Origin of the sequence: Dankookia sp. P2, assembly GCF_050632255.1 — a bacterium.
Taxonomy (GTDB): domain Bacteria; phylum Pseudomonadota; class Alphaproteobacteria; order Acetobacterales; family Acetobacteraceae; genus Paracraurococcus.
In genome coordinates this window covers 6,267,516-6,321,333 of sequence record NZ_CP192581.1, presented here as the reverse complement: position 1 = coordinate 6,321,333, position 53,818 = coordinate 6,267,516, and the positions used below count along the sequence as shown (strand labels likewise).

Below are 53,818 nucleotides of genomic sequence, written 5' to 3'. Positions count from 1 at the left end.
GAGCAGGGCCAGCTCCTCGGTGCAGATATTGCCCGCCGCGCCCTTCTGCCCGGCGAAGGGGCACCCGCCGAGGCCGCCGACGGTGCTGTCGAATTTCGTCACGCCGAGCCGGAGTCCGGCATGCGCATTGGCGACCGCGAGGCCGCGCGTGTCGTGCAGGTGCAGGCCGATGCGCATCCCCGGCCAGCGCTCGCGCACCGCGCCGACGCCGCGCTCGATCCGGATTGGCGTCGCCCAACCCATCGTGTCGGCCAGCGAGATGTCGGTGATGGCGACGCCGGCCTCGGCAGCGACGGCCAGCCCGTCCGCCACGGTCTGCACCACCTGGGCCGGCGAGATGTCGCCCTGGTAGTTGCAGCCGAAGGCGGCCATGACGCCGAGCCGCGTCACCGGCACGCCGGCGGCCTGGTGCGCCGCGGTCTGCTTGCGCATCGCCTCGAGGTTCTCGGCATGGCCGCGGTTGAGGTTCTTGCGGGAGAAGGCATCCGAGGCGGCCAGCGAGATCGACCCGGTGAGCGTCAGCCGGTCGGCGAAAGCCAGCGCCCGCCGGAGCCCGTTCTCGTTGAACCAGAGCGCGGTGTAGTGCACCCCCGGCCGCGGCGCGAAGCCGCCCGCCACGGCCTCAGCATCCCCCAGCCCGGGACCAGGCGGGTGTTCACGAAGGAGCAGACCTGGATGTGGCGCAGGCCGGTCGCCGCCAGCGCCTCGACCAGGGCGACCTTGTCGGCGGTCGGGATCGGCCGGGCTCGATCTGGAAGCCCTCGCGCGGGCCTTCCTCATGGATGTCGACATGGCTTGGGAGATCGGACATGGGCGCCCTCCGCTGGCGGAATTTGGCGGCGAGAGTGGCGCGGGGCGCGGGGCGGCGCCAGGGGGTGGTCCGGCGTTTCGGCGCGCCCCACCTTGCCGCCCGGGCGCCCGCCCGGCACAAGGCGGGGACGCCAGGAGGAGACCAAGCGATGAGCGCCGCCGTGAAGACCCGCGACGAGGGCAGCCTGCCGACCCTCGCCATCGCCGGCAGCCGCGCCACGCTGCACCTCAACCGCCCCGAGGTGATGAACCGCGTGCAGCCCGAGGACATCGTCCGCATCCTGGCGCTGCTGGCCGAGGTCGAGGCGAACCCCGCGATCCGGGTGCTCGTCCTCGCCTCCACCGGCAAGGCCTTCTCGGCCGGGGCGCACCTGCACGGCATGGCGCAGCAGGCCGCCGCCGGCGGGATCAAGGACACCCCCGGCGCCACCTTCGAGGACATGATCAACCGGCTCGAGATGCTCTTGATCCCGACCATCGCCCGGCTGCATGGCGGGGTCTATGGCGGCAGCACCGATCTCGCCCTGGCCTGCGACTTCCGCGTCGGCGTCACCCCGGCAACCGTGATGTTCATGCCCGCCGCCCGGATCGGCGTGCACTATTACGAAAGTGGGCTGCGCCGCTACGTCTCCCGCCTCGGCTTCAACAATGCCAAGCGTCTCTTCATGCTGGCCGAGGAGCAGAGCGCCGAGGAGTTGCTGCGGATCGGCTACCTGACCGACCTCGTCGCCCCGGCCGAGCTCGATGCGCGGATCGATGCGATCGCCGGCCGGCTCGGGGAGCTCGCGCCGCTGGCGGTGCAGGGGGCCAAGCGCGCGATCAACGAGATCGGCCACCAGGCGCTCGACGTGCCGGCGCTCGAGGCGCGGATGAAGGTGGCGAAGGACAGCGCGGATATCCGCGAGGACTCGCCGCCTTCCGGGAGAAGCGGAAGCCGGTGTTCAAGGGGCGGTAGCAGGGCGGGGGCTTGAACCGCGCATCGCCGGGCGAACATCCCGACCGTGGGGACGAAGGCCAGGTCGAGCCCGGCCCGGACGTGTCGCGGGCGATGCCGATTGCCACTGGTAGCCGGCCACCCAGGCGAGGAAGCGATGGACGAATTCGATTGTGTCGTGGTCGGTGCCGGCGTCGTCGGCCTCGCGGTTGCCCGGGCCCTGGCATTGGCCGGGCGCGAGGTGCTGGTGCTCGATGCCGCCGAGGGCATCGGCACCGAGACCTCCTCCCGCAATCCGGAGGTCATCCATGCCGGCATCTACTACCCCGCCGGCAGCCTGATGGCCCGCGCCTGCGTCGAGGGCAAGCACCGGCTCTATGACTACTGCCGGGAGCGCGGCATTCCGCACACCAGGTGCGGCAAGCTGATCGTCGCCACCGACGAGGCGGAGGCGGAGAAGCTCGGCTCCATCCAGGCCCGCGCCGCCGCCAATGGCGTGCCCGACCTGACCATGCTGACGCGCGACGAGGCCCTGGCGCTGGAGCCGGAGCTGCACTGTACCGCGGCGCTGCTCTCGCCCTCGACCGGCATCATCGACAGCCACGCCTATATGCTCTCGCTGCAGGGCGACGCGGCGGATGCCGGCGCGGTCTTCGTCTTCCACGCGGCGGTCCTCGGCGGCCGGGTGACCGAGGATGGTGTGGTCATCGAGGTCGGTGGCGACGAGCCGATGGCGCTGCGCTGCCGCACCCTCGTGAACGCCGCCGGCCTGCATGCCCCGAAGCTGGCGCGGCAACCTGCACGGCATGCCGAGCCAACTGGTGCCCACCGCCTACTACGCCAAGGGCAACTACTTCACCCTGACCGGGCGCAACCCCTTCTCCCGCCTGATCTACCCGGTGCCGGTGCCGGGCGGCCTCGGCACCCACCTGACCATCGACCTCGGCGGCCAGGCCCGCTTCGGGCCGGATGTCGAATGGGTGCAGGAGATCGACTACGAGGTCGACCCGCGACGCGGCGACAGCTTCTACGCCGCCATCCGCCGCTACTGGCCGGCGCTGCGGGATGGTGCGCTGGCGCCGGGCTACAGCGGCATCCGGCCGAAGATCGTGCCGCCCGGCGCACCGGGGCAGGATTTCACCATCATGGGCCCGGCGGCGCATGGAGTGCCGGGGCTCGTCCACATGTTCGGCATCGAAAGTCCCGGGCTCACCGCCTCGCTCGCCTTGGGCGAGTTGGTACGGGATGTCGTCGCGGGGGAATGACCGGCTGAGGCCTCGCTCGCGTAAATGTCAGTAAACGATTGAAAATACATCAAACCAATCGCCCATTCGCCATCGACCTGTAATATGATGCGGAGACATTGCACCCAGACGGTTCGAAGCTTCGGGCCGGGTGACCGCACAGGAACAAGCACGTGGCGCAGGGCCTCGACCTACTTACCTACCTGACCGGCGAGCCGGGGCCCGGTGTCGCCTCGCCGCGGGTCGGCGATGCGATCGAACTCCGCCTGCTGAGCGGCGGCCGGGCGATCGGCGCCTTCTCCGCCGCCGGCGAATGCCTGGGCCGCCTGCCACCGGCGGAGCGTGACGCCTTTGCCGAGCTGATGCCGGCCGGCCGGCTCTCCTATCCCGGCCGCATCTCCGCCCTGGTCCCCCGTCCGCAGCTGCAGGGTGCCGGCCGGATCCACATTCGGGTCAGTGCCGGCTGAGGCGGCCTGACGCTCGCGGCCCTGGCCTCAGGTGAAGCGGTTGGCGCTGGCCTGCGAGGTGCGCCGGCGCCTCAGGCTCCCGGCCGCCCGGCATTGGGGAAGAACAACTGCTCCCCGCCGATCCGATAGGCGGCAATCGCCGCCTGGCCGGGCGGGCCGACCAGCCAAGCGATGAAGCGCTCCGCCTCGGCCGATTTCACATGCGGGTGCCGCGCCGGGCTGACCGCCATCACGCCATATTGGTTGAACAGCCGCTGGTCGCCCTCGACCAGGACCCGCAGCTCCTGCCGGTTGCGGAAGGCCAGCCAGGTGCCGCGATCGGCAAGCAGGTAGGCGTCCTGCGCCGCGGCGGTATTCAGCGCCGGCCCCATCCCCTGCCCCACCTCGCGGTACCAGGCGCCCCGCCCGGCGGCGGGATCGATCCCGGCCAGCTGCCAGAGCCGCAGCTCCGCCGCATGGGTGCCGCTGCGGTCGCCACGGGAGACAAAGGGCGCGCCAGCGGCGGCGATCCGCCGCAGCGCGTCGGCGCTGTCGGACATCCCGGCGATGCCGGCCGGGTCGGCCGCCGGGCCGACCAAGACGAAGTCGTTGGTACATCACCGCATGGCGTGGCCCGCCCCAGCCCTCGGCGACGACTTTCTCCTCCGCCGCCCGGTCGTGCACCAGCAGCGCGTCCGCATCGCCGCGGCGGCCGACATCCAGCGCCTGCCCGGTGCCGAGCGCCACCACCCGCACGCCGATCCCGGTCGCCGCGGTGAAGGCCGGCAGCAGGTGGGCGAAGAGCCCCGACTGCTCGGTGCTGGTGGTCGAGGCCACGGTGATAAAGCGCTCCTGCGCCGCCGCCGGCAGGCAGGGCAGCAGGAGGAGCAGGGCGAACAGGCTTCGGCGCAGGAGCATGTGCGTCAGATGCGGCCGGCAGCCCCGGCCGCAACGCCGCAGGCGCTTGACGGCATGGCTTCGTCTGCCGGGATTTGCCGGCTGATGCCGGATGTCCTGACCCTGCGCGAGGCCGCCGCCTGGCTGCGCCTCTCCCGAGCGATCCCTGTACGAGCTGGCGCGGCAGCGCCGGGTGCCGGCGGCCCAGCTCGGCGGCAAGTGGCTCTTCCCCCGCGCCCTGCTCGAGCGCTGGCTGGCCGCGCAGGCCGACCCGCCGGGAGCCGGGTCGCGCACTCCCCACCTGCCATCCTCGCCGGCAGCCACGACCCGCTGCTCGACTGGGCGGTCCGGCAATCCGGCTGCGGCCTGGCGCTGCGCGGCGGCGGCAGCCTGGACGGGCTGGAGGCGCTGGCCCGGGGCGAGGCCATGGTCGCCGCGACCCACCTGATCGACCCCGACAGCGGCGCCTTCAACGAGCCGGCGGTGCGCGCGGCCCTGTCCGGCCGCGGCGCGGTGGGCGTGGTCTGGGCTTGGCGCGAGCAAGGGCTGATCGTCCCCCGGGCAATCCGCTTGGCTCTCGCCGGCATCGCCGACCTGGCCCGACCAGGGCTGCGGGTGATCGGCCGGCAGCGCCGCGCCGGCAGCCACGCGCTGCTCCTGCACCTGCTGGCGGAGGCCGAGCTGCGGCTTGATCAGGTCGGCTTCCTGTCCGACCCTGCCATGGCGGAGGACGAGGTGGCGGCGGCGGTGGCGGAAGGCCGCGCCGCGGCCGGCTTCGGCATCCGCGCGCGCAGCAGCGGCCCGCGGCCTCGGCTTCGTGCCGCTGCTGCGGGAGCGCTTCGATTTGGTGATGGACCGGCGGAGCTATTTCGAGGCGCCGGTGCAGGCCCTGCTCGGCTTCGCCCGCGATCCGGCCTTCGGCGCCCGCGCCGCGCGGATGGGCGGCTATGACACCGCGGGGACCGGCAGCGTCGCCTTCAATCTCTGAGCGTCACCACAGGACCAGGACGCTCAGGGCGAGGCCGACCCAGAGGACCGAGGACAGCATCGCCGCCAGCAGGATGCCCCGGGCGGCGGCATCGGGCGGCGCCGTATCCTCCGGCTCCGCTGGCATTGTCCACGACATGGCGCTGTCTCCGCTTGTCGGTCGAAGCCATCCTTTGTTGAAGGCCTTGGCGGGCCTCGCCGCCCGTTTTGCCAGCCTGGGGGTTATCCAACTGTGAATGCCCGCCCCGGCTCCGCTTTCGCGGGGTCGGGTCGCCAGGATCATGCCCCGCCACAATCCGGCCGCAAGCGCGTCGCAATCCGGCACTTCCCTTGGGGCACAAGACGTCTATCCGGAAGCGAACCGGCCGATCGGCCAGCCCGCCTTCCGGCGGATAGGGACATGCCAGAAGCGGCCATCCGGCCGCCTGGTTCGAGGAAGGTCGGGCCGCCATGCTTGGCGTTGATGCTCTATGAGCCGATGGTTTCCGAGGTCGCCGGCCCGAGCCTGGCACATGCCAGCCTGGGACATCCCGGTGCGGCGACCCTCGGGCGCGCCTCGGCGCGGCCGGCCAGCCTCCAACCCCTGCTGAAGCGGGGGCTCGACATCCTCGGCGCCGGCCTGCTGCTGCTGCTGGCCGCCCCGGCCTTCGCGCTGCTGGCGCTGCTCATCCGGGCCGATGGCGGCCCGGTCTTCTACGCGCATGAGCGGGTCGGCCGCGGCGGCCGCCGGTTCGGCTGCCTGAAGTTCCGCTCCATGGTCACGGACTCGCAGGCCCGGCTCGCCGCCCTGCTCGAGGCCGACCCGGCCGCCCGGGCGGAGTGGGAGGCGACCCGCAAGCTGCGCGACGACCCGCGCGTCACCCGCACCGGCCGCTTCCTTCGTGCCACAAGCCTCGATGAGCTGCCCCAGCTCATCAACGTGCTGCGCGGCGAGATGAGCCTGGTCGGCCCCCGCCCGGTGGTCGCGGCCGAGCTGGCGGCGCATTACGGCGCGGCGGCGGAATACTACCTCTCTGTGCGCCCCGGCATCACCGGGCTATGGCAGATCAGCGGCCGCAGCGAGACCAGCTACGACACCCGCGTGGCGCTTGACACCCGCTATGCCACCAACATGTCGGTCTGGACCGACCTCCGCATCCTGCTGCGGACTCCATTGGTGGTCCTGTCGCGCCGGGGCGCCTATTGATCTGCGCCCCTTGACCCTGGCGAGCGGGGCTGCCACGCCCCGCCCGTTCGGCGCCCACCGGCCTGGGCCCGCCTGCCTGGATTGACCTTCGGCCCGCCCTCGTGGCCCGGCCCCGTGCCGGAAAGGTATCGATGGACCAGCCCGAAGCCCGCACCCGCGCGCGCGCCCTGCTCACCGGGATCGCCTGGAACGCCGCCGGCCGCGGCCTGCCGCTCATCCTCGCTTTGGTGCTCACGCCGTTCCTCGTGCACCAGCTCGGCCTGGAGCGTTGGGGCCTCTTCACCCTGGCGCTGGCCCTGGTCGGCGTCTTCGGTGTCTTCGACTTCGGCGTCGGCCAGGCGCTGACCCGTGCCCTGTCGGAACGCATCGGCCAGGGCCGCGGCGAGGAGGCCGCCGGCCTCGTCGGCGCGGCCCTGGCCTGCCTCGGCGGCTTGAGCCTGGCGGTTGCGGCCGGCCTCTGGCTCGGCGTGCCGCTGCTGGTCGAGCGGGTGCTGAACGTGCCGGCCGCGCTGCAGCCGCAGGCCATCGCCGCGATGCGCGTGCTGGCCGCGGCGGCGCCGCTGGTGGTGCTGAACGCCGCGCTCTGGGGCGTGCTGGCGGCCTATCAGCGCTTCCGCGCCGCCAACCTGGCCACCATCCCGGTCAACATCTTCTACTATCTCGGCCCGGTCCTGGTCCTGCTGGTCTGGGACGACCTGATGGCGGTGATGCTGACCCTGGTCGCGGTGCGGCTGGCCAATACCCTCTCCTACCTGTTCCTGCTGCGAGGCCTGGTGCGCCGGGTGCTGGCGACTCCGCTGCGGCTCCGCCTGGTGCTGCCGCTCCTGCGGCTCGGCGGGTGGATGACCTTCTCCGGCCTGCTGGTGCAGGCGCTGCTCTATGCCGACCGCTTCCTGATCGGCGCGCTGCTCTCGCTGGCAGCCGTCGCCTGGTACGCCACGCCGCTCGACCTCGTGCTGCGCGTCTGGATGGTGCCGGTCGCGGTGTCGCAGACCCTGCTGCCGGCCTTCGCCTCGGCCTATGCCACGCTGCCGCAGCAGACCGTCGCCCTGCTGCGTCGCGGCAGCCTGCTGGTGATGGGCCTCGTGCTGCCGATCGCGCTGGTGCTGGCCGGGGCCGGCGACCGTATCCTCGGCCTCTGGCTCGGGCCGGATTTCGCCGCCGGCGGCGGGCTGGTGCTGCGGATCCTGGGTGTCGGGATCTATTTCTCCTGCCTGGCCTACGTGCCCGGCGCGCTGATCGACGCGATCGGCCGGCCCGACCCTGACGGCGCGCTTCGCGCTGCTCCAGGCCGTGGTCTACCTGCCGCTCGCGGCGCTGATGGTGGTCTGGCAGGGGATCGAGGGCGCCGGCATCGCCTGGACGCTGCGCTGCCTGGTCGATTGCCTCGGCAAGCTCTGGCTCGCCGCCCGGCTCTATCCGCAGGCGCGGGATGGCGCCATCCGGCTGCTGCCCGCCCTGTCTGTGGCGGGCATCGGCCTGGCGCTGATGCCGGCCATCGGCTCGCCTCCGGCCCTGCTGGCGGTCGGGATGCTGGCACTGGGCAGCTTCGCCGGGTTGGCCTTCCGTTCGCTCGACCCCGGCGAGCGCGGCCGGATCCGCGATGGCCTGCGGCATCCGGGCGGGCTGCTGCGTCTCGGTGGGGCCGGCTGATGGCGCTGGCGATCAATGGCCGCTTCCTGGGGCAGCGGGTGACCGGCGTGCAGCGCTTCGCCACCGAGATCTGCCGCGAGCTTGACGCCCTCGCCGGCGCGTACCGTTTGGCCGATGCCAGGCTGCTGCGACCGGCAGGCGGGCCGCCCTCACCCTTCGGCAACCTGGCGGAGGAAGCCTCCCCCTGTTGCGTGGCCAGGCCTGGGAACAATCCGAGCTGCCGCTGCGCGCCCGCGGCCGCACCCTGGTCAACCTGGGCAACACGGCGCCGCTCGCCGCCGGGCGGCACCAGCTGGTGGTGATCCACGACGCCGGCGCCTTCGACACGCCGGAGAGCTACTCGACCGCCTTCCGCGCCTGGTACCGCGCGCTGCACCTGGCGCTGCCGCGGGTCGGGGCGCGGATCGTCACCGTCTCGGAATTCTCCCGTGGCCGGATCGCGGATCACCTGAAACTCGACCCCGCCCGCATCGGCGTGATGCCGGAAGGCGCCGAGCATATCCTCCGCGCCCCGGCCGAGGCCGGCGTGCTTGCGCGCCATGGGCTCGTCCCCGGCCGCTACGCGCTGGTGGTCGGCAATCCGGCGGCGCACAAGAACCTGGCGGCGCTGGCGGAATGCGCCGGGCTGCTCGGCCGGCACGGCTGCCTGCTGGCGGTGGCGGGCGCCGCCGACCCGGCGGTGTTCCGCCAGGGGAGCGAGGCCGCCGGCGAGGCGGTGCGGGCGCTGGGCCGGGTCAGCGATGCGGAGCTGCGGGCGCTCTACGAGATCGGCGATCTGCCTGCTGTTCCCCTCCCGCTACGAGGGCTTCGGCCTGCCGCCGCTGGAGGCCATGGCGTGCGGTTGCCCGGTGATCGCCGCCGCCGCCGGCGCGGTGCCCGAGGTCTGCGGCGAGGCGGCGCTCTGGTTCGACAATGACGGCGCGCGTCGCCTGCCGGCCATGCTCGGCCGGTTGCTGGAGGAGGAAGGCCTGTACGACACCTTGCGTGCCCGCGGCCTCGAGCGTGCCGCGCGCTACACCTGGCGCGGCGCCGCCGAGGCGGCTGCTGAAGCTGCTGCCCGAGGAGCGCGGCACGTGAAGGTCGCCATCGTCCATGAATGGCTGGAAAGCTATGCCGGCTCCGAGCGCGTGGTCGAGCAGCTGCTGGAGATCTGGCCGCAGGCCGACCTCTTCGCGGTCTGCGACGTGCTGCCGGATACCGAGCGCGGCTTCCTGCGCGGCCGGCCGGTCCGCACCAGCTTCATCCAGCGCCTGCCCTTCGCGCGGAAGCACTTCCGTAAGTACCTCGGCCTGATGCCGATTGCGGTGGAGCAATTCGACCTGGCCGGCTACGACCTGGTCATCTCCTCCAACCATGCGGTCGCCAAGGGCGTCATCACCGGACCGGGCCAGCTGCATGTCAGCTACGTTCACAGCCCGATGCGCTATGCCTGGGACCTGCAGCACCAGTACCTGCGGCAGGCGGGGCTCGAGCGCGGGCCGATGGCGCTCTACACCCGCTGGCTGCTGCACAGGATGCGGCACTGGGACCGCTCCTCGGCCGCCGGCGTCGACAGCATCGTCGCCAACAGCCGCTACATCGCCGAACGGATCGAGAAGGTCTGGAGGCGCTCCGCGGCGGTCATCCACCCGCCGGTCGATGTCGAGGGCTTTCCGCTCGGCGAGACGCGGGAGGGCCATTACCTGATCGCCGCCCGCATGGTGCCCTACAAGCGGGTCGAGTTGGTGGTGGAGGCGTTCCGCGCCATGCCGCAGCGCCGGCTGGTGGTCTGCGGCGACGGCCCAGGCGCCGCCCTCGTGCGCCAGGCCGCCGACGGCGCGCCGAACATCACCTTGCGCGGCCGGGTGCCGCAGGATGAAGCTGGTGCGGCTGACCCGCACCGCCCGCGCCTTCGTCTATGCCGCCGAGGAGGATTTCGGCATCGGCATGGTCGAGGCGCAGGCCTGCGGCACGCCGTTGATCGCCTATGGTCGCGGCGGCGCGCGCGACATCGTCCGGCCGGAGACCGGCATCCTCTTCCCCGAGCAGAGCGCGGCCGCAATCGCCGCGGCGGTGGAGCGCTTCGAGGCGCTGTCGCCCGCCATCGATCCCGCGGCGTGCCGGGCGAATGCGCTGCGCTTTTCCGCCGCGACCTTCCGCGATCGGTTCCGCGGGCACCTCGAGGAGCTGCTGGCGGAGCGTGCGGCGGCATGAAGTCAGCCTGGTCGTCCGCGACGCGCGGCCGCGACCGCGAGCTGGACGCGTTGTTCGAGAGCCTGGCGGCACAGCGCCACCCAAATCTCGAGGTGATCGTGGTCGACCAGAATGCCGACGACCGCCTGGCGCCGGTGATGGCGGCCTGGCGCGACCGGCTGGCGTTGCGCTGGGAACGCACGGTGCGGGCGCATGCCAACCACGCGCGCAACCTCGGACTCGCTTTGGCGCGCGGCGACATCGTCGGCTTCCCGGACGACGATTGCAGCTTTCCGCCGGGCGTGCTGGCGCGGGTGCTCGACGCCTTCGCGGACCCGGCGCTGGCGATCCTGACCGGCCCGGCCGCCTCGCCGGAGGGCGGCCTCGGCTCCGGCCGCTGGCGCGCGGAGGCCGGCCCGATCGACGCTGCCAATGTCTGGACCAGCGTCATCGAATTCAACCTCTTCCTCCGCCGGAAGGTGGCACTGGCGCTTGGCGGCTTCGACGAGCGGCTCGGCCCCGGCACGCCGCTCGGCTCGACCGAGGGCAACGACCTGGTGCTGCGCGCCGTCCGCGCCGGACATGTGGCGCGCTACGACCCGGCGCAGCGGATCGTCCATCCCGACAAGCGGCTGACCCCGGTCGCGGTCGAGCGCGCCGCGCTCTATGCCCGCGGCATGGGCTTCGTGCTGCGGCGGCATGCGGTGCCGGCCGGCGTCTGGCTGCCCTTCATGGTGCGCCCGCTCGGCGGCATCCTGGTCAGCGCGCTGCGCGGACGGATGCTGGCGGCACGCTACTACGCCGCCACGCTGCGCGGCCGGTTGGCCGGCTTCCTCACGCCCGGCGCGGCGGCGGGCCTGCCGCTGCCCGCCCTGGCGGAGCGCTGACCATGCGCCTTGCGATCGGCATCGCCACCCGCGGCCGCGCCGCCATCCTGGCGGAAACCCTGGACAAGCTGGAGCGGCAAACCCGCCGGCCGGACCGCATCATCGTCTGCCATGTGACGCCGGAGGATGTCGGCGCGCCGCGGCCCGGGGTCGAGTACCTCCTCTCACCGGCCGGGTTGCCGCGGCAGCGCAACGCCATCCTCGACGCCACAGCGGATTGCGACCTGCTGCTCTTTCTCGACGACGACTTCCTGCCGGCGCCGGACTATTGCGCAGTGACCGAGGCGGTGCTCGCCGCCCGGCCGGATTGCGTGGTCACCACCGGCACCGTCCTGGCGGACGGCGCCAATGCCCCGGGCTATTCGCCCGAGGAAGGCCGGGCGATCCTGGCGCGGGACCGCTATGCCGGCGGTCCGCTCGCCGCCGCAGCCGCATTTCAACGGCTATGGCTGCAACATGGCGGTGCGGCTGGATCCGGTGCGGCGGCACGGCATCCGGGTGGATGAGGCATTGCCGCTCTATGCCTGGTACGAGGACATCGACTTCACCCGCCTGCTCGGCCGGCATGGCGCGATCCTGCGGCTGGCCGGCGCCCGCGGCGTGCATCTCGGCACCAAGCTCGGCCGCACGCCAGGCCGGCGGCTCGGCTATTCGCAGGTGGCCAATTCGGTCTACCTCGCCCGCAAGGGCACCTATCCCTGGTCGCATGCGCTGCCGAGCCTGCTTCGCCACACGCTGAAGAACGCCGCGCGCTCGCCCTGGCCGGAGCCCTGGGCGGACCGCTTCGGCCGCCTCCGCGGCAACCTGCTGGCATTGGCCGACTGGGCGCGCGGGCGCCTCTCGCCCGGCCGGGTGCTGGAGCTCTAGCGCCGTGCAAGACATCGCCTTCCTCGTCTCGAAGCTGCTCTGGTGGCCGCTGCGGCCGGGGACAGCGGCCATCACGCTGGCGCTGCTCGGCCTCCTGCTGCTCTGGCGCGGCCGGCGCTGGGGGCGCTGGCCGGCGCTGGCCGGGATCGGCTTCCTCGGCCTGCTGGCGCTGCTGCCGCTCGACGAGCCGGTGGTCCGGCCGCTGGAGGACCGCTTCCCGCGCCCGGCCGTCGAGCCGGCGCATATCGACGGGATCGTGGTGCTCGGCGGCGCGGTCGAGCAGAAGCTGACCGAGTCCCGCGGCCTGCCGGCGCTGAACGGGGCCGCCGAGCGCATGACCGAACCGGTCGCGCTGCTGCGCCGCCATCCGAGGCGCGGCTCGTCTTCACCGGCGGCACCGCCAGCCTGGCGCCCGGCGCGCTGAGCGAGGCCGATGTGGCGCGGCAACTCTGGCGCGACCTCGGCGTCCCGGCCGACCGCATGGAGTTCGAGGACCAATCCCGCAATACCCATGAGAATGCGGTCAACACGCTCCGCCAGATCCACCCGAAGCCCGGCGAGACCTGGCTGCTCGTCACCTCGGCCAGCCACATGCCGCGCAGCATGGGGGTCTTCCGCAAGGCGGGCTGGCACATCACCCCTGGCCGGTGAACTACCGCACCGGGGCGGGCAGCGGGGTCTGGCTGGAGGTATCCTTCCCGGTGCGGCTGCAGCAATTCGAATGGGGGACCAGGGAGTGGCTCGGCCTGTTCGCCTACTGGTTGATGGGCCGGACGGACGCACTTTCCCGGCACCGTGATCGGCCAGATTGCGACGCCGCTTGGCCGTCGCGCGTGGGTTCGTGGCCGCCGGCGCGTAACAGGCCGCAGCAGCCGATGCCGATCGCCCTCGCCCTTCCCCGCCTGCCGCAGGCGGCTCGCCCCCGGCTCCCGCCAGGCCCGCCGGCCTGATGGCGCAGGAGGACGCGACCGATGCCGAACTGATGCGCGGGGCCGCCGCCGGCGACCGCGCCGCTTTCGGAGTGCTGGTCGAGCGCCATGGCGAGCGCGCGCTGCGCGTCGCCATGCGGGTGCTGGGCGATGGCGCGGAGGCCGAGGAGGTGGCACAGGAAGCCTTCCTGCGCGCCTGGCAGGCCGCCGCCAGCTTCGATCCGGACCGGGCGCGATTCACCACCTGGCTGCACCGCATTACGCTGAACCTGGCGATCGACCGGACCCGCCGCCGCGGCGTCGCGCCGGAGGCCGGCGAGGCGGCGCTCGCCGCCCTGCCCGACCCCGCCCCGGCCCCGAAGACCGCGCCGCTGCCGCGCAGGACCGCGCGGCGCTGGCCGCCGCCCTGGCGCTGCTGCCCGCCCGCCAGCGCGCCGCGATCGCCCTGGCCTATGAGGACGGGCTGAGCGGCGCCGAGGCCGCCGCCGCCCTCGATGTCTCGGAGCGTGCGCTGGAAGGCCTGCTGCGCCGCGCCGGCTGATGCTGCGGAGGATCCTGTCGCCATGACGCCCGCCCGCTTTGCCCGCCTGCTCGACGCCCATGGCCCCTACCCGGCGCGCTGGCCGGCTGGCCGGCGTGCCGCGGCGGACCGCCTGCTCGCTGCCTCGGCGGAGGCGCGCGGCCTGCTGGACGCGGCGCGCGCCCTCGATGCCCGGCTGGCGGCCGGCCTGGCGCAGCCGGCGCCGGAGGCCGTCGCCCGGCTGCGGCTGGCGGTGGCGCGGCAGGTCGCCCGCAGCCCGCTGCCCGCCCCGGCCGGCCCTGGCTCCGGCTGCTGGAATGGCTGCGTCCTGCCGTCCCGGCGGGCTGGGGGGCGCTGGCCGCCATGGCCACCTGCGCGCTCTGGCTCAGCCTTTCGGCCGGCCCCGCGGTCGGCGACCCACTGGCGCCGCTGCAGACCCTGCCCATTGCGGAGGACCCGCTCTGATCACCCCGCCATCCGGCCGCGCCCTGCTGGGCGCGGCGTTCGGCGCCTCGCTTGTCGTCAACATCGTCCTCGCCAGCCTCCTCCTCGCCCGCCCGGCGGTGCCGGAGCATCGCGGCCGCGGCCTCGACCGCATGGTGAACCGGATCGAGTCGGCGCTGCCGGCCGCGGACCGGCCGGAAATTCCGCGCGGTGCTGGAGGCCGAGCGGCCGGACTACGCCGAGGAACTGGCCGCGCTGCGGGCCGCCGGAAAGACGGTGGATGCGGCGATGGCGCACGAGCCCTTCGACGCTGCGGCGCTGCGGACGGCGCTGGCGGAGTGGTCCGCGCGCTGGGCCGCCTTCAACAACGCCTTCACCGGAACGATGGTGCATGCCATGCAGGCGGTCTCCCCGGCCGGCAGGGCACAGATCGCCGCCGCACGGCAGCAGGGACGATAGGAGAGACATGGCGTCCGCCACCTCGCGCCGCGCGGCCCTGCTGGCCGCCGCGGCGCTGCTGCCCGGCTGCACCTGGCTTACCCCGCCCGCCACCTCCTCCGGCATCGGCCTGCCGGACCGGCTGGCGGCCAGCGACCCGGCGCTGGCGGCGAACTGGCCCGACCCCAGCTGGTGGCGTGGCTTCCGCTCCGCCGAGCTCGACGGGTTGATGGCGGAGGCCATGGCGGCCAATACCGACATCGCCGGCGCCGCCGCCCGGGTCCGGCAGGCGGATGCGCAGCTCCGCATCGCCGGCGCCACGCTGCTGCCGACGCTGGATGGCTCGGTGCAGGCGCTGCGGTCGCAGACCGGCAGCGTCAACACCGCCAGCATCACTGGGCTGACCAGCCGCAGGGTCCGGGTGACCTCGAGCAACCGTGCCCTGCTCTCGGCCAGCTACGAGGTCGATTTCTGGGGCAAGAACCGCTCCCAGGTTGAGGCGGCCGAGCAATCCGCCTTCGCCAGCCGATTTGATGTCGGGACGGTGACGCTGACCACCCAGGCCTCGGTCGCCAATACCTATTTCGCCATGCTCGGCGCACAGGAGCGGCTGGCGATCCAGCAGCAGAATCTCGAGATCGCCCAGCGCGTGCTCCGGGTGATCCGCGACCGGGTCTCGGTCGGCACCGGCACGGGGCTGGAACTTGCGCAGCAGGAAACCGTGGTGGCGCAGCAGCAGGCGCAGATCCCCCGCTGGTGCAGGAGATCGAGACGAACCGCAACTCGCTCGGGACCCTGGTCGCCCGGCCGCCGCAGGGGATCGTGCTGCGTGGCGGCACCTTCAACAAGCTCGACGTCCCGCCGGTGACCCCCGGGCTGCCCGCCGAGGTGCTGGCCCGGCGCCCCGACGTGCTGAATGCCGAGGCCTCGCTGGCCGCGGCGAGATGCGAACATCATCGTGGCGCGGGCGCAGCTGCTGCCCTCCGTCACCCTGACCGGCTCGGGCGGCTGGACCAGCCTGGCGCTCGAGACCCTGACCCGTCCGGAGAGCCTGATCTTCAACCTGGCGGCCGGGCTGACCCAGCCAATCTTCCGCGGCGGCGCGCTGCGCGGCCAGGTCCAGTTGAACGAGGCCCGGGCCGAGGAGCTGGTGTCCACATACCGCTTCGCCATCCTCAATGCCCTGGTGGATACCGAGAACTCCCTGGTGGCGCTGCGCCAGACCACCGAGCAGGAGAAGCTCCAGGCCAATGCGGTGCGGATGGCCGAGCGCGCCTATGCCATCTCCGAGGCGCAGCTGCGGGCCGGCACCATCGACATCGTGACCCTGCTGATCACGCAGCAGCAGCTGTTCTCCGCCCGGACCACCCTGGCACAGGCCAGGCTGGCCCGGCTGCAGGCGGCGGTGGGGCTGTTCCGGGCGTTGGGCGGCGGCTGGGGGACCCCGGTAGCGTGACACCCTTCGTCACCCGAACGGCGTATGGGAAATGCATCCGCCGCACGTATCTGAAGCATCCAGACCCGAGGCCATCCCCCTGTCGAAGCGCCGCGCCTCCTGATCCTCCTCGCCCTCGTGCTGCTGGCCGGCGCCGGGGGCGGCGCCTGGTACTGGCGGCAGCGGCAGGCCGCCGCCGTGGCGGAAGCGCCGGCAGCGCCCGGCCGGCCAGGCCGCGGCGGCGCCCCGGTGCCGGTCACCGTGGCCGCGGCGCAGCAGCAGGACGTGCCGATCCGGCTGGATGCCATCGGCACGGTGCAGGCCTTCAACACCATCACCGTCCGCGCCCAGGTCGACGGCCAGCTGCTGGAGATCGCCTTCAAGGAAGGCCAGATGGTGAAGCAGGGCGATCTCCTCGCCCGGATCGATCCGCGCAGCTACCAGGCCGCGCTCGACCAGGCGGTGGCGAAGAAGGCGCAGGACGAGGCGCAGCTGGCCAATGCAAGGCTCGACCTGCAGCGCTACACCACCCTGGCGCGGAACGAGGGCGTCTCGAAGCAGCAGCAGGACACCCAGCGCGCCCAGGTGGCGCAGTTCGAGGCGCAGGTGGCCGCCGACCAGGGCGCGATCGACGCGGCGCGGACCAGCTCTCCTTCACCACCATCCGCTCGCCCATCAATGGCCGGGTCGGGCTGCGGCTGGTGGACCAGGGCAACATCGTCCGCGCCGGCGACGCCACCGGCATCGTCACCGTCTCCCAGCTCCAGCCGATCGCGGTGGTCTTCACCCTGCCGCAGCAGGAGCTCGGCCGGGTCCAGGAGGCGATGGGGCGCGGCGCCGTGCCGGTGCAGGTCGCGCGCAATACCGGCACCGCGCTGCCGGAGGGCGAGTTGCTGACCATCGACAATGCGGTCGACGCCCAGACCGGCACGATCCGGCTCAAGGCTTCCTTCGCCAACGAGGACCTGCGGCTCTGGCCCGGCGCCTTCGTCAATGTGCGGCTTGAGGTGGACCGGCTGCGGGAGCGTCACCACCGTGCCGCTGGTTGCCGTCCAGCGCGGGCCGGAGGGCGCCTTCGCCTTCGTGCTCAAGCCCGACCGCACGGTGGAGCAGCGGCCGCTCCGGCTCGGTGCGCTGACCGCGGCCGAGGCGGTGGTGCGCCAGGGCATCCAGCCCGGGGAGCGGGTGGTGACCTCGGGGGCGCTGCGGTTGAGCCCCGGCGCTGCGGTGATGCCGAGCGAGGATGGCGACCCAGTCTCCGCTCCGGCCCCGGGCGAGCGGCGGCTGCGGCCGCGCCAGGCCGCGGATGCCAGGCCGTGAGCCCGGCGGCTGACGGTGGGGCGGGCCGCTCGGTCCCACCGCCCTCGCCACAACGCTTCGGCGGCGTCTCCGCCCCCTTCATCGCCCGGCCGATCCGCCACCACGCTGCTGGCGATCGCGGTGCTGCTGAGCGGCCTGTTCGGCTACCTGCGCCTGCCGGTCTCCGCCCTGCCGGAGGTCGACTTCCCGACCATCGAGGTGACCACCACCCTGCCCGGCGCCTCCCCAGAGACCGTCGCGCTGCTGGTCACCGCGTCGCTCGAACGCCAGCTGGCGCAGATTGCCGGGCTGACCGACATCGTCTCGACCAGCGGGCCGGGCACGTCCCGCATCACCCTGCAGTTCAACCTCGGCCGCAGCATCGACGACGCAGCGCAGGACGTGCAGGCGGCGATCAACGCCGCCAAGGGCACGCTGCCCGGAAACCTGCCCTACCCGCCGACCTACGCGAAGGTGAACCCGGCCGACCCGCCGATCATCACCTTCGCCCTGACCAGCGACACCCTGCCGATCTTCCGCCTCTCGGATGCCGCCGACACGCTGCTGGCACAAAGGCTGAGCCAGGTCAGCGGCGTCGGCCGGGTGCTGGTGCAAGGCACGATGCGGCCGGCGGTCAGGGTGCAGGCCGATCCGGTGCGGCTGGCGGCCTATGGCCTCTCGCTCGAGGATGTCCGCACCGCCATCGCCGCCGCCAACGTCAACACGCCGAAGGGCAGCGTCGACGGGCCGCGCCAGGCTTCCTCGGTCATGGCCAACGACCAGCTGAAGGACCCGGCCGACTTCGCCCGGCTGATCGTCGCCTGGCGCAATGGCGCCCCGGTGCGGCTGGCCGATATCGGCGCCGCGGTGCAGGATCTCGAGAACACGCTGAACGGCGCCTGGTACAATGGCGGGCCGGCGGTGCTGATCGATGTCCAGCGCCAGCCCGGCGCCAACATCGTCTCGACCGTCGAGGATGTCCGGGCCCAGCTTCCCCTGCTGCAGAAGGCGCTGCCGCAGGGGGCGACGCTGTCGGTCGTCTCCGACCGCACGGCGACGATCCGCGCCTCGGTGCACGACGTGCAATTCACCCTCGTGCTGGCGGTGGCGCTGGTGGTGGCGGTGATCTTCGTCTTCCTCCGGAGCGGCCGGGCAACGCTGATCCCCGGCGTCGCCCTGCCGCTGTCGATCATCGGCACCTTCGGGGTGATGGCGCTCTGCGGCTTCTCGCTCGACAACCTCTCGCTGATGGCGCTGACCATCGCCACCGGCTTCGTGGTCGACGACGCCATCGTCATGATCGAGAACATCGTCCGGCTGATCGAGGAGGGTAAGCGCCCGCTGCAGGCGGCCTACGAAGTGCGCGGCGCAGATCGGCTTCACCGTGGTCTCGCTGACCGTCTCCCTGGTCGCGGTGTTCATCCCGCTGCTCTTCATGCCCGGGGTGGTCGGCCGGCTGTTCCAGGAATTCGCCCTGGTGCTGACCATCAGTGTCGTCGTCTCCATGGTCGTCTCGCTGACCCTGACGCCGATGATGTGCGGCCATCTGCTGAAGCCGGCGACTATGCAGCGGCCCGGCCGGCTGTCCCGCATGACCGAAGCGGCGCTGGACGGCATGCGCGACGCCTATGGCCGCAGCCTCCGCTGGGCGTTGCGGCACGAGGCGCTGATGCTGCTGCTGGCGACGCTGACCGTGGCCGGCACCGTCGCCATGTATGTGGTGATGCCGAAGGGCTTCCTGCCCTCCCAGGATACCGGCCTCATCGTGGCGACGATGGAGGGGCCGGAGGATGCCTCCTTCGGCCGCATGGCGGCGCTGCAGCGGGGCGTGGCGGAGGCGATGCGGGCCGACCCCGACGTGCTCTCCGTCACCTCGGTCATCGGCGCCGGCATCGTCAACCCGGCGCAGAATACCGGGCGGCTGACCGCGGTGCTGCGGCCGCGCGACGACCGGGCCGCTGGATGCCGCCGCAATCATCGCCCGGATGCAACCCGCGCTCGACGCGCTGCCCGGCGTCACCGTCCACCTCTCCCCGGTGCAGGACATCCAGATCGGCGCCCGGCCGAGGCAGCACCGCCTTTCAGTACACGCTGATGGACCCGGACCCGGTCAAGCTCGGCCGCTGGGCGCCGATCTTGGAGCGCCGCCTTGAGGCGTTGCCGATCCTGCGCGACGTCTCCTCCGACCGGCGCGACGGCGGGCTGCGGGTGACGGTCGACGTGGACCGCGACAAGGCCGGCCGGCTCGGCGTCACCATGCAGGCGATCGACGACATCCTCTACGACGCCTTCGGTCAGCGGCAGATCAGCACGATCTACACGCAGAACAACCAGTACCGCGTGGTGCTGGAAGCCTCGCCCGAGCTGCGCGACGACCCCCTCGATGATCGGCCTCCTGCGGGTACCGGCTACCGCCGGCCAGGCGGCGACGGCCCAGGGGACGCCGGTGCAGTCGCCGGCCGGCACCGCCGCAGGTGCCGCTGTCCAGAATTCGCCACCATCGGCCGCGGCCCCGGGCCGCTGACCGTCACCAAGCAGAGCCAGTTCCCCGCGGTGACGCTCGGCTTCGACATCGCCCCGGGCGCTTCGCTCGGCGAGGCGATCACGGCGATCCGCGCCGCCGAGGCCGAGATCGGCCTTCCCGACACCATCGCCGGCAGCTTCGCCGGCGATGCGGCCAGTTCCAGCGCTCGCTGCGCGGCGAGCCCTGGCTGATCCTCGCCGCCATCATCGTCATCTACATCGTGCTGGGCGTGCTGTACGAGAGCGTGATCCACCCGATCACCATCCTCTCGACCCTGCCCTCGGCCGGCATCGGCGCGCTGCTGGCGCTGCGCGTCTTCGGGCTTGACCTCTCGGTGGTCGGGCTCATCGGCATCGTGCTGCTGATGGGGATCGTGAAGAAGAACGCGATCATGATGATCGACTTTGCGCTGGAGGCGCAGCGCGACCACGGCCGCACCCCGCGCGAGGCGATCGAGGAAGCCTGCCTGCTGCGCTTCCGCCCGATCATGATGACGACGCTTGCCGCGCTGCTCGGCGCCCTGCCGCTGGTGCTGGAAAGCGGCACCGGGTCGAAGCTGCGCCTGCCGCTCGGTGTTTCCGTCGTCGGTGGGTTGCTGCTGAGCCAGGTGATCACGCTCTACACCACGCCGGTCATCTATCTCGCGATGGAGGATCTGCGAGCGCGCGTGCAGCGCCTGGTGCGGCGCCGCGAGCCGGTGCCGGCCGAGTAGCATGTCGATCAGCGCGCCTTTCATCCTGCGGCCGGTCGGCACCGGTCTGCTGGCGATCGGGCTCGCGCTGGCCGGCCTGCTGGCCTATGCTTGGCTGCCGGTTGCGCCGCTGCCTCGCGCCGAGATGCCGACCATCGCGATCGGCGGCGGGCTGCCGGGTGCCGACCCCGAAACCATCGCCGCCTCGGTCGTGGCGCCGTTGGAACGCCGGCTCGGCGCCATCGCGGGCCTGGCCGAGATGACCTCCTATTCCGCGCTCGGCGCCTTCTACATCGTGCTGCAATTCGACCTGTCGCGCGCCATGACGGGCGCCGCCCGCGATGTGCAGGCGGCGCTGAACGCGGCCGGCACCGACCTGCCGCCGCTGCCCAATCCGCCGTGGGTGAACAAATTCAACCCGGGCGGGGCGCCGGTGATGGTCCTGGCGATGAGCGCCGAGACCCTGACCGCCGGCGCCGTCTACGATGCGGCGGACAGCATCGTGGCGCCGCGCATCGCCAGCATCCCAGGCGTTGCCAAGGTACAGATCCAGGGCGCCGAGCAGCCGGCGATTCGCGTCACCATCGACCCAGCGGCGGCCCGCGCGGCCGGAGTCGGGCTGGAAGCGGTGCGCCAGGCGATCGCCGAGAACAACGTCACCCAGGCCACCGGCCTCGCCGACGGCACGACGCAGTTCGCCCCGGTCAGCGTGAACGACCGCCTTGCCGTGCCCGAGGCGTATGGCCGCATCGTGGTGAAGCGGCAAGGCGACGCCATCGTCCGCATCGCCTCCATCGGCCGGGTCGACGTCGATGCACGCGACCGCCGCCAGGGCGGCACGGTGGATGGACACCAGGCGGTGACGCTCACCGTCTTCAAGCAGGCCGATGCCAACGTCATCGACGTCGCGGACGGCATCCGCGAGGCCCTGCCGCAGCTGACCCGCTGGCTGCCCGGCGGCGTCGTGGTGAGCACCATCCGCGACCGGTCGGAGACCATCCGCGCCAGCGTGCACGACGTGCAGATGACCCTGCTGGTGTCGATCGCGCTGGTGATCCTGGTGGTCGCCATCTTCGTCCGCCGTCTGTCGGCAGTGGCGGCGACCGGCGGGGCGGTGCCGCTCTCGTTGCTCGGCACCCTGGCGGTGATGTGGCTGTCTGGCTTCTCGCTGAACAACCTTACCCTGATGGCGCTGACCATCTCGGTCGGCTTCGTCGTCGACGACGCTATCGTCATGATCGAGGCCATCGCCGTGCTGCGCGACCGCGGCATGCGCCCGCTGCAGGCGGCGTTGGCCGGGGCGCGGCAGATCGGCTTCACCGTCGTGTCCATCACCGTCTCGCTGGTCGCCGTCTTCATCCCGCTGCTCTTCATGGATGGCGTGCTGGGGCGGATGTTCCGCGAATTCTCGGTGACGCTGGCGATCGCCGTCGCACTCTCGGGCCTCGTCTCGCTCACCGTCACGCCGATGCTGGCGGCGCATATGCCGCGTCGCGCGCCGCCGCCGCCGGGCCGGCTCGGCCGCGGGATCGAGCGGGGCATGGCGGCGCTGACCGGGGCCTATGTCCGCAGCCTGCGGCGCGGTGCTGCGCTGGCGCCGGTCGATGCTGCTGGGGACGTTGGGGCTGATCGGCCTTACCGTCTGGCTCTATGTCATCGCGCCGAGGGGCTTCTTCCCGGACCAGGACACCGGCCTGGTCATGGGCAACACCAAGGCGCCGCCGGATATCTCCTACGGGGCCATGCTGCAGCGCCAGGACAGCATCGCCGCCGTGCTGCGGGCCGATCCGGCGGTCGCGCATGTCGTCTCGGTCGTCGGGGTGGGCAACGGCAACGGCTCGGTCAGCTCAGGACGGCTGATGGTCAGCCTGAAGCCGCGCGCGGAGCGCGTCGGCGTCTCGGCGGCCGAGGTGGTGCGTCGGCTGCGCGCGCCGCTCGGCGCCATCCCCGGCATCGAGGCGAGCATCTGGGCGGTGCCGGAGATCTGGGTCGGCGGCAGGCCGGACGCGTCCTCCTTCCAGTTCGTGCTGCTGTCCACCGACGTTCCGGCGCTGCAGGGCTGGGCGGAGACCCTGGTGCGGAAGCTGCGCACCCTACCCGGCATCCAGGACGTCTCCTCCGACCAGCAGAGATCCCGGCCTGGTCACCCGGCTGGCGATCGACCGGGAGGCGGCATCGCGTCTCGGCGTCTCCATGCAGGCGATCGCCCAGGCGCTGAACAGCGGCTTCTCCCAGCGCCAGGTTTCGGTGATCTACCGCGACCGGAACCAGTACCGCGTGGTGCTCGAGATCGAGCCGGCGCTGCAGCAGTACCCGGAGCAGGTGGACGACATATGGCTGCCCGGCGCAGGCGCACGCAGGTGCCGCTCGCCGCCCTCGTCACCACGTCTCCAGGAGACGGCACAGATCTTCATCACCCATCGCGGCCAGCTGCCGGCGGCGACGATCGGCTTCACCCTGGGCCCGGGGATGTCGATCGGCGAGGCGACGGCGGCGGTGGAACGGGCGGCGGCCGAGATCGGCCTGCCCGACAGCATGCGCACCGAATTCGCCGGCAGCGCACGCGCTTCCAGTCCTTCACCCGCGGCCAGCCGCTCGCTGATTCTGGCGGCGCTGCTGACCATCTATATCGTGCTCGGCGTGCTCTACGAGCACCTGCTGCACCCGGTGACCATCCTGTCCACCCTGCCGACCGCCGGGATCGGCGCGCTGCTGGCGCTGCGGATCTTCGGCCTCGACTTCTCGGTCATCGCCCTGGTCGGCGTCATCCTGCTGATGGGCATCGTCAAGAAGAACGGCATCATGATGGTGGATTTCGCGCTGGAGCACGAGCGCAGCCAGGGCCTCGGCGCCGAGGCCGCCATCCTGGAAGCCTGCCGCGAGCGCTTCCGGCCGATCCTGATGACCACGCTGGCAGCCGTCTTCGGCGCCGTGCCCCTGCTGCTGGAGAACGGCGCGGGGGCGGAGCTGCGGCACCCGCTCGGCGTCTCGGTCATCGGCGGGCTGCTGCTGAGCCAGGTGATCACGCTCTACACAACGCCGGTCACCTACCTGGCGATGGACGGGCTGCAGCGGCGGGCATCGCGCGCCTTCGCGCGCACGCCGGTCGCGGCCGAATAGTATGTCGATCAGCGAGCCCTTCATCCGCCGCCCCATCGGCACCGCGCTGCTGGCGATCGGCATCGCGCTCGCCGGCATGGTCGCCTATTTCGCCCTGCCGGTGGCGCCGCTGCCGAGCGTGGACCTGCCGACCATCGTGGTCGGCGCCACCCAGCCGGGGGCCGATCCGGCGACCATGGCCTCCTCCGTCGCGGCGCCGCTCGAACGCCGGCTCGGCGCCATCGCCGGCGTGTCGGAGATGACCTCGACCTCGTCGCTCGGCACCACCTCGATCGTCGTGCAGTTCGACCTTTCGCGCAGCGTCGAGGGCGCGGCGCGCGACGTCCAGGCGGCGATCAACGCCGCCGGGTCGGACCTGCCGGCCGGCCTGCCCAACCCGCCCTATTTCCGCAAGGCCAATCCCGGCGACGCGCCGGTGCTGATCATGTCCATGGCCTCCGCCACGGCGACGCCCGGCGCGGTCTACGACGCTGCCGACAGCGTGGTCTCCCCGCATCGCCCAGGTGCCCGGCGTCTCCCAGGTGATCATCGCCGGGGCCGAACAGCCGGCGATCCGCGTCACCATCGACCCGGCGGCGGCGAAGGCAGCCGGCGTCGGGCTGGAGGCGATCCGCCAGGCGATCAGCCAGAATAACGTGACCCAGGCGACCGGGCTGGTCGACGGCCGGGAGCAATCGGCCGCCATCGCGGTCAACGACCGGCTGGGCACGCCGGACGACTATGCCGGTATCATCGTCAAGCAGCAGAACGGCGCCATCGTCCGGCTGGCCTCGGTCGGCCGCGTCGCCCTCGACGTGCGGGACCGGAGGCAGGGCGGCACAGTGGACGGCAAGCCGGCCGTCGTGATGATCATCTTCAAGCAATCGGACGCCAACGTCATCCAGGTGGTGGACGGGGTGCAGAAGCTGCTGCCGCAGCTCGAGCGCTGGCTGCCCGGCGGCATCACCGTCAGCACCATCCGCGACCGGTCGGAGACGATCCGCGCCAGCGTCCACGACGTGCAGCAGACCCTGCTGATCTCGATCGCCCTGGTGATCCTGGTGGTGGCGCTGTTCCTGCGGCGGAGCTCGGCCGTGGCCGCCGCCGGCGCGGCCGTGCCGCTCTCGCTTCTCGGCACCCTCGGCGTGATGTGGGTGCTGGGCTATTCGCTCGACAACCTCTCGCTGATGGCGCTGACCATCTCGGTCGGCTTCGTGGTCGATGACGCCATCGTCATGATCGAGAACATGGCGCGGCTGACCGAGCGTGGCATGCAGCCGCTGCAGGCGGCGCTGGTCGGCGCCCGGCAGATCGGCTTCACGGTGGTCTCGATCACCGTCTCGCTCATCGCCGTCTTCATCCCGCTGCTCTTCATGGGCGGCATCGTCGGCCGGCTGTTCCGGGAGTTCTCGGTGGTGCTGGCGATCGCCGTGGCGATCTCGGGTGTGGTGTCGCTGACCCTGACGCCGATGATGGCCGGGCACCTGGCGCGCAACGCACCGCGACCGCCGGGGCGGCTCGGCCGGACGTTCGATGCCGGAATGGACGCGCTGACCCGGTTCTATCTCTGGAGCCTGCGTCACGTGCTACGCTGGCGCCGGGTCATGCTGGTCGTCACCGTCGGGCTGATCGGCCTGACCATCTGGCTCTACATGGTCGTGCCCAAGGGCTTCTTCCCGGACCAGGATACCGGCCTGGTGATCGGCACCACGCGGGCGCCGCCGGACACCTCCTACCAGGCGATGCTGCGGTTGCAGGACAAGGTCGTTGCGGTGCTGCAGAAAGACCCGGCGGTGGCCAGCATCGCCTCCTCGGTCGGCGGCGGCAACGGCAATGCCTCGGTCAGCCAGGGGCGCATCTTCCTTAGCCTGAAGCCGCTGAACGAGCGGCCGGGCGTTACGGCGAACGACGTCATCAACCGGCTGCGCCGGCCGCTCGGCGCCATCCCGGGCATCCAGACCTTCTTCCGCGCGATACAGGACATCGGCATCGGCGGCCGCGCCGGCAATGCCGCGGTGCAGTTCGTCCTGCTCTCGCCGGACCTGGAGGGGCTCGAGGTCTGGTCGGAGAAGCTGGTGAACCGGCTGCGCACGGTGCCCGGCATCCAGGACGTGTCATCGGACCAGCAGCGCGCCGGGCTGGTGGCGCGGCTGACCATCGACCGGGAGAAGGCGGCGCGGCTCGGCGTCAGCGTGCAGGCCGTGACCAATGCGCTGAACAGCAGCTTCGCCCAGCGCCAGGTCTCCGTCATCTACCGCGCCCGCAACCAGTACCGGGTGATCCTCGAGGTCGAGCCGGGCCTGCAGCAATACCCGGAACAGGTGGACGAGATCTGGCTGCCCGGCAGCGGCGGCGTGCAGGTGCCGCTGGCCTCCCTCGTCACGCTGGAACGCAGCACGGCGCCGCTGGCCGTCACCCACCAGGGCCAGTACCCCGCCTCGACCATCACATTCAACCTGGCGCCGGGCGTGGCGCTCGGCAACGCGACCGCGCTGGTGCAGCAGGCGGCCGACGAGATCGGCCTGCCGGACGGCATGCGGACGGATTCGCCGGCAATGCCCGCGCCTTCCAGTCCTTCGCGCGCGACATGCCGCTGCTGATCCTGGCGGCGCTGCTGACCATCTACATCGTGCTCGGCGTGCTCTACGAGCACCTGCTGCACCCGATCACCATCCTCTCGACGCTGCCGACCGCCGGCATCGGCGCGCTGCTGGCGTTGCTGGTCACCGGCACGCCCTTCACCGTCATCGCGCTGATCGGCATCATCCTGCTGATGGGCATCGTCAAGAAGAACGCCATCATGATGGTGGACTTCGCGCTGGAGCACGAGCGCGAGCAGGGGTCGGCGGCGAGGTGGCGATCCTCGAGGCCTGCCGCGAGCGCTTCCGGCCGATCCTGATGACCACGCTGGCCGCGGTCTTCGGCGCCATCCCGCTGGCGCTCGCCAGCGGTGCGGGGTCAGAGCTGCGCCAGCCGCTGGGCATCGCCATCATCGGCGGCCTGCTGCTGTCGCAGCTATTGACGCTCTACACCACGCCCGTGGTCTACCTGGCGCTGGACGGGCTCGGGCGGAAGCAGCGCGCGCCGGTGCTGGCCGCAGCGGAATAGCCTCGGCTGACAAAACCGGTGCCGCTCGGCGGGTGCTAGACCTGGAAGAGTAAGTGAACGGCCCGGGGAGAATACCTTCTGCCCCGCCTTGCCTATTTCATGGTGCCCAGCAGCACCCGCACGTCCGGCAACGCCTCCAGCCGGTCCACCATCCCGATCATCGCCTCGGCACCGGCAGGGTCCAGCGGGTCGGCGGCATGGGCCCAGCAGTCGCGGAACTTGGCCAGATGCGCCTCCCGCGACAGCGGCCGCGCCGGGCTGGCCAGCATCGCGTCCACCCGGTGCGACAGCACCCGCCCGTCGCGCAGCCGGACCTGCACCTGCTGCGGCAGCAGCGCATTGGGGTTCGCATCCTCGACCCGCGTCACCGTCACCCGCCGTGCCAAGTCGTAGGTCGCCGGGTCCGCCAGCGCCGCGCCGCGGAACTGCGCCAGCTCGATCCGGCCGTGCTGCAGCAGCTTGGCCAAGACGAAGGGCAGGCAGAGCCTGGCATAGGCCGCGGTCGGGGCCGGCAGCGCCGGGCGGTTGACGAGTTGGTTGATCAGCGGCGGCGCGGCGACGGTGATGGCCTCGACATCCTCCGGCCCGAAGCCATGCGCCGTGCGCAGCGCCATCACCGCGTCGATGCCGCCATGCGTCGCCCGGCCGCTCGGGAAGGGCTTGTGGCTCAGCTCCGTCACCCGCCAGACCTGGCCCAGCTCGGCCAGCACCGGCGCGCAATCCCAGGCGCCCTCGAACAGCGGCAGGTAGCCGAAACGGCCCTCGAAGGGTGCCTCAAGCCCGGGGAAGCCGGCTGCCGCCAGGTCGCAGGCTTGGATCGCGGCGCGGGCGTTGAAGCCGATCTGCAGCGGCAGCAGCGGGCTGCCCTCGGCATGCGCCTGCATGGTGCCGCTGGCCTGGCCGAGCTGCATCCCGAAGGCGGCGAGCGTACGCGCGGCATCAAGCCGCGCAGCCGCGCCAGCCCGGCCGCCGCGCCGAAGCCGCCGGAGGTCGCCGGGCGGAAGAAACGCCAGCCCTGCCGCGCCGCGAGGCCGAGGCTGCAGGCCACGTCCACCCCGGCCACGACCGCGGTGATCAGCTCCTCGCCCGGGACGCCGCCGCGGCTCTCGGCCTCGGCCAGAAGTACCGGCAGCAGGGTCGCCATGCTGTGCAGCACCGCGCCCTCATGCAGGTTGTCGTATTCCTGGCAGTGGACCTGGAAGGCATTGACCAGCGCCGCGGCGCCGGGCGGCAGGCGTTCGGTGCGGCCCCAGACGGCGGCGCCGGTGCCCTGCCCCCAGCCGCGTGCGGTGGCCAGCAGCGGCGCAGCCTCGGGCACGCTGCCGCCGGCGATGCCGACACCCAGCGTGTCCAGGATGAAGGTCTTGGCCTTCGCCACGGCTTCCGGCGGGATGTCGGCGAAGCGCAGCCCGGCGGCATGGGCGGCGAGGCGATGGGCGGCGTCGGGCTGGCTCATGCCGGGCATGATGCCGGGGTGGTGAGGAAGCTGCTATCCCGCCCGCGTCATGCTTGGGGGATGCGGGATGGATCCGGTGGTGGTGGCGGTGGCGCAGAGCGCCGTGCATGGCTTCAGCAAGCCGGTCGCGGCGGAGATCACCCTGCTGGCCGGGCTCGGCGTGGCGGGCGATGCGCATGCGGGCGAGCGGGTGAAGCACCGCTCCCGCGTCGCGCGGGACCCGACCCAGCCCAACCTGCGCCAGGTCCACCTCCTGCATGCCGAGCTGCTGGAGGCGCTGGCCGGCCGCGGCTTCGCGCTGCGGCCCGGCGATGTGGGGAGAACCTGTTGACCCGCGGCCTCGACCTGCTCGGACTGCCGACCGGCGCGCGGCTGCGGCTCGGCGAGACGGCCGAGATCGAGGTGACCGGCCTGCGCAATCCCTGTGCCCAGCTGGATCGCTTCCAACCGGGCCTGACCGCGGCGATGCTGGACCGCGCGCCGGACGGCGGGCTGGTCCGCAAGGCCGGCATCATGGCGGTGGTGCTGGCCGGCGGGGTGGTGCGGCCGGGCGACCGGATCGGCGTGACCCTGCCGCCCGGCCCGCACCGGCCGCTCTTGCCGGTATAGGCCCGGCGCGCGTCAGCGGTGGCGCGGCGGCTCCGGCCCCTGGCCGAGCAGGCTGCCGATCAGCCCGCCGAGGCCGCCGCCGCCCAGATCGCCCTCCTGCTGCGGCATGCGGCCCTGCGGCGTCATCCGGTCCACCGCCTGGGGCAGCATCGCGCTGAGTTCCTGCAGCAGGGTGCCGCGGTCGGTACCAGCCCGCTGCGCCGCCTCGTCGAGCTCCCGCGGGTCAAAGCCGCGCTCCAGCTCCTGCGGGGAGACCGGCTGGTTCGCGCCCGGCTGCACCCAGCTGTCGACCTGCTGGCCGAGGCCCTGGCCACGCAGCCCGGACAGCAAGCCGCCGAGGCCGCCGAGCAGGCCGCCACCTGCGCCACCCCCAGCACCGGCGCCGAGCAGGCCGCCCAGGATCCCGCCCAACCCGCCAGGCTGGCTGGCCGGGGTGCCGGCGGCCCCGCCGCCGAACAATCCGCCCAGCAGGCCACCCAGGCCGCCGCTGCCCTCCGCCTGTGGGGCGGCCCCGCCTTGCCGGTGCTTCATCAGCTGGTGGATCAGCAGCGCCACCGCGGCCAGCTTCACGCCGTTCGGCAGGCCGCCGCCCAGGCCGCCCACAGCTCCACCACCCTGCCGGCCGGAGAATAAGTCGCTCATCCTGGCTTGCTCCCCGTCGTGCATCCGAGGCGGGAACGCATCGAGCCGTGATTCAATCGGCACACGGGCGCGTGAATGCTAGTTTGTATACTATGTATCGTGACCGGGCACCGGATTGCCCCCACCAGGACCCCGTTCCCCGGCACCCCCGCCGCACCATCCGGGGGCAGCGCCGCCACGCGCCGGTGCAGGTCCTGCTGCTCTGCCTCTCGGTCCTGCTTCCCCTGGCGCTGTTCGGCTGGACCGCCTTCCGGGAGCACCGCCAGGCGCTGCAGGATGCCGGGCAGACCGCCGACCGGACCATCGCCGTGCTGCACGAGCATGCCGCGCGCGTGCTGGAGACGAATGAGCTGGTCCTGTCGGAGGTGATGCGGCAGACCGAGGGACGCAGCTGGGACGATCTCGGCCGCGACAGCCGGCTCTGGACCTATCTGCTGCGGGTCGCCGCCGATCTTGGCCAGCCGACCGACATCACCCTGGCCGATGCCACCGGCCGGGTGCGGATGACCACCACCCGCTTTCCGGCCGCGCGCGGCGACAGCCTGGCGGGACAAGAGGATTTCGAGGCGCTGCGCGGCCGGCAGAGCTGGACCCAGGTCGCGGTGCTGGCGGAAACCGCCCTGACGCCGCGGCAGATCACCCTCAGCCGCCGGCGGGTCGCCGCCGATGGCAGCTTCGACGGCATCCTCCGCATCGGCCTGCCGGTCAGCCAGTTCAGCGCGTTCTGGGCCCGCTACGCGCCGAATACCCGCTATGTGGTCACCCTGGTTCGCAGCGACGGGCGCGTCGTCACCCGCTGGCCTGGGACGACGCTGCCGGAATGGGTGGCGACCGACGGCCTGTTGCTGCGCAGCGCCCTGGTGCAGCGGACCGGCCATTTCTCCGGCGTCTCCGCGATCGACGGCGTAGAAAGGGTCAGCGCCTTCAGCCAGGTGCGCGACTACCCGCTGCACCTGGTCTTCTCGGTCGAGGAGGCCGTGGTGCTCGAAGGCTGGCGCGAGCAGGTGACGCTGCTCGGCCTCTATACCGTGCTGGCCGCTGCGGCGCTGCTCGGCATGGCGTTGATGACGGTGCGGCAATACCGCGAGCAGCGGCAGGATTCCGGCCGCTGGCGGGAGATGGCGGAGCGGCTGGAAGCCGAGAGCGCGCGGCGCGAGCAGGCCGAGGCGGCGCTGCGCCGGGCGCAGACGCTGGAGGCGGTCGGCCAGCTGACTGCCGGCGTCGCGCACGACTTCAACAACCTGCTGCAGGCGATCCGCAGCGGGCTGTTCCTGCTGGCACCGCGGCTGCCGGAGAGCTCGCGCAAGGTGCTGGATGCCAGCCTCCAGGCGGTGGACCGCGGCGCCAAGCTCGTACGCCAGCTGATGGTCTTCTCGCGGCGGGAGGCTTTGCAGCCCCAGCCCGTCGATCCGCGCGCGCTGATCGCCGGGGTGGGGGAGCTGCTGCAGAAGGCGGTCGGCGCGCCGGTGGCGATCGAGACCGCAATCGAGCCGGACATCGCCGCCGCCATGGTCGACCCGACCCAGGCGGAGCTGGCGGTGCTGAACCTGGCGATCAATGCGCGCGACGCCATGCCGCAGGGCGGCACGCTGACGATTGGGGCGCGCAACGCGCAGCTGGTCGTGCCGCAGGGCGCCGCCCCCGCCGGCGAGTATGTGGTGCTCTCGGTCGGCGATACGGGCATCGGCATGCCGCCCGAGGTGCTGGAGCGGGTGCTGGAGCCCTTCTTCACCACCAAGGCGGTGGGCAAGGGGACCGGGCTCGGCCTGTCCATGGTGCATGGCTTCGTCACCGGCTCGGGCGGCGACATGCGGATCGAGAGCCGTCCGGGGATCGGCACCACCGTCAGCCTCTGGCTGCCGCGCGCCGCGGCCCCGGCGGTGCCCGAGGCGGGGCCGGCCCAGCCGGCACGGAAGCCGGCCGGCGGCATGGGCTGCAGCCTGCTGCTGGTGGATGACGACGCCCTGGCCCGGCTCGCCACCGCGGCGGCGCTGCGCGAGATGGGCCATGAGGTCGCCGAGGCGCGCGACGGCGAGGAGGCACTGATCGTGCTCGGCCAGCGGCGCGACCTGCGGGTGGTGGTGACCGACTATGCCATGCCGCAGATGAACGGGGCCGAGCTGGCGCTGATGGTGCGGCGGGACTGGCCGGCGCTGCCGGTGATCATGATCACCGGCTATGCGGCCGGCCTGCCGGGCGGCAAGCCGCCGGGGGTGCGGACCCTACTCCGCAAGCCCTTCCGGATGGAGGAGCTGGACGCCGCCGTCCGCAGCGCGGCCGGGCTGGAAGCCGCCGTCGCCTCCTGACCCGTCACCCCGGGATATTCGGGTCCGTCAGGCGCCGGTGCTCCTCGAGCGCATAGCGGTCGGTCATCCCGGCGATGTAGTCGCAGACCACCCGCGCCGCCTGGGCCGAGCCGGGCTCCCCGGCCCGGTCGCGCCATTCCTGCGGCAACATCTGCGGCCCGCCATGCAGCAGCTGGAAGACCATCTGGCTGGCCCGCTTCGACTTCTGCATCGCCCGGTTCACCCGCCAGTGGCGGTACATCCGGTGGAACAGGAAGTCGCGGATCAGCAGGTTGGCTTCCTGCATCGGCGCCGAAAAGGCGACCACCGGCTCGGCGGCCGCGCGGATGTCGTCGGCGCTCTGCGGGTCGATCGCGGCGATCCGCCGCGCCGACTCGCTCACCACGTCCTGCACCATGGCGTTGATCACCCGGCGCACCGTCTCGGTGATCATCCGGTCGCGGGCGATGTTCGGGTAGGCCGCGCGGACCTCCTGGTAGGCATCGCCGATCAGCGGCAGGGCTGCCGCCTCCTCCAGCGTGAAGAGCCGGGCGCGGATGCCGTCGTCGAGATCGTGGTTGTTGTAGGCGATGTCGTCGGCCAGCGCCGCGACCTGCGCCTCGGCCGATGCATGGGTGCCGAGGTCGAGCGAATGCCCGGCGCTGTACTCCGCCAGGTAGCCGGCCGGGCGGCGCACCGGGCCATTGTGCTTGGCCAGGCCCTCCAGCGTCTCCCAGGTCAGGTTCAGCCCGTCGAAGGCGGCGTAGCGGGTCTCGAGCAGCGTCACGACCTTGAGCGACTGGGCATTGTGGTCGAGATCCGCCATAGGGGCGCATCTGGCTGTCCAGCGCCTCCTCCCCCGCATGTCCGAAGGGCGGGTGGCCGAGGTCGTGCGCCAGCGCCAGCGCCTCCGCCAGATCCTCGTCCAACCGCAACCGACGTGTGATGGCCCGGGCGATCTGCGCCACCTCGATGCTATGGGTGAGCCGGGTGCGGAAGTAGTCGCCCTCATGGAAGACGAAGACCTGGGTCTTGTACTGCAGCCGGCGGAAGGCGCCGGTATGGATGATCCGGTCGCGGTCGCGCTGGAAGGGGGAGCGCGCATCGCCGCCCGGCTCGGCATGCAGCCGGCCGCGGGAGGATGAGGGCCGGACGGCCCAGGGCGCACGCGCCTCGCTGGTCATGCGGATTGCCTAACAGCCCCCATCCCGGGCCGCAACCGCGGGGTGGTTGAGATCCGGGCCCAGCCGCCCTATCTTCCGGGCCAAGATTTGCGGCGGCCCGCCCCTGGGTGCGGCCGCCAGGAGAGAGCGATGCCCGACGGTTCCGACCTGCCCCGCTTCCGCGTCACCTCCGGTGCCGCCGCCCAGGTGGCGGATATCGCCCGCCGCCAGGGCAAGCCGGGGGCCGGGCTGCGCGTCTCGGTCAGTGCCGGCGGCTGTTCCGGCTTCCAGTACGGCTTCGACCTGGCCGATGCGCCGGAGGCCGACGACCTCGTGGTCGAGGCCGGCGGGACCCGGGTCTTCGTCGACCCGGTTTCGCTCGACCTGCTGGCCGGGGCGGAGCTCGATTGGAACGAGGCGCTGATCGGCGCGCATTTCGTCGTGCGCAACCCGCAGGCCGTGAGCGGCTGTGGCTGCGGCGTCAGCTTCGCGGTCGCCTGACGCCCTTACCAAACCGCGCCGGACGGGCGATGCTGCGGGGATGACCCGCCTCGCCACATTCAACGTCAACTCGATCCGCCGGCGCGTACCGCACCTGCAGCGCTTCCTGGCACGGCACAGCCCCGACTTGGTCTTCCTGCAGGAGCTTCAAATGCCGGACCGAGGAATTCCCGGCCCTTGAGCTCGCCGGCACCGGCTATGAGATGCGCGCCGTGGGTCAGCCGGGCGGCCGCAACGGCGTCGCGGTGCTGGGTCGCATCCCCTTCGAGGTGACGGCCGAAACGTTGCCGAGCGAGGAGGCCGACCAGCACGCCCGGTTCGTCGCGGTGCGTGCCGCAGGGATGGAGATCGCCGGCATCTATCTGCCGAACGGCAATTCCGGCGGCGAGGACGGCTATGCCTACAAGCTGCGCTGGATGGAACGGTTGGGCGACTGGGTGCAGGCGCGGCTGGATGGCTTCGCGCCGGTCGCGGTGCTGGGCGACTTCAACGTCTGCCCGACCGATGCCGATCTCTCGCCGGGTGCCCTGCCCCCGACCGATGCGCTGGTCCGGCCGGAGACGCGCGCACGCTACCGCGCCCTGCTGCATGTCGGCATGACCGATGCGCTGTCGGCCCTGCATCCGGCGGATGCGCCCTTCACCTACTGGGACTACGGCCCAGCCTTTGAATCCAACCGCGGCCTGCGGATCGACCACATCTTGCTCAGCCCGGAACTGGCCGAGCGGCTGACGGAATGCGGCGTCGATGTCGCCGCCCGGGCCGAGGAGCAGCCGAGTGACCACGCCCCGGTCTGGTGCGACCTGCGCTGAGCCGGGGCGTGGCTGTCGCTCAGTAGCTCGGGCGCACGGTGACCGTCGGCGGCGGCGCCTGGAGCACCGTCGGCTGCTGGGCAGGCTGCTGCAGGACCACGGGCGCGGGCGCCGGACGCTCCCGCTCGACATAGGTGCATGCCGTCACGGCGAAGCCGGCGGCGAGCATGGCGATGGCGGACAGGATACGCATGGCGGGTACCTCCTCTGCTGGACCGATGCCGTCCAACAACGGACTTCCCGCCTTCCGGTCGCATGCCGGAACAGCAACGTCAGCGTGAGGCGCTACCAGCGCCGGTAGCCATACCCATAGCCATAGGGGCGATAGCCATAGCCGTAGCCATAGGGCCGCGGCGCGCTAATAGGGCCGCGGCGCCACATAGACGCTGGCCGCCGGCGGGTAGTAGGCCGGCGCGGCCGGATAAGCCACGCAGCCGCCGAGGGCGGCGAGCGCGGGCAGCAGCAGCAGGACACGCAGCGAACGCATCGGGGGGCTCCTTCGATCGGTGATGAAACACCGCGCTTGCGGCGAAACGCAGGCGGAACCGAGGCAGCCCCCTTACAAGCGCGTCACCCCGGCCTATTGGTCCGCATACATATGCGTCTCCGCCGCGCCCCCCGGATGGGTCACGGCGCCGAGATGCGCCGGCCCGACGAGCTGCGCGTATTTCCAAAGCGCGCCGGCATTGTAGTCGGTGCGGCGCGGCTGCCAGGCGGCGCGGCGGGCGGCCATCTCGGCCTCCGGCACCATCATGTCGATGCTGCCCTTCGCGGCGTCGATGATGATGCGGTCGCCGTTCTTCAGCAGGGCGATCGGCCCGCCGACTGCCGCCTCCGGCCCGACATGGCCGATGCAGAAGCCGCGCGTGGCGCCGGAGAAGCGGCCATCGGTGATCAGTGCCACCTGCTCGCCCATGCCCTGGCCGTAGATCGCCGCGGTGGTCGAGAGCATCTCCCGCATCCCCGGCCCGCCCTTCGGGCCCTCGTAGCGGATGACGATGATGTCGCCCGGCTTGTAGGCGCGCGCGTCGACCGCGGCGAAGGCTTCCTCCTCACTGTCGAAGCAGAGCGCGCTGCCCTCGAAGCGCAGGGTCTTCATCCCGGCGATCTTCACGATGGCGCCGTCCGGCGCCAGGTTGCCCTTCAGCCCGACCACGCCGCCGGTGGTGGAGATTGCCTTGCTGACCGGGAAGATCACGTCCTGGTCGAGCGGGAAGACAACGTCCTTGTGGTTCTCCGCCAGCGTCTTGCCGGTGACCGTCATGCAGTCGCCATGCAGCAGCCCGGCATCGAGCAGCGCCTTGATGATCACCGGGATGCCGCCGACCTTGTAGACGTCGTAGGCGACGTATTTCCCGCCCGGCTTCAGGTCGGCGATATAGGGCGTGCGGCGCATGATGTTCACCACGTCGTCCATGGTGAAGTCGATGCCCGCCTCATGCGCCATCGCCGGCAGGTGCAGCCCGGCATTGGTGCTCCCGCCCGTGGCGCCGACCACGACCGCCGCGTTCTCCAGCGACTTGCGGGTGACGATGTCGCGCGGGCGGAGGTTCAGCTTCACCAGATTCATCACCGCCTTGCCCGACTCGAAGGCCCAGCGGTCGCGTTCCTCATAGGGTGCCGGCGTGCCGGCGGAGCCTGGCAGCGCCAGGCCGATCGCCTCGCTCACCGTCGCCATGGTGTTGGCGGTGAACTGGCCGCCGCAGGCGCCGGCACTCGGGCAGGCGACGCATTCCAGCTCGTGCAGCTCCTCGTCCGACATGTTGCCGGCGGCGTGTTGGCCGACCGCCTCGAAGACGTCGACGACCGTGACGTCCTTGCCCTTGTACTTCCCGGGCAGGATCGAGCCGCCATACATGAAGACGCTCGGGATATTCAGCCGCAGCATCGCCATCATCATGCCTGGCAGCGACTTGTCGCAGCCGGCGAGCCCAACCAGCGCGTCGTAGCAATGCCCGCGCACCGTAAGCTCCACCGTATCGGCGATGGCGTCGCGCGAGGCGAGCGACGACTTCATCCCCTGATGGCCCATGGCGATGCCGTCGGTCACCGTGATGGTGGTGAACTCGCGCGGCGTGCCCTCGGCGTCCTTGACGCCCTTCTTCACGCTCTGCGCCTGGCGCGAGAGGTCGATGTTGCAGGGCGCGGCCTCGTTCCAGCAGGTGGCGACGCCGACGAAGGGCTGGTCGATCTCCGCCTCGGTCAGCCCCATGGCGTAGTAGTAGCTGCGATGCGGCGCGCGGTCCGGCCCCACCGTGGTGTGGCGGCTGGGCAGCTTCGACTTGTCCCATTTTGTCATCGATTTCCTCCACGCCGGGCCGGCACGGGGCGCTGCCCCGTTGCACCGCCCGCCAAAGGCCGAAGGGCCTTTGGAAACCTTAAGTTTTATGAGGCCGTGTTGCCAAGGGACGACCTGACGCGGCGCGGCGGCGGCCCCACGCCCTCGTGACGCCGTCCGGCAACAGCGGGCCGTCGTCCCGGCCCTAGGATCGGCCGGACGGGATGCGAGGGAAGCGGCATGGCGGCCAGGATGATCGCGGGGCTTTGCGCAGCATGGATCACGGTGGGAACCGCCCAGGGCCAGGCGCCGGGTCCGGTGCCCGGTCAGTCGCCGGGGCAGGTCCCGGCGCCGCTGCTGGCGCCGGAGCCGGAGGTGTGGGAGCCCATGAGCACCACCGCCATGGCCATCACCGGGCGGATCACCCTCGCCCCCGACCGCATCACCTTCGCCAACCGCGCCTCCCTGGCTCTCGAGCCGGCGGGCGAGGTCGCAGGCTTCCTGGCGGAGGGCCAGCGCGTCACCGCGACACTCTACCGGGTGACGGAGCCGGGCAACCCGGTGCTGCTGCGCGGCGGCCGGCTTTGCGCAAACGGCAGGCCGATCCGCGCCATCGCGGTCTGGCAACCGCCACCGATCGGCAATACCGCGCCGGGCCAGGGCCGCTCGCTGGCTGCCTTCACCGGCACCGCGCCGCCGACGGGCGCCGAGGATCCCGGCAGCTGCGGCACCTTCCAGTACGAGCTGCCGGCCGCCCCGCGCGGCCGGCGCTGAGCCGCGCCCTTTCCGCTGGCATCTCGGGCGCCGGGCACCGCAGACTGATCGCGGAGACGGCCGCAGAGCCGCACCGAGGAGACCCAGGATGCCCCAGCCGACGCGTCGCCTGCTGCTCGCCGCCGCCCTCACCGCGCCCGGCCTGGCCCATGCCCAAAGCGAGGCTGCGGCCTGGCCACGCCAGACCGTCCGCTACATCAACCTCTATGCCCCGGGCGGCGCGAACGACATCCTGTCGCGCGCCTTCTGCCAGGCAATGACGCAGATCACCGGCCAGCAATTCGTGGTGGAGAACCGCACCGGCGCCGGCGGCACGGTGGGCAGCGACGCGATCGCCAAGTCGCGGGCCGATGGCTACACGATGGGCCTCGGCGGCGTCGCCAACCTGGCGATCGCGCCCTCGCTCTTTCCCAACCTGCCCTACGACCCCGCGCGCGACTACACCCACCTGACCGGCCTCTACCGGCAGCCCAACGTGCTGATCGTGAACAACGATGTCCCGGCGCGGACGCTGCCGGAGTTCATCGCGCTGCTGCGGGCCAATCCCGGCCGGTACAATTACGCGACGGGCGGCGCCGGGACGACGCCGCACCTCTCGGGCGAGATGTTCAAGCAGCGGACCGGCACCGAGATGCCCTTCGTGCAGTACCGCGGCGGCGCGCCGGCGCTGGTCGACCTGATGGCCGGGCAGGTCCAGGCGATCTTCGACAACTTGGCCGGGCCCTTCGGCAGCATCCGCGACGGCAAGGTGCGGGCGCTGGCGTTGACCAGCCCCGAGCGCAGCCCGGTGTTGCCGGACGTGCCGACCATGGCGGGATTCCTGCCCGGCTTCGACCTGACCAGCTGGAACGGCATGATCGCGCCGGCCGGCCTGCCGCAGCCCATGGTGCTGCGCATCGCCGAGCTGTCGCACCGCGCCCTGCAGAGCCCGGAGGTGGTCCGGGTCTTCACCGAGAACGGCGCGACGCCCTGGCTCGTGGGGCCTGAAGACTTCGCCGCCTATGCCCGCGCGCAGGAGCCGCTGATGCGCCAGCTGGTGAAGCTCAGCGGCGCATCGGCGGGGTAGCCGCGGTCAGGCGTTGATGCGCGCCAGCGCCGCGTCCAGCCGGGCGATCTCGGCCTGGAAGGCGACGAGGCGCTCGCGGTTCTCCTCGACCACTTCCTCCTTCGCGCGGGCGATGAAGTCGGGGTTGCCGAGCTTGGCCTCGACCTTGCGGATCTCGCCCTCGGCGGCGGCGCGAGCCTTGGCCAGGCGGGCGCGCTCGGCGGCGAAGTCGATGACGCCCTCAAGGGGCAGCATCACCGTCGCCTCGCCGACCACGACCTGAGCCACGCCCTTCGGCGGGTCGCCCTGGAGCGGTGCTATCTCCGTCACCCGGCCGAGCCGGCGGATCGCCTCGATCCAGCGCGCCGACCGCGCCAGGCTTTCCGGCGTCGCGTCGCGCAGCAGCAGGGGCGTGGTGATGGAGGGTGCGACATTCATCTCGGCCCGCACGGTGCGGACCTCGGAGACGAGCTTCACCACCCAGTCCAGCTCCTCCCGCGCCGCCTCGGCCCCGGTCACCGGCACCGCCTCCGGCCAGGGCGCGCGGATCAGGCTGCAGTCCGGGCCATAGCCGAAGTGGTCCCAGAGCTCCTCGGTGACGAAGGGAATCGCCGGGTGCAGCAGCCGCAGGATGGTGCCGAGCACATGCTGCGCGGCGCCCTTCACCTCGTCCTTCTCCGCCCCGTCCGGGCCGTTCAGCACCGGCTTGGCGAATCTCGATGAACCAGTCGCAATAGCTGTTCCAGACGAAGCGGTAGCAGGCTGCGGCATATTCGTCGAAGCGGTAGGCCTCGAGCGCCGCGGTCGCCTCCGCCACCGCGCGGTTCGCCGCGTCCAGGATCCAGCGCGCCAGCGGCGCCCGGGCCGAGGCCGGGTCCCAGGTCGCGTTCGGCGCCACCCCGTTCATCTCGAGGAAGCGCGACGCGTTCCAGATCTTGGTGATGAAGCTGCGATGGTCCTCGACCCGCTTGCGGCCGAGCTTCACGTCGCGGCCCGGCCCGGTCAGCGCGCAGATGGTGAAGCGGAGCGCGTCCGCGCCATAGGCGTCGATCAGCTCCAGCGGGTCCATGACGTTGCCCTTGGACTTCGACATCTTCTGGCCCTTCTCGTCGCGGACGAGGCCATGGATGTAGATGTCCTTGAACGGCACCTCGCCGTCCATGAAGTGCTGCCCCATCATCATCATGCGGGCGACCCAGAAGAAGATGATGTCGAAGCCGGTCACCAGCACGTCGCCGGGGTAGTAGCGCGCGACCTCGGCGGTCCGCTCCGGCCAGCCAAGCGTGCTGAAGGGCCAGAGCGCGCTGCTGAACCAAGTGTCGAGCACGTCGGGGTCGCGCTGCAGCGCGACCTCCGCGCCGAGCTTGGTTCGCGCCGCGGCCCGCGCCTCCTCCTCGGTCTTTTCGACGAAGATCGTCCCGTCCGGCGCGTACCAGGCGGGGATCTGGTGCCCCCACCAGAGCTGGCGGGAGACGCACCAGGGCTGGATGTCGCGCATCCACGCGAAGAACGTGTTCTCCCACTGCTTCGGCACGAAGCGCATGCGGCCGGTCTCGACCGCCTCGATGCAGGGCTTCGCCAGCGTCGCGGCGTCGCAGTACCACTGCCAGGTCAGCCGCGGCTCGATCGGCACGCCGCCGCGGTCGCCATGCGGCACCTGGTTGGCATGCGGCTCGACCTTCTCGAGCAGGCCGAGTTCCTCGAGCTTCGCCACGATCGCCTTGCGGGCGACGAAGCGGTCCTGGCCGGCGAGGCCGCGGACGAAGTCCGGGTCGGCGACGCCCTCGATCGCGCGCAGGTCGCCGGCGATCTCCTCCAGGCTGACCCGCGCCTCGGGGTCGAGCACGGTCGGCATCGCCACGCCGTGCCGCTTGCCCACCTCGAAATCGTTGAAGTCGTGCGCCGGGGTGATCTTCACCGCGCCGGTGCCCTTCTCCGGGTCGGAATACGCATCCGCCACCACAGGAATGGCCCGGCCGACCAGCGGCACGATGACGCGCCTGCCGACCAGCGCGGCGAAGCGCGGGTCCTCCGGGTGCACCGCGACGGCGGTGTCGCCCAGCATGGTCTCCGGCCGCGTGGTGGCCACCGTGATGAACGTGCCGGGCGCGCCCTCCACCGGGTAGCGCAGGTACCAGAGGCTGCCCTTCATCTCGCGGCTCTCGACCTCGAGGTCGGAGATCGCGGTCAGCAGCTTGGGGTCCCAGTTCACCAGCCTGCGGTCGCGGTAGATCAGCCCCTGCTTGTGCAGGGTGACGAAGACCTCCCGGACCGCGACCGAGAGCCCCTCATCCATGGTGAAGCGCTCGCGCGGCCAGTCGAGGCTGGCGCCGAGCCGGCGAGAGCTGCTGGGTGATCGTGCCGCCGCTCTCGGCCTTCCATTGCCAGACCCGGTCGGTGAAGGCCTCGCGGCCCATCGACCGGCGATCCTGGTTGCCCTCCGCGGCCAGCAGGCGTTCCACCACCATCTGGGTGGCGATGCCGGCATGGTCGGTGCCCGGCTGCCACAGCACGTCGCGGCCCTGCATCCGCCGCCAGCGCACCAGGGTGTCCTGGATCGTCATGGTCAGCGCATGGCCGATATGCAGGCTGCCCGTGACGTTGGGCGGCGGGATCATGATGGTGAAGGGGCGGCGCTGCTCGCCGGGTCGGCGGCGAAGGCGCCCGAGCGCTCCCAGCCTTCGTAAAGGCGGGCCTCGAAGGCACCGGGGGTCAGGGTCTTGTCCAGCATGGGCGCATCCGTGTTCCGCGGCCTGTCCCCCGTCAAGGGGGCAAGGCTGGGTTCAGGAAAGACCGCGGCCGACCACCCGTTCGATCTCGGCCCGGACCAGGCGTTCCACCAGCGGCGGCAGGTGGGCGTCCAGCCATTCCTTCAGCAGCGGCCGCAGTTCCTCGCGCACCACGTCCTCGATGCTCGGGCCGCCGCGATGGACCGGGCTGGAGCGGTCGGCGGCGACCGCGCGCAGCAAGGTGCCGACGGAGGCCGCCGCCGCGGCGGCCGCGGCGGCGCCCAGCAGGGCGCGGTCGTCGGCCGGCGGAGCCGCCGCCGCGGCGGCGGGCTCGGGCACCGGCTCCGCCGGGGGCGGCGCGACCGGCAGGGCCACGACCGGGGGCGGGGCGGCCTCGGCCAGTGGCGCGGCGGGGGCCGGGGCGGCGACCAGCATCTCCTCGGTCAGGTCGAGCGGCTCGTCCTCCGCCTCCGCCGCGGGGGCGCGACGGGCTCGCCGCCGGCCGGTGGCGCGGGCGCCGCACCCGCCTCGTCCTCGCTCAGGATGCGGCGGATGGAGGCCAGGATGTCCTCCATGCTCGGATCGGCGGGAGCGCCAGGCGCCGCGCCGGGCGTGGCCGGCCGTTCCTCCGCCATCAGCGCTTCTCCGCGACGTTCGAGTAGTCGCCCAGCCCAACCCAACGGTTGCGCACCGCGTTGTAGTAGGCGCGCATGTCGTAGGGGTCGACGTCGAGGCCCAGGTCCTGCGCCGTCAACCGGCCGATCGCGCCGGCCAGGGAGTAGGACTGCGCCACCACGGTCGCCAGCGCCTGCACCAGGTCGGTCCGGTTGCCCAGCAGCTCCTGCTCCTGGTTCAGCACCTCGAGGGTGGTGCGGCTGCCGACGATGGCCTCCCGCTGCACGCCGTCGAGGGCGATTTCCGAAGCGCGGATCGCCGCCCGCTGCGCCTCGACCTGCGCCTTGGAGCTTTGCAGCTGTTCCCAGGCCTGGGTGGCGGACTGGGTCACGGCGCGGCGCTGGTCGTCGACCGTCTGCCGCGCCTGCTGCGCCTGCTGCCGCGCCTGGCGGACCTGGGAATATTCGGCACCGCCCTGATACAGCGGCACGGTGAGCTGTCCGAGCACCTGCGCGCCGGTGATGCGGGTGTGGTTCGCCGTCGAGTTGTCCGACCGGAAGGCCTGGCCCTGGACCGAGACCTGCGGCAGCAGCTGCGACATCTGGACGTCGATGGCGTCGCGCGCCGCGGCTTCGTCGAACAGCGCGGCGACTACCGTCGGGTTGTTGGTCGCCGCGGCCAGCCCGGCCTCCTGCGCATTGGCCACCGGCGGGCGCAACGGCTGCGGCGCCACCAGCCGCGCCGGCTGGGTACCGACCACGCGCAGGTAGGTCGCCCGGGCGATCTGCAGCTGGCCTTCGGCCTGCGAGCGGAGCGAGCGGGCATTCGCCAGGCGGCTTTCCGCCTGCGCCACGTCGGTGCGGGTGATCTCGCCGACCCGGAAGCGTTCGTTGGTGGCGCGCAGCTGCTCGGTCAGTACCTGCTCGTTGTTCACCCGCAGCCGGACGATCTCCTGGTACAGGATGACGTTGACGAAGGCGTTCACCGTGTCCGACATCACCTGCTGCTCCTGCTGCAGGAGGCGGGCGCGCTGGCCGAGGACCTGGTTCTCGGCCCGGCGGGTGCTCGCCACGGTGCGGCCGCCGCGGAAGATCGGCTGGGTCACGGTGAGCTGGGTGGTGAGAAGCTGGCGCTCGATGCGCGTGGTCCTGCCATAGGCGAAGGTGCCGCCGGTTTCCGGGTCGAAGCCCTGGGCCAGCGTCCGCACCCGTGAATCGAGCGGGCCGCCCGAGGCACTCACGCTGACGCTCGGCCGCCAGCCGGCCAGGGCCTGTGGCACGTTCTCATCCACCGCGCGCAGGTTGGCGCGCGCGCCGAGCAGCGCGGGGTTGCTCGCATAGGCCTGGGCCATCGCCTCGGACAGGGTCTGGGCCGCGGCCTGCGGCGTGCCGAGGAACAGGACTGCCGGCCCCAGGAGCGCGGTGGCCAACGCCAGGGCCGGGCGAGATCGGTGTCATCGTAGCCATGTCCTTCCGTCGCGGCGGGGCCGCCAGTCAGGTCCCAAACTAGCTGAGCGGCGTGGACATGCCATACCGCAATGCACGCGCGGAACAAGGGCGGTCGCGGCCGTCGAAACGCTATGCAATGTGCCGGCACCGCGGGCCCACCCGCCGGCCGGGATGCCGGGGCCAGGACGCCGGCAAATGGGTGAACCCTTCATGACCGCCGCGGGGACTGCTGCCCGGCGGGATACTTCAGAAGACGAAGCCCGGAGCCGGCTGGAAGTCCGGCAGGGCGGCGGTGGCGCAGTCGAAAACCGGGGTCACGCTGACCGCGCCGCCGATCCGGCGCGCCAGCACCGCCACGCCGCCGCGCCGGCCATTGCCGAGCACCGTCGCCAACCGGCCGCCTTCGGCCAGTTGATCGGTGATGGCGGCCGGCATCTCCGGCACCTCGCCCTCGATCAGGATGACGTCGTAGGGCGCGCCGCCAGCGAAGCCCTCGGCAGGTCGCCCGGACTCGAGCCGCACCGCGCCGGCTGGCAGGGTCGCCGCCAGCGCGCGGCCGGCGATCGCCGCCAGGGCCGCGTCGGTTTCGAGGGCCGTGACCCGCGCGCCGCAACGGGCCAGCACCGCGGCGCCGTAGCCGGTGCCGGAGGAGACCACCAGCGCCCGGTCGCCCGGCCGCACCGCGGCGACCTGGGCCAGCCGCGCGATCACCATGGGCGAGACCATGCACCGGCCGCCCGGCAGGGGCACGTCCTCGTCCGAATAGGCGCGCGCCCGGGCGGCGGGGGAAGGAATTCCTCCCGCGGCAGGTCGCGCATCGCGTCGAGCACGCGCGGGTCGGTCACCCGGTTGGGACGGAGCTGTCCGTCCACCATGCGCTTGCGCGCATCCGCATAGTCCATGAAGCCGATACCTTCTCGGGGCCGCGGGTTTATAGGGGTCGCGGGGCGGCCTCGCCAAGCCGGCGTGTTGCGGCGCACGCTTGACCTCCGCCGGCCGCGGCGCCAAAGAGGCGCACGCCCGGGGGCCGATGCCCTCTCAGGCGGTCCGGTGGCCGAGTGGTCAGGCACAGGTCTGCAAAACCTGCTACGGCGGTTCAATTCCGCCCCGGACCTCCAGGAGAGGAAATCGACTTTCGGGGGCTTACAAAGCGCGGCGGTCCTGCTATACGCCCGCTCCCTTGGCTGATCCGGCGTGGCGCAGCGGTAGCGCAGCGGACTGTTAATCCGTTGGTCGTTGGTTCGAATCCAACCGCCGGAGCCATCTTTCCTCCTCATTTCGGCCATGACGGCGCTGCCCTGCGGCAGTGTCTTCCGCCTGCGTGCAGCGGGGGATCGGCATGAGTCGCAGCGACGGGACGATGGGACGGGCGGCCGTGGCGCTGGTCTGCGGCGCGCTCTGCCTCGGCGTCTTCTTCCGCGGCCAGCTTGGCGACGGCTTCACCCTGCTGCTCGGCGACCGGCATGACGGGGTGATCGCGCTCTCGATCCTCGAGCACTGGTACAATGCGCTGCGCGGAATCGAGCCCTGGGACCGCACCGCCTATTTCTTCCCGGTGCCGGCGACGCTCGGCTACAATGACGGCTACCTGCTGTTCGGCCTGCTGCATGCCGCCTTCCGTGCGCTAGGCGCCGATCCCTTCCTGTCGGGCGAGCTGGTGAACCTCGCCACAAGGTCTATCGGATTCGCCGCCACCCTGGCACTCGGCCGGCGGCTTTTCGGGCTTCCTTTCGGCTGGGCGCTGCTCGGCGCGGCGCTCTTCACCATCAGCAACAACCTCTTCATCCGCGGCAGCCACGCGCAGCTTCTTCAGCGTCTCCTTCGTGCCGGCCCTCGCGCTGCTGGCGCATGCCGCCCTGGGGGCGCTGTGGGAAGGGCGGCGCGCCGCCCTGCTCGCCCGGGGCGCCGGGTTCCTAGGCCTGTTCGCCGCCTGCCTGATGACCGGCTTCTACATGGCTTGGTACAGCGCCTTCCTCGGCGGCGCCCTGCTGCTGGCCTGGCTGGCAGTGGCCGGCGGCGCCGCACGCGGCCGGCTGTTCGCCGCGCTGCGGACGCAGGCCTGGCCGCTGGCCGCGCTGCTGGCGCTGGCGGTGCTGGTGAACCTGCCCTTCCTGACGCTGTACCTGCCCAAGGCGGCCGAGACCGGCATGCACCCCTGGGCCGATGTGGTGCGCAACGCACCGGAGCCGCTCGACATGCTCAATGTCGGGCAGGAGAACCTCCTCTGGGGCTGGCTGGTCCGGGCGCTGAACGATGCCTTCCGGCCCGGCTTCCCGGCCTGGAGCGAGCGGATGACAGGGCTGCCGCCGCTGCTGCTGGCCTGCTATGCGGCGGCGCTGGTCTGGCTGGCGCGGAGCCCTGCCCTGCCCCGCGCGTCTCGCCCTGCTGCGGGCCCTGGGGCTTGCGAGCCTGGTGACCTGGCTGCTGACCATTCAGGTGGGCGGCGTCACGGCCTGGTCGCTGGTCTACCAGTATGTGCCGGGGGCCAAGGCGCCGCGGGTGGTGGCGCGCTACCAGCTTTTCCTCACGCCGACGGTCATCCTGCTGGCACTGGCCTTCCTCGCCTCCCGCCGCTGGGGCCGCCTGCCGGTGGCGCTCGTCGCTACCGTCCTGCTGCTGGAACAGCTGAACGGCTATTCGCCGCGCTTCCTCGACCGGCCGCTCGAGCAGGGCCGGCTGGCCGCGGTGCCGCCGCCGCCCGCGGCCTGCCGGGCCTTCTACGTCTCGGCCGCCCGGACGGAAAGTCGCTTCGGCGAGGCGGTGGCCGACCCGTACAACCACAATACCGAGGCGATGATCGTCGCCGCCGTCCGGCATATCCCCACCGTCAACGGCATCTCCACCTTCAACCCGCCGCACTGGCCGGACGGCATCCCGGACGACCCCGGCTACCGCGCCGCGGTCGAGGCCTATGCCAGGGCCTGGGGGGTCACCGGGCTTTGCGCGCTCGACCTGCGGCGGATGGAATGGAGCGGGCCGGAGGACCGGTAGCCGGGCCTCCCTGCCGCCTTTATGGTGCCCGGCTTCGGGCGAGGTGGAATGGCAGGCATGACGACGGCGAGCAGCACGGGCGGCGACTTCCAGGGCAGCGTCTGCCCGCATGACTGCCCCTCGACCTGCGCGCTCGAGATCGAGGTGAAACGCGACGCTGCCGGCACCGGTCGGGGGATCGGCACCGTCCGCGGCGCCGAGGCCAATAGCTACACCGCCGGGGTAATCTGCGCGAAGGTCGCCCGCTATGCCGAGAGGGTGCACCACCCCGACCGCCTGACCCGCCCGCTGCTGCGGACCGGCCCCAAGGGCTCCGGCCAGTTCCGCGAGATCGGCTTCGAGGAGGCGCTGGACCGGGTCGCCGCCGCCTTCGCCGAGCGCACCGCACGGCATGGGTCGGAGACCGTCTGGCCCTACTACTACGCCGGCACCATGGGCCTGGTGCAGCGCGACGGCATCCATCGGCTGCGCCACGCCATGCGCTATTCCGGCCAGCTCAACACCATCTGCACCGCGCTCTGCGAGGCCGGCTGGATCGCCGGTGTCGGCAAGTATGGTGGCCCTGACCCGCGCGAGATGGCGGAGGCCGACCTGATCGTCATGTGGGGTGGCAACCCGGTGGCGACGCAGGTCAACGTGATGACCCATGTCACCCGCGCGCGGAAGGCGCGCGGCGCGAAATTCGTCGTCGTCGACCCCTACCGCACCGGCACCGCCGCGGCGGCCGACATGCACCTGGCGGTGCGGCCGGGCACCGACGGCGCACTGGCCTGCGCGGTGATGCACATCGCCTTCCGCGACGGGTATGCCGACCGCGACTACATGGCGCGGCTGTCCGACGCGCCGGCGGAGCTGGAAGCGCATCTGGCGGCGCGCGGCCCCGACTGGGCCAGCGCCATCACCGGGCTGAGCGTCGCCGAGATCGAGGCCTTCGCCGCGCTCTACGGACGGACCGAGCGGGCCTATATCCGCTGCGGCTACGGCTTTTCCCGCAGCCGCAACGGCGCCGCCTCCCTGCATGCCGTTACCTGCCTGCCGACGGTGACCGGCAAGTGGCGGCATCCCGCCGGCGGCGCCTTCTGGAGCAACCGGGCGATCTATCACTGGGACAAGTCGCTGATCGAGGGGCATGACGTCCGCGACCCGGCGATTCGCATCCTCGACCAGAGCCGCATCGGGGCGGTGCTGACCGGCGACCGGCGCGACCTCGGCGAAGGCCCGCCGGTGACCGCCCTGCTGATCCAGAACACCAACCCCGCCGTCGTGGCACCGGCCAGCGAGAAGGTCCGCCGCGGCTTCCTGCGCGACGACCTCTTCACCTGCGTGCACGAGCAGTTCCTGACCGAGACGGCGAAATACGCCGATGTCGTGCTGCCCGCGACGATGTTCGTCGAGCACGACGACCTCTACCAGGCCGGTGGCCACAGCCACATCCAGCTCGGCCCCAAGCTGGTCGAGCCGCCGGGCGAATGCCGCTCGAACCACGAGGTGCTGCAGGGCCTGGCGCGGCGCCTCGGCGCCCAACATCGCGGCTTCGACCTGACGGCGCGGGAGATCGCCGACTGGACGCTCCGCGCCTCCGGCTGGCCGGGCTGGGACGCGATCGCCGCCGGGCGCTGGCTGGATGTGCAGCCGGGCTTCGTCGAGTCGCATTTCATCAGCGGCTTCGGCCATAAGGACGGCAAATCCCACTTCGCCCCGGACTGGACGGCCATTGGCCCGGACCACGCGGTGATGCCGAAGCTGCCGGACCACATGGCGGCGATCGACGCGGCCGATGACGACCACCCCTTCCGCATGGTGACCGCGCCGGCGCGGCAGTTCCTCAACACCACCTTCACCGAGACGCCGGGGTCGCGGAAGCGGGAGATCCGACCGAAGGTGATGCTGCATCCGCGCGATGCCGAGCGGCTTGGCATCGAAGACGGCGGCCGGGTACGGCTCGGCAATGCGCGCGGCGAGGTGGTGCTGACGGCCAAGCTGGCCGAGGGCCAGCAGGAAGGCGTCGTCATCGTCGAGAGCGTCTGGCCGAATGCCGACTTCGAGGGCGGCATGGGCATCAACCTGCTGGTCAGCGACGACCCCGGCCCGCCGAAGGGCGGCGCGGTCTTCCATGACACGGCGGTCTGGGTTCGGCCGGCGGTGGCGGCGGTGGAGGGCTTGGCGGCGGAGTAGGCAAGGCCAGGGGAGAAGGTATTCTCCCCCGGCCCCCTCATCTATGTCTGGGAGTCGGCCGCCACCGCGCGGCGGGTGCCAGACCCATAAAAAGCAAAGGTGGGGCTTGGGGAGGAAATGCTTTTTCCTCCCCGATCTTCCTACCCCAGCCGCGCCGCGCCCGCCGCTGCCAGGTGCGCCAGCCGCCCGCCGCTGAACACCGCCACCACCGCGGGCCCGGCCGGGTCGACCACCACCACATCGCCCCGCAGCCCAGGCCGCAGCGCGCCACGATCCTCGAGCCCCGCCGCCGCGGCCGGGTTGGCCGAGACCAGCGCCCAGGCCGCCGCCAGGTCCATCCGGCCCCGCCTGGCCATGGCGAAGGGCGCCTCCAGCAGCGCCGGCCAGTGATAGTCGCTGGCCAGCACCGTCACCAGGCCGCGCTCCGCCAGCGGCGCGGCGCTGGCCCAGCCGAGATGGCTGCCGCCCCGCACCACGTTGGGCGCGCCCATCACCACCGCCTCGCCATGCGCCCGGGCATCGGCGGCGACCGCCTCGGCCATCGGGAATTCGCAGATGCGGGCGCCATGGCCGCGGTAATGCGCGCGGTCCTCCAGCGTCGCGTCGTCATGGCTCAGCATGGGCAGGCCCGCCGCCCGTGCCGCCGCCGCCAGCCGCTCGCGCGCTGCCGGCACCTCGCCCCGGCGCGCCGCGACGCGCTCGGCCAGCGCGCGGAACTCAGGGGCGCCATGCCGGCGCGGCCGGCATACTTGGCCACCTCCTTCTCGCTGCCGAGCTTCCGGAGGATGGACGGCGTGTGGTCGTTGAAGCCGAGCAGATGCACCCGACCCGCGGCAATGCCGGCCAGCGCGTCCTCCAATGCATCGAGGTTGTCGGCCTCGAACCGCAGGTGGACCCGCAGGTCGAGCGAGAGGCCCGGCCGCGCCGCCTCCAGCGCCGCCATCAGCAGCCGCCAGGTCTCGAGCGAGCGCAGCCCGGGCTCCCAGGACAAGGTCACGCCGAGATAGGCCGTGGTGATGCCGCAGCCCAGCAACTGGGTCGCCGTGTCGCGCAGCGCGAGGTCGACCGGGAAGCCGATGCCCGGCCGCGGCTGCAGGCTGCGCTCATGCGCGTCGCCGTGGATGTCGACCAACCCGGGTAGCACCAGCAGGCCCCGCGCATCCAGCACGCGCGCGCCGGGCGCGGCCTCGGCGATGCGGCCCTCGGCCAGCGCGAGATCCGCCGGGCGCAGCGCCCCGTCCAGCAGCGTGGTGCCGCCGGCAATCCGCCAGCCCTGTTCTTCCATCGTCAGCTTTCCACCAGGATCTGCATGCGGCCCGCGGCATAGCAGGCGATGCTCAATTCGACCGGCTCGCCGGAATTGTCCACGTTGACCGCTTCGGTCACCAGCACCGGCCGGGTGCGGGACTGCTCCAGCACGGTCGCCTCCTCCGCGGTCGGCATGCGGGCGGTGATCCGGGTCGACAGCCGCCGGTAGTCGGCGACGCCCAGGGTCGCCAGCGCATGGGTGACGGAGGGATTCTCGGCCAGCAGCCGGGCGATGCCGGGGAAGCGTGCGGCGGAGAAGTAGTGCGCGCCGAGCACCACCGGCCGCCCGTCGACCAGGCCGAGCCGCTCGGCGATCACCACGGGCCGGTTGCGCCGCAGCTTCAGCGCCTCCGCCACCTGTCCATCGGCGTCGATCTCCTCCAGCCGCAGGATGCGCCCCTGCGGCTCGCGGTTCTGCCGGCGTATGGTCTCGGAAAAGCGGGTGCGCGGGCCGAGCGGATAGTCCAGCACGTCCTCGGCGACGAAGCTGCCGCGCCCCTGCTCGATCCGCACGAGGCCGCGCACCTGCAACTCCTCCATCGCCCGGCGGACGGTGTGGCGATTGACGGCGAAGCGGGCGGAAAGCTCGGCTTCGGTCGGCAGCCGCGTGCCGGGCGTCAGGCCACCGGTACCGATCTGCGCCTCCAGCGCGCCGACGATCTGCCGCCAGAGCGCGACGCCCTGGCCGCGCGCGAGCGGTGCGGCGCCGGCCGGGGCCTCCGCGCCTGTCATGGAAGTTTCAAGCATGGGCGCAGCCTGCCATGGCACATGGCTGCTGGATATCTGGCTGGACATCTACTTGTCTAGACCTTTATAGACGAATTCATGAGCCTGGCAGCCGAACCGCCGAACCCCGCCCCGACCGCGATCGCCGCACGGCGCCGCTGGATGGGCATCCTGGCACGGGCGAGCCGTGCCGAGCTCGACGCCCTGCTGGAATCCGCCCCGCCCCTGCCGCCGCATCGCCGGCTGCGCGGGCCGGAGACCGGGCTGGTCATGGCCCGCGGCCGCCAGGGCGGCGACGGCGCGCCCTTCAACCTCGGCGAGGTCACGGTGACCCGCTGCAGCGTCAGGCTTGAGGACGGCACGGTCGGCCATGCCTATGCCGCCGGCCGGGATGCCAGGCAGGCGGAGCTCGCCGCCCTGATCGACGCGGCGCTGCAGGATCCCGGACGCCAAGCCGCGTTGCTGGCCACGATGATCGAGCCGCTGGCCGCGGTCCAGGCCGCCCGGGCCGCGCAGGACGCCGCCAAGGCCGCGGCCACGCGGGTGCAGTTCTTCACCATGGCGACCATGCGATGACCGCCACCCTGTCCGCCGGCTTCGCCGATCCGGTGCTGGACGCCCAAGCCTGCTTCCGCGCCGTGCTGGACGCCATGTCCCGCCCCGGCCGGGTGCACCGCCTGCCCGGACTGCCGGAGCTACCGGCGCCGCTGGGGCGGGCGGCAGCGGCGGTCCTGCTGACGCTGGCGGATGCGGACACCCCGGTCTGGCTGGACGCGGGTGTGGCGGCCGGAGCCTGGCTGCGCTTCCATGCCGGTGCCCCGATCGTCGCCACCCCCGCGGAGGCCGCCTTCCTGCTGGCAAGCGGCCCGCCGCCTGCGCTGCGCGACCTTGCCCAGGGCACCGAGGAGGAGCCGCACCGCTCCGCCACGCTGATCATCCAGGTCGCGGGGCTGGAGGAAGGCGCCGGCTGGCGTTTGACCGGGCCGGGCATCGAGCGGGCACACCATCTGCGCGCGACCGGCCTGCCCGAGGGATTCACCGCCGAATGGCAGGCCAACCGCGCGCGCTTCCCCTGCGGCGTGGACCTCATCCTCTGCGCCGGCGACCGGCTTGCCGCCTTGCCCCGCACCACCGCCCTGGAGATCGGCTGATGGCCTATGTCGCGGTCAAGGGGGCGAGGCGGCGATCGACGCCGCGCATGCCTGGCTGGCCGAGGAACGCCGCGGCGATCCCGCCCTGCCGGAGCTGACGGTCGAGCAGATCGGTGAGCAGCTCGGCCTGGCGGTGGACCGGGTGATGGCGGAGGGCGCCTGCTACGACCGCGGCCTCGCCGCGCTCGCCATCAAGCAGGCGCGCGGCGACCTGATCGAGGCCGCCTTTCTGCTGCGCGCCTACCGCACCACCCTGCCCCGCTTCGCCGCGAGCGAGCCGCTGGACACCGGGGCGATGCGCATCCGGCGCCGGATCAGCGCCACCTACAAGGACCTGCCGGGCGGCCAGTTGCTTGGCCCGACCTTCGACTATACCCACCGGCTGCTGGACTTCGCGCTGGCCGCCGCCGGCGAGCCGCCGCGTCCCGCGCCGCAGGCTGCGGCCGAGACGGCGACGATGCCGCGGGTCACCGGCATCCTCGCGCAGGAAGGGCTGATGCAGGCCGAGGCGGGGTCCGACGCCCCGCCGCCCGACCTGACGCGCGAGCCGCTCGCCTTCCCGGCCGAACGCCCGCTGCGGCTGCAGGCTCTGGCCCGTGGCGACGAGGGCTTCCTGCTGGCGCTCGGCTATTCCACCCAGCGCGGCTACGGCAACGCGCATCCCTTCGTCGGCGAAATTCGCATGGGCGAGGTCGCGGTCGAGATCACCCCGCCCGAGCTCGGCTTCGCCATCGAGATCGGCGACCTCACCGTCACGGAATGCCAGATGGTCAACCAGTTCGCCGGATCGAAGACCGAGCCGCCGCAATCCACGCGCGGCTACGGGCTGGTCTTCGGCCATGCCGAGCGGAAGGCGATGGCGATGGCGCTGGTCGATCGCGCGCTGCGCGGCGCCGAGCTTGGCGAGGATGCCGACTCACCCGCGCAGAGCCAGGAATTCGTGCTGTACCACTGCGACAACGTGGAGGCGACCGGCTTCGTCGAGCACCTGAAGCTGCCACACTACGTCGACTTCCAGTCGGAGCTGGAGAAGATCCGCCAACTGCGCGCGACGGCGCTGCGGGAGGCCGCGGAATGACGGCCGCCGCGGGTTACAACTTCGGCTACCTCGACGAGAACACCAAGCGGATGATCCGCCGCGCCCTGCTGAAGGCGGTGGCGATCCCCGGCCACCAGGTACCCTTCGGCAGCCGCGAGATGCCGCTGCCCTATGGCTGGGGCACCGGCGGAATCCAGGTGACGGCGGCCGTGATCGGCCCGTCCGACACGCTGAAGGTCATCGACCAGGGTGCCGACGACACCACCAACGCCGTCTCCATCCGCCGCTTCTTCGCCCGCGTCGCGGGGTCGCCACCACGGAGCGGACCGAGGCGGCGACCATCATCCAGACTCGCCACCGCATCCCCGAGACGCCGCTGCGCGAGGGCCAGGTGCTGGTCTACCAGGTGCCGATGCCGGAGCCGCTGTTCCGCCTGGAGCCGCGCGTGGCGGAGACGAAGCGGATGCACGCGCTGGCCGATTACAGCCTGATGCATGTGAAGCTGTATGAGGACATCGCCCGGCACGGCCATATCGCGACCTCCTACAACTACCCGGTCATGGTCAACGACCGCTACCTGATGTCGCCCTCCCCCATCCCCGCCTTCGACAATCCGAAGCTGCACCGCATGCCGGCGTTGCAGCTCTTCGGCGCCGGGCGCGAGAAGCGGATCTATGCCGTGCCGCCCTATACCGCGGTCCGCAGCCTCGACTTCGAGGACCATCCCTTCGAGCCGATCCGCGCCGATGCCACCTGCGAACTCTGCGGCAGCCGCACCAGCTACCTGGACGAGGTGGTGACCGACGATGCGGGCGGCCGGATGTTCGTCTGCTCCGACACCGACTATTGCACAACCCGCCAGGGCGCGCGGGAGGCCGCGGAATGAGCGCGCCGCTGCTCGAGGCCAGAGGCCTCTCGCTGCGCTACGGCCCGGTCGCGGCGCTCGACGGCGTCGCGCTCTCGATCTGGCCTGGCGAGGTGGTCGCCATCGTCGGCAGAATCCGGCTCCGGCAAGACCACGCTGCTGCGCGTCCTGTCCGGACTGCTGCGGCCGGATGCGGGCGAAGTGCTCTATCGCGACCCGGCCGGCGCCATCCATGCAATCGAGTCCATGCCGGAAGCGGCGATGCGCCGGCTGCACCGCACCGACTGGGGCTTCGTCCATCAGAGATCCGCGCGATGGGCTGCGCCTTGGCGTCTCCGCCGGCGGCAATATCGGCGAGCGACTGATGGCGACCGGCGCCCGCCACTACGGCGCGATCCGCGCCGAGGCGGTCGAGTGGCTGCAGCGGGTCGAGATCGACCCGGCCCGGATCGACGGCTTGCCCCGCACCTTCTCCGGCGGGATGCAGCAACGGCTGCAGATCGCCCGCACCCTGGTGACGCATCCCCGCCTCGTCTTCATGGATGAGCCGACCGGCGGGCTCGACGTCTCGGTCCAGGCCCGGCTGCTCGACCTGATCCGGGCGCTCGTCGCCGATCTCGGCCTCGCCGTGCTGCT

At 72.1% G+C, this 53,818-nt stretch carries 51 protein-coding genes, 2 tRNA genes and 17 pseudogenes (2 of these 70 only partly in view); 50 read left to right on the top strand and 20 right to left on the bottom strand.

The window, feature by feature from the left end; genetic code table 11:
* Nucleotides 1-618, bottom strand: the 5' portion of a protein-coding gene (locus ACQ86J_RS37675; RefSeq protein WP_431269487.1) for a hydroxymethylglutaryl-CoA lyase. Its footprint begins 147 nt before the window's first position; the window shows 618 of its 765 coding nt (coding positions 1-618); it begins with the start codon at nt 616-618; the stop codon falls past the left edge of the window.
* A 341-nt stretch (nt 619-959) separates the two neighbouring features.
* Between ACQ86J_RS37675 and ACQ86J_RS37670 the strand changes: the two genes are divergently transcribed.
* The 4 genes and pseudogenes from ACQ86J_RS37670 (at nt 960) to ACQ86J_RS37655 (ending at nt 3,455) form a co-directional block, all read left to right on the top strand.
* Nucleotides 960-1,781: an enoyl-CoA hydratase/isomerase family protein gene (locus ACQ86J_RS37670; RefSeq protein WP_431269486.1), complete on the top strand. Its 822-nt coding sequence runs from the start codon at nt 960-962 to the stop codon at nt 1,779-1,781.
* 120 nt (nt 1,782-1,901) lie between these two features.
* Nucleotides 1,902-2,717, top strand: a pseudogene (locus ACQ86J_RS37665) (NAD(P)/FAD-dependent oxidoreductase); the annotation flags it as partial.
* On the top strand, nt 2,644-3,009 hold the full coding sequence (locus tag ACQ86J_RS37660) for an FAD-dependent oxidoreductase (protein ID WP_431272685.1): 366 nt from the start codon (nt 2,644-2,646) through the stop codon (nt 3,007-3,009). The pseudogene ACQ86J_RS37665 and the gene ACQ86J_RS37660, both read left to right, overlap by 74 nt.
* Before the next feature lie 152 nt (nt 3,010-3,161).
* Nucleotides 3,162-3,455 carry a hypothetical protein gene (locus ACQ86J_RS37655; protein WP_431269485.1) on the top strand — a complete coding sequence of 98 codons (294 nt, stop codon included), beginning with the start codon at nt 3,162-3,164 and terminating at the stop codon, nt 3,453-3,455.
* A 71-nt stretch (nt 3,456-3,526) separates the two neighbouring features.
* Here the strand turns inward: ACQ86J_RS37655 and ACQ86J_RS37650 are convergent, their stop codons facing one another.
* Complete coding sequence (locus ACQ86J_RS37650) at nt 3,527-3,994, bottom strand: substrate-binding domain-containing protein (protein ID WP_431269484.1); 468 nt, start codon at nt 3,992-3,994, stop codon at nt 3,527-3,529.
* Nucleotides 3,995-4,112: 118 nt separating this feature from the next.
* Nucleotides 4,113-4,352, bottom strand: a pseudogene (locus tag ACQ86J_RS37645) (substrate-binding domain-containing protein); the annotation flags it as partial.
* Nucleotides 4,353-4,361: 9 nt separating this feature from the next.
* On the opposite strand from ACQ86J_RS37645, the pseudogene ACQ86J_RS37640 reads away from it, so the two are divergent.
* Nucleotides 4,362-5,060: pseudogene (locus tag ACQ86J_RS37640) on the top strand (substrate-binding domain-containing protein); the annotation flags it as partial.
* An 88-nt stretch (nt 5,061-5,148) separates the two neighbouring features.
* Nucleotides 5,149-5,319 (top strand): hypothetical protein, encoded by a 171-nt coding sequence (locus ACQ86J_RS37635; protein ID WP_431269483.1) that lies wholly within the window; start codon nt 5,149-5,151, stop codon nt 5,317-5,319.
* Between the two features lie 3 nt (nt 5,320-5,322).
* Here ACQ86J_RS37635 and ACQ86J_RS37630 read toward each other — a convergent pair whose 3' ends face one another.
* Nucleotides 5,323-5,457 (bottom strand): hypothetical protein, encoded by a 135-nt coding sequence (locus tag ACQ86J_RS37630; RefSeq protein WP_431269482.1) that lies wholly within the window; start codon nt 5,455-5,457, stop codon nt 5,323-5,325.
* Nucleotides 5,458-5,718: 261 nt separating this feature from the next.
* Here ACQ86J_RS37630 and ACQ86J_RS37625 point away from each other — a divergent pair, with 261 nt between their 5' ends.
* The 25 genes and pseudogenes from ACQ86J_RS37625 (at nt 5,719) to ACQ86J_RS37505 (ending at nt 26,570) form a co-directional block, all read left to right on the top strand.
* Nucleotides 5,719-6,504: a sugar transferase gene (locus tag ACQ86J_RS37625; RefSeq protein ID WP_431269481.1), complete on the top strand. Its 786-nt coding sequence runs from the start codon at nt 5,719-5,721 to the stop codon at nt 6,502-6,504.
* A gap of 131 nt (nt 6,505-6,635) precedes the next feature.
* Complete coding sequence (locus tag ACQ86J_RS37620) at nt 6,636-8,459, top strand: flippase (RefSeq protein ID WP_431269480.1); 1,824 nt, start codon at nt 6,636-6,638, stop codon at nt 8,457-8,459.
* Complete coding sequence (locus tag ACQ86J_RS37615; RefSeq protein WP_431269479.1) at nt 8,345-9,073, top strand: hypothetical protein; 729 nt, start codon at nt 8,345-8,347, stop codon at nt 9,071-9,073. Before ACQ86J_RS37620 ends, ACQ86J_RS37615 begins: the two co-directional genes overlap by 115 nt.
* Nucleotides 8,970-9,743 (top strand): annotated as a pseudogene (locus tag ACQ86J_RS37610) (glycosyltransferase); the annotation flags it as partial. The gene ACQ86J_RS37615 and the pseudogene ACQ86J_RS37610, both read left to right, overlap by 104 nt.
* A 268-nt stretch (nt 9,744-10,011) precedes the next feature.
* The gene (locus ACQ86J_RS37605; RefSeq protein ID WP_431272684.1) at nt 10,012-10,350 is read left to right on the top strand and encodes a glycosyltransferase; all 339 of its coding nucleotides are present in this window, start codon (nt 10,012-10,014) and stop codon (nt 10,348-10,350) included.
* On the top strand, nt 10,347-11,216 hold the full coding sequence (locus ACQ86J_RS37600) for a glycosyltransferase family 2 protein (protein ID WP_431272683.1): 870 nt from the start codon (nt 10,347-10,349) through the stop codon (nt 11,214-11,216). Before ACQ86J_RS37605 ends, ACQ86J_RS37600 begins: the two co-directional genes overlap by 4 nt.
* A 2-nt stretch (nt 11,217-11,218) precedes the next feature.
* Nucleotides 11,219-11,722, top strand: coding sequence for a glycosyltransferase family 2 protein (locus tag ACQ86J_RS37595; protein ID WP_431269478.1), 504 nt, complete (start codon nt 11,219-11,221; stop codon nt 11,720-11,722).
* Nucleotides 11,673-12,083, top strand: a complete 411-nt coding sequence (locus ACQ86J_RS37590) for a glycosyltransferase family 2 protein (RefSeq protein WP_431269477.1) — start codon at nt 11,673-11,675, stop codon at nt 12,081-12,083. The genes ACQ86J_RS37595 and ACQ86J_RS37590 overlap by 50 nt, the downstream gene beginning before the upstream one ends.
* A 42-nt stretch (nt 12,084-12,125) precedes the next feature.
* Nucleotides 12,126-12,734 (top strand): YdcF family protein, encoded by a 609-nt coding sequence (locus ACQ86J_RS37585; RefSeq protein ID WP_431269476.1) that lies wholly within the window; start codon nt 12,126-12,128, stop codon nt 12,732-12,734.
* A gap of 298 nt (nt 12,735-13,032) precedes the next feature.
* A complete protein-coding gene (locus ACQ86J_RS37580) occupies nt 13,033-13,479 on the top strand; it encodes a sigma-70 family RNA polymerase sigma factor (RefSeq protein ID WP_431269475.1) in 447 nt (148 codons plus the stop codon).
* The gene (locus tag ACQ86J_RS37575; protein WP_431272682.1) at nt 13,419-13,553 is read left to right on the top strand and encodes a sigma factor-like helix-turn-helix DNA-binding protein; all 135 of its coding nucleotides are present in this window, start codon (nt 13,419-13,421) and stop codon (nt 13,551-13,553) included. The genes ACQ86J_RS37580 and ACQ86J_RS37575 overlap by 61 nt, the downstream gene beginning before the upstream one ends.
* Nucleotides 13,554-14,186: 633 nt before the next feature.
* Entirely contained in the window at nt 14,187-14,435 is a 249-nt protein-coding gene (locus tag ACQ86J_RS37570; RefSeq protein ID WP_431269474.1) for a periplasmic heavy metal sensor, read from the top strand.
* 7 nt (nt 14,436-14,442) lie between these two features.
* Nucleotides 14,443-15,282, top strand: a complete 840-nt coding sequence (locus tag ACQ86J_RS37565) for a TolC family protein (RefSeq protein ID WP_431269473.1) — start codon at nt 14,443-14,445, stop codon at nt 15,280-15,282.
* A 90-nt stretch (nt 15,283-15,372) separates the two neighbouring features.
* Nucleotides 15,373-15,870: a TolC family protein gene (locus ACQ86J_RS37560; RefSeq protein WP_431269472.1), complete on the top strand. Its 498-nt coding sequence runs from the start codon at nt 15,373-15,375 to the stop codon at nt 15,868-15,870.
* 117 nt (nt 15,871-15,987) lie between these two features.
* Nucleotides 15,988-16,431 (top strand): annotated as a pseudogene (locus ACQ86J_RS37555) (biotin/lipoyl-binding protein); the annotation flags it as partial.
* A 119-nt stretch (nt 16,432-16,550) separates the two neighbouring features.
* A pseudogene (locus tag ACQ86J_RS37550) lies at nt 16,551-16,781 on the top strand (multidrug transporter subunit MdtA); the annotation flags it as partial.
* 103 nt (nt 16,782-16,884) lie between these two features.
* On the top strand, nt 16,885-17,169 hold the full coding sequence (locus tag ACQ86J_RS37545) for a hypothetical protein (protein ID WP_431269471.1): 285 nt from the start codon (nt 16,885-16,887) through the stop codon (nt 17,167-17,169).
* A 15-nt stretch (nt 17,170-17,184) separates the two neighbouring features.
* Nucleotides 17,185-18,447, top strand: a pseudogene (locus ACQ86J_RS37540) (efflux RND transporter permease subunit); the annotation flags it as partial.
* Between the two features lie 85 nt (nt 18,448-18,532).
* Nucleotides 18,533-19,243 (top strand): efflux RND transporter permease subunit, encoded by a 711-nt coding sequence (locus ACQ86J_RS37535; RefSeq protein WP_431272681.1) that lies wholly within the window; start codon nt 18,533-18,535, stop codon nt 19,241-19,243.
* Nucleotides 19,243-20,384, top strand: a pseudogene (locus tag ACQ86J_RS37530) (efflux RND transporter permease subunit). The gene ACQ86J_RS37535 and the pseudogene ACQ86J_RS37530 overlap by 1 nt, the downstream one beginning before the upstream one ends.
* A gap of 1 nt (nt 20,385) precedes the next feature.
* Nucleotides 20,386-21,882: pseudogene (locus ACQ86J_RS37525) on the top strand (efflux RND transporter permease subunit); the annotation flags it as partial.
* Nucleotides 21,883-21,925: 43 nt separating this feature from the next.
* Nucleotides 21,926-22,444: pseudogene (locus ACQ86J_RS37520) on the top strand (efflux RND transporter permease subunit); the annotation flags it as partial.
* Nucleotides 22,445-22,556: 112 nt separating this feature from the next.
* Nucleotides 22,557-23,483: an efflux RND transporter permease subunit gene (locus ACQ86J_RS37515; RefSeq protein WP_431269470.1), complete on the top strand. Its 927-nt coding sequence runs from the start codon at nt 22,557-22,559 to the stop codon at nt 23,481-23,483.
* Nucleotide 23,484: 1 nt separating this feature from the next.
* Nucleotides 23,485-26,062: pseudogene (locus tag ACQ86J_RS37510) on the top strand (efflux RND transporter permease subunit).
* Nucleotides 26,050-26,570, top strand: a pseudogene (locus ACQ86J_RS37505) (efflux RND transporter permease subunit). The pseudogenes ACQ86J_RS37510 and ACQ86J_RS37505 overlap by 13 nt, the downstream one beginning before the upstream one ends.
* A 92-nt stretch (nt 26,571-26,662) precedes the next feature.
* On the opposite strand, the gene ACQ86J_RS37500 reads toward ACQ86J_RS37505, so the two are convergent.
* Both ACQ86J_RS37500 and ACQ86J_RS37495 read right to left on the bottom strand, forming a co-directional pair.
* Nucleotides 26,663-27,184 carry a hypothetical protein gene (locus ACQ86J_RS37500; RefSeq protein WP_431272680.1) on the bottom strand — a complete coding sequence of 174 codons (522 nt, stop codon included), beginning with the start codon at nt 27,182-27,184 and terminating at the stop codon, nt 26,663-26,665.
* Nucleotides 27,185-27,358: 174 nt separating this feature from the next.
* Nucleotides 27,359-28,026: pseudogene (locus ACQ86J_RS37495) on the bottom strand (MmgE/PrpD family protein); the annotation flags it as partial.
* Between the two features lie 67 nt (nt 28,027-28,093).
* Here ACQ86J_RS37495 and ACQ86J_RS37490 point away from each other — a divergent pair.
* Both ACQ86J_RS37490 and ACQ86J_RS37485 read left to right on the top strand, forming a co-directional pair.
* Nucleotides 28,094-28,357: a hypothetical protein gene (locus ACQ86J_RS37490; RefSeq protein WP_431269469.1), complete on the top strand. Its 264-nt coding sequence runs from the start codon at nt 28,094-28,096 to the stop codon at nt 28,355-28,357.
* Nucleotides 28,354-28,635: an MOSC domain-containing protein gene (locus ACQ86J_RS37485; RefSeq protein ID WP_431269468.1), complete on the top strand. Its 282-nt coding sequence runs from the start codon at nt 28,354-28,356 to the stop codon at nt 28,633-28,635. The genes ACQ86J_RS37490 and ACQ86J_RS37485 overlap by 4 nt, the downstream gene beginning before the upstream one ends.
* A 12-nt stretch (nt 28,636-28,647) precedes the next feature.
* Here ACQ86J_RS37485 and ACQ86J_RS37480 read toward each other — a convergent pair whose 3' ends face one another.
* Entirely contained in the window at nt 28,648-29,277 is a 630-nt protein-coding gene (locus tag ACQ86J_RS37480; RefSeq protein WP_431269467.1) for a YidB family protein, read from the bottom strand.
* Nucleotides 29,278-29,462: 185 nt separating this feature from the next.
* On the opposite strand from ACQ86J_RS37480, the gene ACQ86J_RS37475 reads away from it, so the two are divergent.
* Nucleotides 29,463-31,583: an ATP-binding protein gene (locus tag ACQ86J_RS37475; RefSeq protein ID WP_431269466.1), complete on the top strand. Its 2,121-nt coding sequence runs from the start codon at nt 29,463-29,465 to the stop codon at nt 31,581-31,583.
* A gap of 4 nt (nt 31,584-31,587) precedes the next feature.
* Here ACQ86J_RS37475 and ACQ86J_RS37470 read toward each other — a convergent pair.
* Nucleotides 31,588-32,746: pseudogene (locus tag ACQ86J_RS37470) on the bottom strand (deoxyguanosinetriphosphate triphosphohydrolase).
* Between the two features lie 129 nt (nt 32,747-32,875).
* On the opposite strand from ACQ86J_RS37470, the gene ACQ86J_RS37465 reads away from it, so the two are divergent.
* The 3 genes from ACQ86J_RS37465 to ACQ86J_RS37455 are packed head-to-tail and all read left to right on the top strand — an operon-like array spanning nt 32,876 to nt 34,038.
* The gene (locus tag ACQ86J_RS37465) at nt 32,876-33,226 is read left to right on the top strand and encodes a HesB/IscA family protein (RefSeq protein ID WP_431269465.1); all 351 of its coding nucleotides are present in this window, start codon (nt 32,876-32,878) and stop codon (nt 33,224-33,226) included.
* Between the two features lie 40 nt (nt 33,227-33,266).
* A complete protein-coding gene (locus ACQ86J_RS37460; protein WP_431269464.1) occupies nt 33,267-33,407 on the top strand; it encodes an endonuclease/exonuclease/phosphatase family protein in 141 nt (46 codons plus the stop codon).
* Nucleotides 33,408-33,429: 22 nt separating this feature from the next.
* Nucleotides 33,430-34,038 (top strand): exodeoxyribonuclease III, encoded by a 609-nt coding sequence (locus ACQ86J_RS37455; protein WP_431269463.1) that lies wholly within the window; start codon nt 33,430-33,432, stop codon nt 34,036-34,038.
* Nucleotides 34,039-34,057: 19 nt separating this feature from the next.
* Here ACQ86J_RS37455 and ACQ86J_RS37450 read toward each other — a convergent pair whose 3' ends face one another.
* The 3 genes from ACQ86J_RS37450 to ilvD all read right to left on the bottom strand — a co-directional run bounded on the left by ACQ86J_RS37450 (nt 34,058) and on the right by ilvD (nt 36,337).
* Nucleotides 34,058-34,231 carry a hypothetical protein gene (locus ACQ86J_RS37450; RefSeq protein WP_431269462.1) on the bottom strand — a complete coding sequence of 58 codons (174 nt, stop codon included), beginning with the start codon at nt 34,229-34,231 and terminating at the stop codon, nt 34,058-34,060.
* A gap of 165 nt (nt 34,232-34,396) precedes the next feature.
* Nucleotides 34,397-34,525 (bottom strand): hypothetical protein, encoded by a 129-nt coding sequence (locus ACQ86J_RS37445; protein ID WP_431269461.1) that lies wholly within the window; start codon nt 34,523-34,525, stop codon nt 34,397-34,399.
* Nucleotides 34,526-34,618: 93 nt separating this feature from the next.
* The gene (ilvD, locus tag ACQ86J_RS37440; RefSeq protein ID WP_431269460.1) at nt 34,619-36,337 is read right to left on the bottom strand and encodes a dihydroxy-acid dehydratase; all 1,719 of its coding nucleotides are present in this window, start codon (nt 36,335-36,337) and stop codon (nt 34,619-34,621) included.
* Nucleotides 36,338-36,601: 264 nt separating this feature from the next.
* Here ilvD and ACQ86J_RS37435 point away from each other — a divergent pair, with 264 nt between their 5' ends.
* Both ACQ86J_RS37435 and ACQ86J_RS37430 read left to right on the top strand, forming a co-directional pair.
* Nucleotides 36,602-37,090, top strand: a complete 489-nt coding sequence (locus ACQ86J_RS37435; RefSeq protein WP_431269459.1) for a hypothetical protein — start codon at nt 36,602-36,604, stop codon at nt 37,088-37,090.
* A gap of 88 nt (nt 37,091-37,178) precedes the next feature.
* On the top strand, nt 37,179-38,156 hold the full coding sequence (locus tag ACQ86J_RS37430) for a Bug family tripartite tricarboxylate transporter substrate binding protein (protein ID WP_431269458.1): 978 nt from the start codon (nt 37,179-37,181) through the stop codon (nt 38,154-38,156).
* Nucleotides 38,157-38,162: 6 nt separating this feature from the next.
* Here the strand turns inward: ACQ86J_RS37430 and ACQ86J_RS37425 are convergent.
* From ACQ86J_RS37425 to ACQ86J_RS37400, 6 genes and pseudogenes are all read right to left on the bottom strand, one after another.
* A pseudogene (locus ACQ86J_RS37425) lies at nt 38,163-40,866 on the bottom strand (valine--tRNA ligase).
* A 52-nt stretch (nt 40,867-40,918) separates the two neighbouring features.
* Nucleotides 40,919-41,299, bottom strand: a complete 381-nt coding sequence (locus ACQ86J_RS37420; protein ID WP_431269457.1) for a DUF2497 domain-containing protein — start codon at nt 41,297-41,299, stop codon at nt 40,919-40,921.
* 8 nt (nt 41,300-41,307) lie between these two features.
* Nucleotides 41,308-41,499: a hypothetical protein gene (locus tag ACQ86J_RS37415; protein ID WP_431269456.1), complete on the bottom strand. Its 192-nt coding sequence runs from the start codon at nt 41,497-41,499 to the stop codon at nt 41,308-41,310.
* Nucleotides 41,499-42,908, bottom strand: a complete 1,410-nt coding sequence (locus tag ACQ86J_RS37410; protein WP_431269455.1) for a TolC family outer membrane protein — start codon at nt 42,906-42,908, stop codon at nt 41,499-41,501. Before ACQ86J_RS37410 ends, ACQ86J_RS37415 begins: the two co-directional genes overlap by 1 nt.
* 265 nt (nt 42,909-43,173) lie before the next feature.
* A complete protein-coding gene (locus tag ACQ86J_RS37405) occupies nt 43,174-43,653 on the bottom strand; it encodes a protein-L-isoaspartate O-methyltransferase family protein (RefSeq protein WP_431269454.1) in 480 nt (159 codons plus the stop codon).
* Nucleotides 43,635-43,829 (bottom strand): hypothetical protein, encoded by a 195-nt coding sequence (locus ACQ86J_RS37400; protein ID WP_431269453.1) that lies wholly within the window; start codon nt 43,827-43,829, stop codon nt 43,635-43,637. Before ACQ86J_RS37400 ends, ACQ86J_RS37405 begins: the two co-directional genes overlap by 19 nt.
* A gap of 142 nt (nt 43,830-43,971) precedes the next feature.
* Here ACQ86J_RS37400 and ACQ86J_RS37395 point away from each other — a divergent pair.
* The 5 genes from ACQ86J_RS37395 to ACQ86J_RS37375 all read left to right on the top strand — a co-directional run bounded on the left by ACQ86J_RS37395 (nt 43,972) and on the right by ACQ86J_RS37375 (nt 48,093).
* A tRNA-Cys gene (locus tag ACQ86J_RS37395) sits at nt 43,972-44,045 on the top strand.
* 70 nt (nt 44,046-44,115) lie between these two features.
* A tRNA-Asn gene (locus ACQ86J_RS37390) sits at nt 44,116-44,190 on the top strand.
* 76 nt (nt 44,191-44,266) lie between these two features.
* Complete coding sequence (locus tag ACQ86J_RS37385) at nt 44,267-45,343, top strand: hypothetical protein (protein WP_431269452.1); 1,077 nt, start codon at nt 44,267-44,269, stop codon at nt 45,341-45,343.
* Nucleotides 45,340-45,918 (top strand): hypothetical protein, encoded by a 579-nt coding sequence (locus ACQ86J_RS37380; protein ID WP_431269451.1) that lies wholly within the window; start codon nt 45,340-45,342, stop codon nt 45,916-45,918. The genes ACQ86J_RS37385 and ACQ86J_RS37380 overlap by 4 nt, the downstream gene beginning before the upstream one ends.
* Before the next feature lie 57 nt (nt 45,919-45,975).
* Complete coding sequence (locus ACQ86J_RS37375) at nt 45,976-48,093, top strand: molybdopterin-containing oxidoreductase family protein (protein ID WP_431269450.1); 2,118 nt, start codon at nt 45,976-45,978, stop codon at nt 48,091-48,093.
* A gap of 140 nt (nt 48,094-48,233) precedes the next feature.
* Here the strand turns inward: ACQ86J_RS37375 and ACQ86J_RS37370 are convergent, their stop codons facing one another.
* The 3 genes from ACQ86J_RS37370 to phnF are packed head-to-tail and all read right to left on the bottom strand — an operon-like array spanning nt 48,234 to nt 50,148.
* Nucleotides 48,234-48,713 carry a hypothetical protein gene (locus ACQ86J_RS37370; protein WP_431269449.1) on the bottom strand — a complete coding sequence of 160 codons (480 nt, stop codon included), beginning with the start codon at nt 48,711-48,713 and terminating at the stop codon, nt 48,234-48,236.
* A complete protein-coding gene (locus ACQ86J_RS37365) occupies nt 48,707-49,378 on the bottom strand; it encodes a hypothetical protein (RefSeq protein ID WP_431269448.1) in 672 nt (223 codons plus the stop codon). The genes ACQ86J_RS37370 and ACQ86J_RS37365 overlap by 7 nt, the downstream gene beginning before the upstream one ends.
* 2 nt (nt 49,379-49,380) lie before the next feature.
* A complete protein-coding gene (phnF, locus tag ACQ86J_RS37360) occupies nt 49,381-50,148 on the bottom strand; it encodes a phosphonate metabolism transcriptional regulator PhnF (protein ID WP_431269447.1) in 768 nt (255 codons plus the stop codon).
* A gap of 78 nt (nt 50,149-50,226) precedes the next feature.
* Between phnF and phnG the strand changes: the two genes are divergently transcribed.
* The 6 genes and pseudogenes from phnG to ACQ86J_RS37330 all read left to right on the top strand — a co-directional run.
* Complete coding sequence (phnG, locus tag ACQ86J_RS37355; protein ID WP_431269446.1) at nt 50,227-50,703, top strand: phosphonate C-P lyase system protein PhnG; 477 nt, start codon at nt 50,227-50,229, stop codon at nt 50,701-50,703.
* Nucleotides 50,700-51,278: a phosphonate C-P lyase system protein PhnH gene (gene phnH / locus ACQ86J_RS37350; RefSeq protein ID WP_431269445.1), complete on the top strand. Its 579-nt coding sequence runs from the start codon at nt 50,700-50,702 to the stop codon at nt 51,276-51,278. Before phnG ends, phnH begins: the two co-directional genes overlap by 4 nt.
* Nucleotides 51,238-52,356 carry a carbon-phosphorus lyase complex subunit PhnI gene (locus tag ACQ86J_RS37345; protein WP_431269444.1) on the top strand — a complete coding sequence of 373 codons (1,119 nt, stop codon included), beginning with the start codon at nt 51,238-51,240 and terminating at the stop codon, nt 52,354-52,356. The genes phnH and ACQ86J_RS37345 overlap by 41 nt, the downstream gene beginning before the upstream one ends.
* Nucleotides 52,353-53,203, top strand: a pseudogene (locus ACQ86J_RS37340) (alpha-D-ribose 1-methylphosphonate 5-phosphate C-P-lyase PhnJ). The gene ACQ86J_RS37345 and the pseudogene ACQ86J_RS37340 overlap by 4 nt, the downstream one beginning before the upstream one ends.
* An 84-nt stretch (nt 53,204-53,287) precedes the next feature.
* Nucleotides 53,288-53,428, top strand: a pseudogene (locus ACQ86J_RS37335) (ATP-binding cassette domain-containing protein); the annotation flags it as partial.
* A gap of 118 nt (nt 53,429-53,546) precedes the next feature.
* Nucleotides 53,547-53,818, top strand: partial view of an ATP-binding cassette domain-containing protein gene (locus ACQ86J_RS37330; protein ID WP_431269443.1) — the 5' portion only. Its footprint extends 157 nt past the window's final position; only the first 272 of its 429 coding nucleotides appear in the window; its start codon is at nt 53,547-53,549; its stop codon lies beyond the right edge, outside the window.

Coding starts and splice junctions, on each gene's coding strand:
- ACQ86J_RS37670 (WP_431269486.1), top strand. CDS start 960: ATGAGCGCCGCCGTGAAGACCCGCGACGAGGGCAGCCTGCCGACCCTC.
- ACQ86J_RS37650 (WP_431269484.1), bottom strand. CDS start 3,994: ATGTCCGACAGCGCCGACGCGCTGCGGCGGATCGCCGCCGCTGGCGCG.
- ACQ86J_RS37630 (WP_431269482.1), bottom strand. CDS start 5,457: ATGTCGTGGACAATGCCAGCGGAGCCGGAGGATACGGCGCCGCCCGAT.
- ACQ86J_RS37625 (WP_431269481.1), top strand. CDS start 5,719: ATGCCAGAAGCGGCCATCCGGCCGCCTGGTTCGAGGAAGGTCGGGCCG.
- ACQ86J_RS37620 (WP_431269480.1), top strand. CDS start 6,636: ATGGACCAGCCCGAAGCCCGCACCCGCGCGCGCGCCCTGCTCACCGGG.
- ACQ86J_RS37605 (WP_431272684.1), top strand. CDS start 10,012: ATGAAGCTGGTGCGGCTGACCCGCACCGCCCGCGCCTTCGTCTATGCC.
- ACQ86J_RS37600 (WP_431272683.1), top strand. CDS start 10,347: ATGAAGTCAGCCTGGTCGTCCGCGACGCGCGGCCGCGACCGCGAGCTG.
- ACQ86J_RS37595 (WP_431269478.1), top strand. CDS start 11,219: ATGCGCCTTGCGATCGGCATCGCCACCCGCGGCCGCGCCGCCATCCTG.
- ACQ86J_RS37590 (WP_431269477.1), top strand. CDS start 11,673: ATGGCGGTGCGGCTGGATCCGGTGCGGCGGCACGGCATCCGGGTGGAT.
- ACQ86J_RS37580 (WP_431269475.1), top strand. CDS start 13,033: ATGGCGCAGGAGGACGCGACCGATGCCGAACTGATGCGCGGGGCCGCC.
- ACQ86J_RS37565 (WP_431269473.1), top strand. CDS start 14,443: ATGGCGTCCGCCACCTCGCGCCGCGCGGCCCTGCTGGCCGCCGCGGCG.
- ACQ86J_RS37515 (WP_431269470.1), top strand. CDS start 22,557: ATGCAGGCGATCGCCCAGGCGCTGAACAGCGGCTTCTCCCAGCGCCAG.
- ACQ86J_RS37500 (WP_431272680.1), bottom strand. CDS start 27,184: ATGGCGCTGCGCACGGCGCATGGCTTCGGGCCGGAGGATGTCGAGGCC.
- ACQ86J_RS37490 (WP_431269469.1), top strand. CDS start 28,094: ATGGATCCGGTGGTGGTGGCGGTGGCGCAGAGCGCCGTGCATGGCTTC.
- ACQ86J_RS37480 (WP_431269467.1), bottom strand. CDS start 29,277: ATGAGCGACTTATTCTCCGGCCGGCAGGGTGGTGGAGCTGTGGGCGGC.
- ACQ86J_RS37465 (WP_431269465.1), top strand. CDS start 32,876: ATGCCCGACGGTTCCGACCTGCCCCGCTTCCGCGTCACCTCCGGTGCC.
- ACQ86J_RS37460 (WP_431269464.1), top strand. CDS start 33,267: ATGACCCGCCTCGCCACATTCAACGTCAACTCGATCCGCCGGCGCGTA.
- ACQ86J_RS37455 (WP_431269463.1), top strand. CDS start 33,430: ATGCGCGCCGTGGGTCAGCCGGGCGGCCGCAACGGCGTCGCGGTGCTG.
- ACQ86J_RS37450 (WP_431269462.1), bottom strand. CDS start 34,231: ATGCGTATCCTGTCCGCCATCGCCATGCTCGCCGCCGGCTTCGCCGTG.
- ACQ86J_RS37445 (WP_431269461.1), bottom strand. CDS start 34,525: ATGCGTTCGCTGCGTGTCCTGCTGCTGCTGCCCGCGCTCGCCGCCCTC.
- ilvD (WP_431269460.1), bottom strand. CDS start 36,337: ATGACAAAATGGGACAAGTCGAAGCTGCCCAGCCGCCACACCACGGTG.
- ACQ86J_RS37430 (WP_431269458.1), top strand. CDS start 37,179: ATGCCCCAGCCGACGCGTCGCCTGCTGCTCGCCGCCGCCCTCACCGCG.
- ACQ86J_RS37420 (WP_431269457.1), bottom strand. CDS start 41,299: ATGCTGGTCGCCGCCCCGGCCCCCGCCGCGCCACTGGCCGAGGCCGCC.
- ACQ86J_RS37415 (WP_431269456.1), bottom strand. CDS start 41,499: ATGGCGGAGGAACGGCCGGCCACGCCCGGCGCGGCGCCTGGCGCTCCC.
- ACQ86J_RS37405 (WP_431269454.1), bottom strand. CDS start 43,653: ATGGTCTCGCCCATGGTGATCGCGCGGCTGGCCCAGGTCGCCGCGGTG.
- ACQ86J_RS37400 (WP_431269453.1), bottom strand. CDS start 43,829: ATGGACTATGCGGATGCGCGCAAGCGCATGGTGGACGGACAGCTCCGT.
- ACQ86J_RS37385 (WP_431269452.1), top strand. CDS start 44,267: ATGAGTCGCAGCGACGGGACGATGGGACGGGCGGCCGTGGCGCTGGTC.
- ACQ86J_RS37375 (WP_431269450.1), top strand. CDS start 45,976: ATGACGACGGCGAGCAGCACGGGCGGCGACTTCCAGGGCAGCGTCTGC.
- ACQ86J_RS37370 (WP_431269449.1), bottom strand. CDS start 48,713: ATGCTGAGCCATGACGACGCGACGCTGGAGGACCGCGCGCATTACCGC.
- ACQ86J_RS37365 (WP_431269448.1), bottom strand. CDS start 49,378: ATGGAAGAACAGGGCTGGCGGATTGCCGGCGGCACCACGCTGCTGGAC.
- phnF (WP_431269447.1), bottom strand. CDS start 50,148: ATGCTTGAAACTTCCATGACAGGCGCGGAGGCCCCGGCCGGCGCCGCA.
- phnG (WP_431269446.1), top strand. CDS start 50,227: ATGAGCCTGGCAGCCGAACCGCCGAACCCCGCCCCGACCGCGATCGCC.
- phnH (WP_431269445.1), top strand. CDS start 50,700: ATGACCGCCACCCTGTCCGCCGGCTTCGCCGATCCGGTGCTGGACGCC.